The organism is Exiguobacterium flavidum (assembly GCF_003344535.1).
GTDB lineage: Bacteria > Bacillota > Bacilli > Exiguobacteriales > Exiguobacteriaceae > Exiguobacterium_A > Exiguobacterium_A flavidum.
Genome location: NZ_QPKS01000011.1, coordinates 55,451 through 103,498, shown reverse-complemented (window position 1 = coordinate 103,498; position 48,048 = coordinate 55,451). Strand labels below are relative to the sequence as shown.

Below are 48,048 nucleotides of genomic sequence, written 5' to 3'. Positions count from 1 at the left end.
GGGACGAAGGTCACGATTTCACACTGCCAAGAAAAGCCTCTAGCGAGGTGGAAGGCGCCAGTACCGTAAACCGACACAGGTAGGCGAGATGAGAATTCTAAGACGCGCGGGATAACTCTCGTTAAGGAACTCGGCAAAATGGTCCCGTAACTTCGGGAGAAGGGACGCTCCGCCTCAGGCGGAGCCGCAGTGAATAGGCCCAAACGACTGTTTAGCAAAAACACAGGTCTCTGCTAAATCGCAAGATGACGTATAGGGGCTGACGCCTGCCCGGTGCTGGAAGGTTAAGGGGATGGGTCAGCGCAAGCGAAGCTCTGAACCGAAGCCCCAGTAAACGGCGGCCGTAACTATAACGGTCCTAAGGTAGCGAAATTCCTTGTCGGGTAAGTTCCGACCCGCACGAAAGGCGTAACGATTTGGGCACTGTCTCAACGAGAGACCCGGTGAAATCATAGTACCTGTGAAGATGCAGGTTACCCGCGACAGGACGGAAAGACCCCATGGAGCTTTACTACAGCCTGATATTGGGGCTTTGTGCATGATGTACAGGATAGGCGGGAGACGTCGAGCCCGGAGCGCCAGCTTCGGAGGAGTCACCCTTGGGATACCGCCCTTCATGCATAGAGTCTCTAACTCGCAGCCGTGATCCGGCTGGAGGACCGTGTCAGGCGGGTAGTTTGACTGGGGCGGTCGCCTCCTAAACAGTAACGGAGGCGCCCAAAGGTTCCCTCAGAATGGTTGGAAATCATTCGAAGAGCGCAAAGGCAGAAGGGAGCTTGACTGCGAGACCTACAAGTCGAGCAGGGACGAAAGTCGGGCTTAGTGATCCGGTGGTTCCGCATGGAAGGGCCATCGCTCAACGGATAAAAGCTACCCTGGGGATAACAGGCTGATCTCCCCCAAGAGTCCACATCGACGGGGAGGTTTGGCACCTCGATGTCGGCTCATCGCATCCTGGGGCTGGAGTAGGTCCCAAGGGTTGGGCTGTTCGCCCATTAAAGCGGTACGCGAGCTGGGTTCAGAACGTCGTGAGACAGTTCGGTCCCTATCCGTCGTGGGCGCAGGAAATTTGAGGAGAGCTGTCCTTAGTACGAGAGGACCGGGATGGACGCACCGCTGGTGTACCAGTTGTTCCGCCAGGAGCATCGCTGGGTAGCTACGTGCGGACGGGATAAGTGCTGAAAGCATCTAAGCATGAAGCCCCCTCCGAGATGAGATTTCCCTTTGAGCAATCAAGAAAGACCCCTCAGAGACGATGAGGTAGATAGGTCACGGGTGGAAGCATGGCGACATGCGGAGCTGAGTGATACTAATCGGTCGAGGCTTTGATCTAATCGATGTTTGTTGATGGCTTCAGTTTTGAGGGCGCGAGCCTTCGAAAAAGAGCTTGACGTTATGGAGACATAATGTTAAGATGATACTTGTCTGGTGGCGATGGCCAGGTGGCCACACCCGTTCCCATGCCGAACACGGAAGTTAAGCACCTGAGCGCCGAAAGTAGTTGGGGGTTTCCCCCTGTGAGGATAGGACGTTGCCAGGCAAGAATGAAAAGACCGATTCGCGATTGCGCGAGTCGGTCTTTTTTGATATTTCGCTTTCTTTTTCAGCAACTCAATGCTCAAGCAGAGAGAAGAGGTCACGCAAATCGAGCAGCACGTAATCTGGCTGATAGCCAGTCGATTCGAACGGAAGACCGTTTCGGTTGATCCAAGCTGTCTTGAAGCCAAAGCGTCCTGCACCAATGATGTCCCAACAATTGCTTGAGAGGAACAATACGTCGGCATCTTGGCCGATTCGGTCGCGAATCAGCCTGTAAGCCAGAGGGGAAGGTTTGTAGTGCCTCACAGTGTCGATGCTCCAAACATGATCGAAATATTTGTCGAAGTTCGCGTTTGCAAGCAAAGGTGTGAGCATGTCTTCTCCTCCGTTCGAAAGAAGGCATATCGAAAAACTTCCTTTTAGCTCCTGCAATACGCTCTCGACTTCCGGAAAGGGCGGCAAGTTCAGATAATCCGCCATCAACTTCTCCTCATCTTCCCGTGCGAGCGGCAATTCATGAGCGAATGCCGTATGTTGCAGCGCCTGTCGTGTCAGGGAGGAGAAGGTCACGTATGTCCCGGTCAGTTCTGATACGAAAGCATAGTGCAGCTGCTTCTCACGCCAGATCGTGCTGAATTCACTACCGAACCCGGGAAAGACTTCTTCGCAATCTTTCGAGAGTTTCGTCACGTCAAACAACGTGCCATAAATATCGAAGACGAGGTACAGTGGCTTATTCATGGGAGGAAGACACCTCTTCACTGTGGTTGAACCGGATTTTTTGAAGTTCGTCTGCAATCTTCGTTCCAATCTCCTCGATCTTTCCATCCAGTTCATCGAGTGTGAATCGTCGTTCGATCGGGCTTGAGGATTCATGGCGATGTTCAGCTGCCGTATGCATCTGCACATGTTCCCTTGTCTCGGTGAAGAAGACGTTGAGGACGTCGAATCGCCTGCTCCATTCCTCTTCAGGAAGATAGGAATACCGCTGGATGAAAGGGTATCTTTCCGTCCCTGCTTGTATTTTGATGTTTCGCACCTCGAAACGGTGGAAGCCGAGGCTCTCAAGGGCCGAGAGAATCTTCGTGACGTTGTCGGAAGCGGGCACTTGAAGTGATTTGTCCGGTGCGTGTTCGATGACATAGCCATGCTGATTTCCAATGAGGACCTCGATCAGAATCGGAGAACCGAGGGTCGAAGGGAAAGAGTCCTCGAGGAGGAATTCAAACGGATACTCGATGATCTCATGGGGCTCGAACGTCGTGTCGATCGGGAGATGGATCTGCTTCAGCTCAGCGAATGAACGATTCGGCAGATGTTCATATTGTGTTTTTAAGACGAGAGCGACTTCGCTCAAATAAATCAGGCGATGCGTGATATTCCGGATTCGAATGGCACCGCGGACAACGTCACCCGGGCGCACATGAGTCGTCGACAGAAAGATTTCGGTTTCGATCGTCCTGAACCGGAAACGGGCCAGGACGTTACGCCATAAAGGCATGGAGAGCGCCTCCTTCATGAGATTCTTTGCACATATGATTCCCTAATCTTCCAGTATGCAATCGTGTTCACACTCACAAAAGAAGTGAAGAAAAAATAACACTTGTCATCCGAAGAGAAGCATGCTATATTAATATATGTCGAAACGTTATATCATCGCGGGGTGGAGCAGTCTGGTAGCTCGTTGGGCTCATAACCCAAAGGTCGTCGGTTCAAATCCGGCCCCCGCAACCAATTTTTAATACGTAATTCCAAAACGTTTATCGTCGCGGGGTGGAGCAGTCTGGTAGCTCGTTGGGCTCATAACCCAAAGGTCGTCGGTTCAAATCCGGCCCCCGCAACCAATTTTAATCTAAACTTCGACTTTACTACGAAACGTTCAGCGTTTCGTATTTTTTTTTGTCTTTTTAGTTCGGTACAATGGAGGAAGAATGAAAGAGGGAGGAAGACGGATGATTCGCTTGGAGACGAACAGCCCGGAAGAGACGACGGCTCTCGCGCTCGAACTTGGGCGCAGGGTCAGCTCGGGGATGGTGATCACGCTCGACGGTAATCTGGGTGCAGGGAAGACGACGTTCACGAAAGGTTTTGCGAAGGGGCTCGGTGTGACACGGAACGTCAACAGCCCGACGTTTACGATCATGAAGCAATACAGCGGGCGTCTGCCGCTCTATCATATGGATGTCTATCGTCTGGAGGATTCGGGGGATGACATTGGGCTTGAGGAATATCTGAACGGGGACGGCGTCTCGGTCGTCGAGTGGTCCCATCTGATCGCGGAATCCCTGCCGCAAGAGCGGCTCGCGATCACGGTCACACGGACTGGGGACGAGTCACGGCAGTTCGTCCTGGAACCGCACGGCGTCCGATATGAGAAGTTATGTGAGGGGTTGACCGTATGAAGATATTAGCAATCGACACGTCGACGAAGCGCCTGTCCGTCGCGCTCTCTGACGGGGAGAACATATTGGCGGAAAGCTCGCAGCTGACTTCGCTGAACCATGCGACGAAGCTGATGCCGCTGATCGAACGGATGATGCAGGAGATGAAATGGAAGGCGGGCGATCTGACGCGGATCGTCATCGCGGACGGACCGGGTTCCTATACAGGTTTACGGATCGGTGCGACGACAGCGAAGACACTCGCCTATACACTCGATATCGAACTGGCGGCCGTCTCGACACTCGAACTGATGGCGGCATCGACCGGGCAATCCGGTTTCGTCGCTGCACTTCAGGATGCACGGCGCGGGACGGCGTTCGCTGCCTTATATGAAGACGGGAAGCTGATCGGTCAGGAACGGCATGTGACCGTCTCGGAATTCGCTGCGAGCTTGCCGGATGGGACGCTCATCACGGGAGACGTCGACCTGTCGGAAGGCAATCGCTTCAAAAAGGCGCCTGCTGCGTTCGATTATCCACGTGCCGGTGTACTCGCCCTGCTCGGTGCAGAACGCGAGACTGTAGCGCCGCACGCGTTCGAGCCCCGTTACCTTCGCCTCGCGGAGGCGGAGGCGAAATGGCTGGAGGCACAAAATGAGTCTTGATATCCGGAGAATGACGCTTGCAGACGTTCAGGGTGTCCACGAAGTCGAACTGCAGTCGTTCGCGACGCCTTGGACGATCGATGCGTTCGAGACCGAGATGACAAGGAACCCGAATGCCTATTACCTTGTCGCGACAGAGCAAGATGAGATCGTCGGATTCGCCGGCCTCTGGCAAATCGCGGGAGAGGGACATATCACGAACGTCGCCGTCAAACGCACGTTGCGCGGGCAAAAAATCGGTGAGAAGCTACTCAGTTCCTTGATCGAGTCAGCAAGAGAGCTCGCGCTTTCAGCGATGACGCTCGAGGTACGGGTCTCGAACACGCCTGCCCGTTCGCTTTATGAGAAGCTCGGCTTCCGCTACGCGGGAACGAGAAAACGATACTATCAGGACAACAACGAAGATGCTGCCATCTACTGGCTGGCACTGGAAGGAGAAGACGCATGACACAACCACTCATTTTGGCGATCGAATCAAGCTGCGACGAGACGGCAGCGTCCGTCGTGCGCGGCGGTGTCGACATCTTATCGAACGTCGTCTCGTCCCAGATCGAAAGCCATAAACGCTTCGGCGGTGTCGTACCGGAAGTCGCTTCCCGTCACCATGTCGAGCGCGTGACGTATGTGATCGAAGAGGCGCTGAGCACGGCAGACGTGACGATCGAAGAAGTCGACGCGATCGCCGTCACGGAAGGACCGGGACTTGTCGGAGCTTTGCTCGTCGGCATCAGTGCGGCGAAGGCGCTCGCGTTCGCGCACGGGAAACCGCTGATCGGCGTCCATCATATTGCCGGTCATATCTACGCGAACCGCCTCGTCGGTGAACTTGAGTTCCCGCTCGTCTGTCTGATCGCATCAGGCGGTCATACCGAACTGATCTACATGCCGGAAGATGGTGTGTATGAGGTCATCGGCGAGACGAGGGACGACGCAGCTGGCGAAGCATATGACAAGGTGGCCAGGACGCTCAAGCTGCCATATCCCGGTGGTCCGCAGATCGACCGCCTCGCGCAAAGCGGGAAGGACACGTTCCGCTTCCCGCGCATCTGGCTCGAGAAGGATTCATATGATTTCAGCTTCAGCGGGCTGAAGTCGTCCGTCATCAATGCCGTCCATAATGCGGAACAGCGTGGAGAGAAAATCGTGCCGGAAGACCTCGCGGCAAGCTTCCAGGCGAGTGTCGTCGAGGTGCTCGTCGGCAAGGCGATCCGCGCGGCGAAGGACAAGGGTGCGAAGCAACTCCTGCTCGCGGGCGGCGTCGCGGCGAACAAAGGATTGCGAGGTGCGCTTGAAGCGGCATGCAAGCAGGAAGGGATTCCGCTGTTGACACCTCCGCTCGCCCTTTGCGGGGACAATGCCGCGATGATCGGTGCTGCTGCGATCCATCCGTACCTGGCCGGGCGTACATCTACGCTCGCCATGAACGCTGAACCAGGGTTGGATTTAGAATCAAAGTGATGACTATGGGGGAAATCAAATGAAGAAAGCGATCATCTTAGCGCTCGGTCTGCTCGCCATCGCAGCGACCGGGCTCCAAATCCGTGAAATCGTCAAAGCCTACCAAGTCGCCTATACGGAAGAACGTGTTCCGGAGACGAAAGCTGTCGAGGCGAACACGAAGCATGAGCCGCTCTATCAAATCGGGCGGGTGGAAGGTACGAACACGAAAGTCGAACAGCTCTATGCATATGATGAGACGGAGAGCGGCAAGGTCGAGAGCGTCGTCATCGTCGACCGGAAATATGGTCTGACGAACAAGGCGAGCGCGGACTTCTTCACGATCGCTCCCGGCAAGCCTGCGACGGCTGACGAGAAGGCGTCTCTCCAGCCGCTCGTCGACGAGCTCGACAAGGAGCAGATCAAGGCGGAAGTCATCTCGACTCATGACGCGACTTGGACGGAGAACGGCAAGGAGCGCGATCTGACCTTGTACAAGGTGTTCTACAAGGACGTAGACCAGAACGAATACCTCTTCTTCATCGAGGGAGAGGACGGGATCAAGCTCGACCTGTTCAAAAAAGGATACTCCCGTCTGTCGAACTATTGAATACAGCAAAGAAGCGGTGACCTTCGCGGTCGCCGCTTCTTTGTTAGTCCTGTTTTTCGGCCCATTCCTCGATTGACCGGATGACCGGTTCGAGGTCGCGCCCTTTTTGCGTCAAGCTGTACTGGATCTTAATCGGCCGCGCCGGGATGACAGTCCGCTCGACGATGCCTTCCTCTTCCAGTTCCTTCATCCGTTCCGTCAACATGCGGCCCGAGAGCTCCGGGATGGCCGATTGAATCTCGTTGAATCGGCAGGTGCTCGTCAGGAGATGGCGCAGAATGAGACCTGTCCATTTCTTTCCGAGAATTTCGAAGGCATGTTCGACCCTAGGACAAAGCGCTGGGGAGACGAGTGTCTTTTCCATAGCTTTCACCCTTTCTTATGAGACTAGTATACCCGCTTTCTATAGGAAATACGAATTATTTTACTTTAAGTAACAAAAAGAATTAAAACAAAGTTGTTTACTTTTAGTAAGTGTTAGTCTATATTGAATTAAAGGTTACTAAAAGTAATTGAAAAACAATAAGTAAAGGTGGTAGTACAAAATGATGGATCTAGGACTCTTCATTATTCGCTTGGTGATCGGCTTGACGTTCGCCGCTCACGGTACACAAAAATTGTTCGGCTGGTTCGGCGGCTACGGCATCGAAGGGACGGGCGGCTGGTTCGAATCGATCGGGATGAAACCGGGTAAGGCACTCGCGCTCCTCGCGGGTATCACCGAACTCGTCGGCGGTCTGCTCTTCGCGTCAGGATTGTTCCTCTGGATCGCTGCGATCCTGATCATCGGCTCGATGCTCATCGCAATCTTCAAGGTGCACGGGACGAACGGTTACTGGGCGACTGCCAACGGGTATGAATACAACATGGCGCTCATCGTCATCGCACTCGGTGTCGCGATGATCGGCGCAGGAGATTATTCACTCGCTGCACTCGTCGGGTGATCGACAGGAGGACTTTTGATGGATTTCGATCCGACGGAGTTATCGCCGAAAGAAAACTACAAGCTGTTGATCGGCAGCGTCATACCGCGGCCGATCGCCTTCATCACATCCATGGACAAGGATGGCGTCGTCAACGCGGCGCCGTTCTCGTTCTTCACCGTCGCCTCGAATGATCCGCCACAGCTCGTCGTCGCCGTCCAGCATCAAAACGGCGGGCGGAAGGACACGGCGCGAAATATTCTCGAGACGAAAGAATATGTCATTCAGATCGTCAGCCGCGACATCACCCACGACGTCAACGAGACGGCAGCACCGCTTCCGCCGGGCGAGAGCGAGCTCTCCCGGACGAACTTGACGCTCGCGGACAGTGACGTCGTCGTCGTACCCGGCATCCGGGAGGCGAAGATCCGCTTCGAGATGCGCCTGACCGACCATTTGGCGCTCGCTTCCTCCGACCTGCTCGTCGGTGAGGTCATACGCTATCATATCGATGACGATCTCGTCAGTGACTACCGGATCGACGCGACAGCACTTGAACCGGTCTCGCGGCTCGCAGGACACGACTACGGGACGATCGGGGAGATTTTTACGATCCCGCGCCCGATGAAATGACGACGAAAATAGGACCGCTTTCTCAATCGAGAAGGCGGTCCGTTTTAATGTCTTCCATCATCGGCCGGCGCTCGAGCCGGTATCCTTCGATGAGGTAGATCAGTATGCTTGCGGCGAAAATCCCGACGCTTCCGAGGAGGAAGGCGATCGTCGGCGTGAACGGGCTATAGTATTCGATGATGATCGGCTCGCTCGTCGCGACGAAGAACTGGACGGCGACGAGCGTACAGAACAGACCGGACAACAGGCTCGTCAGGAGTCCGCTCCACGTCTGGATGACGAGCCCGATCATGCAGGCGATCAAAATGAACAGGAAGTAGACGGGGTTGAAGGCGTTCGGCCGGATGAACACCGTCACGTAGTCGGCATAGAGCGGGACGAAGTAGAGGACGCCCGAGAGCAGGCCCTGGATCAGGTTGATGAAGAAGGCGCGCGTTCTCATTGTTCAAGTTGCTCCCATTGTTCCATCAGGACGAGCAGGTCATGTTCGAGCTGATCGCGTTCCGCGGACAGTGCCGTCGCTTTCGGGATATCATTGAAGATCTCCGGTTCGCACAGCAGCTGCTCGATCTCGGCCGAGCGGGCTTCGAACTGTCCGATTTGCTGTTCGAGCCGTTCGAGTTCCTGTTTTCGCCGCTTCTCTTCCTTTTGTGCTTCCTTGTCGATCTTCTGCGGCATGATCTTCGCGAGCTTCGCCTCCTCGGCCTCGAGGCGTGCGATCTCCTCCTGCTCTGCCTTCTTCTCGAGGTAGTAGGAATAGTCGCCGAGGTAATCGGTCACGCCGTTCGCGCTCATCTCGATGACGCGTGTCGCCACGCGGTCGATGAAGTAGCGGTCGTGCGAGACGAACAGGAGTGTGCCCTCGTAGTCGACGAGCGCGTTCTCGAGCACCATCTTCGAGTCGAGGTCGAGGTGGTTGGTCGGCTCGTCGAGGACGAGCACGTTCGTCTTGCGGAGCTTCAGCTTCGCGAGCGCGAGGCGGCCGCGTTCGCCGCCCGACAGCTCATGGACGAGCTTGAAGACGTCGTCCCCGCTGAAGAGGAATTGTCCGAGGACGGAACGGACCTCCTGCTCACGCATGAGCGGCCACTCGTTCCAAATCTCGTCGATGACGCGGTTGCGGTCGTTGAGCTCAGCCTGCTCCTGATCGTAGTAGCCGATCGAAACGCCCGTACCGAAACGGAACTCGCCGAACAGCGGTGCGAGGCGGCCGACGAGCACTTTGAGCAGCGTCGACTTCCCGATGCCGTTCGGACCGACGAGGGCGAGTGACTCCCCGCGCTGGAGCCGGAACGTGATGTGGGTCGAGACCGGTTCACTGTAGCCGATCGCAAGGTCGCTGACCTGGAGGACGTCGTTTCCGCTCTGCTTCTCGATCGGGAACGACAGCACCGTGCTTCGCTCCTCGCCGTCCGGCCGGTCGATCCGGTCGACCTTTTCGAGGCGCTTGCGCACGCTTTGCGCCCGTTTCGTCGTCGTGGCGCGGGCGATGTTGCGCTGGATGAAGTCCTGCATCTTCGCGATCTCTTCCTGCTGCTGTTCGAACTGCTTCATCTCCTGTTCGTAGAGGGCAGCCTTCTGCTCGAGGTATTTCGTGTAGTTCCCGGTGAACTTGCGGCACTGGTTGCGCGACAGCTCGTAGACGACGCTGACGACCTGGTCGAGGAAGTAGCGGTCATGCGAGACGATCAAAACGGCGCCGCGGTAGCCGGACAGGTAGCTCTCGAGCCAGGAGAGCGTGTCGATATCGAGGTGGTTCGTCGGCTCATCGAGAATGAGCAGGTCCGGCGCCTGAAGAAGCATCTTCGCGAGGGCGAGGCGCGTCCGCTGTCCGCCTGAGAGCGTCTGGATCCGGCGCGAATAGTCGTCCGGATAGAAACGCATCCCGTGCAGGACGGAGCGGATGTTCGCTTCGTACTGATAGCCGCCTTCGTCCTTGAAGTCGTGCTGGGCCTGATCATATGTCTTAAGCAGGCGCTCGTAGGCGACGGGATCGTTCAGGATGTGCTCCGCACCCATCTCGATCTCCATCTGGCGCAGCTTGCGCTCCTGCTCCTGAAGCCCTTCGAACACCGACAGCATCTCCTGCCAGATCGTCTCGTTCGATTCGAGTCCGCTGTCCTGCGCGAGGTAGCCGATTCGGACGTCCTTGCTCTTCATGATCTCGCCCGTGTCATAGCTGTACTCACCCGCGATGACCTTGAGGAGGGTCGATTTTCCTGCTCCGTTTCGTCCGACGAGAGCGATCCGGTCGCGTTCCTGTACTTCGAGTTTTATATTTTCTAAAATCGGCTCGACGCCGAATGATTTTGAGAGTTGGTTCACTTGTAATAGAATCATCTGTCATCCATCCTTCCACCCTTAAGTGTAGCATGAAAAAAAGCGGTCAGTCTTGCGGATATATTGTTTGTGAGTATATGTGAAGTGGTTTACAATCAAGTTGAGTACTATTGTATGTATCGATTTGGTAGCCGCTATCGGGCGGCTGAAGGGGGCAGTGCAGTATGAGCAGCCAAGAGGCGAAAATTCCACAGGCGACGGCGAAGCGGCTTCCGCTTTACTACCGTTTCATCCAGAGTCTGTACAATTCGGGAAAACTCCGCGTATCGTCAGCTGAGCTGAGCGAGGCGGTCAAGGTCGATTCGGCGACGATCCGTCGGGATTTCTCCTATTTCGGAGCACTCGGCAAGAAGGGGTATGGATATAACGTCCAGCACCTGCTTACCTTCTTCCGGAAGACACTCAGTCAGGATGAAGTGACGAACGTGGCGCTCATCGGGGTCGGACATCTCGGGACAGCGTTTGCAAATTATAATTTTTTGAAGAATAATAGTACACGTATCGTCGTCGCGTTCGACGCGGACGAGACGAAGGTCGGCCAAACGACACAGGACGTGCCGATCTACCATGTCTCGGACATGGAGGAACAAATCAAGGCGAACAACGTCGACGTCGCGATCCTGACGGTGCCGGCCCAGTTCGCGCAGTCAGTGGCGGATGAGTTGGTCTCCTACGGCGTGACAGGTATTTTGAATTTCACGCCAGCTCGGCTCAATGTGCCTGCGCACGTCCGTGTGCACCACATCGACCTGTCGATCGAATTGCAGTCGTTAGTCTATTTCATGAAGCATTATTCGCAAACACCTGAAGGAGTGAAATCGTAATGGAGTTTATCCTGCCTACAATCGGATTCATCGGACCTGGTAGCGCCATCCTGATCCTCGGCGTCGCCTTCATCATCTTTGGACCAAAGAAATTGCCTGAACTCGGCCGTGCGGCTGGTCAGACGCTCAAGGAATTCAAGAGCGCGACGACGAGTCTGATGGACGATCACGATAAGGACAAAAAGGAAGAACCGAAAGAGAAGTGAGTGAATCATGGCGATCGATCAAGAACAATCAGTGACATCGCATCTTGAGGAGCTCCGGAAACGGATCATCTGGTCCGTCGTCATCGTCGTCGTATTCTTCTTCGCCGCTTTCAAACTCGTCAAGCCGTTGATCCACTTCCTGAAATCGGATCTCGAGGACCTCGGCATCGGATTGAACGCGTTCAACGTGGCGGACCCGCTGATGCTCTATCTGAACCTCGCGTTCGTGATCGCACTCGTGCTCGCGTCGCCGTTCTGGATGTATCAGCTCTGGGCGTTCATCCGTCCGGGTTTGTTCCAGAAGGAGCAGCGGGCGACGCTGACGTACATCCCGGTCATCTTCTTCCTGTTCCTCGGCGGCGTGGCGTTCGCCTACTTCTGGCTCCTGCCGTTTCTGCTCGGTATCTCGACGGAGCTCGGAGAGGAGCTCGGCATCAATCAGGTGATCGGTGTCGAGAATTACTTCGGCTTCCTGCTTCGCCTGACGATTCCGTTCGGTCTGCTCTTCCAGCTGCCGGTCGTGACGATGTTTTTGACACGGCTCGGTCTGATCACGCCGCAGTTCATGCGGAAGAACCGCAAGTATGCCTACTTCGCGCTGTTCGTGATCGCGGCGCTGATTTCGCCGCCGGACTTGACGTCGCACTTCATGGTGTCGGTCCCGCTCTTCCTGCTCTATGAGATCAGCATCCTGATCTCGGGGCGGACGTATAAGAAGGTGCTGATCGCGGAGCGTGAAGCGGAAATCGCACGTCAGACGGATATGATGCGAGAACTCAATACATGACATCGCCTGAGGGGAGGCGGTGGGCGGATCCTTTTTCTTGAGGATCCGCTTTTTGTATATTGCAAAAATGAAAGGGTTTCCGTACAATGGAGATAGCACGGGGGCTTAGCTCAGCTGGGAGAGCGCTACGCTGGCAGCGTAGAGGTCGTCGGTTCGATCCCGATAGTCTCCATACCACCACCTTTCCAACTGGGAAGGTGGCTTTTTTTGTCTGCGATAAGGAACGCGCCGGTCCGCCTTCGAGCGGATGAGGAAGTGCCGCGGGAAGTTTCGGGGTGTGCGAGTCAGGGAAAATCATGGAAAGACCTGACGTCAGAAAGGATGGATGGAGATGAACCCGTTCACGACGGTGATCGCCCTGATCGCCTCGCTCGTGTTGCTTATCCTCGGCATCAAGGACCGCAAATGGCCGCTGATCATCCTGGCGGCCGTCCCGTTCGCGTTGATCGTCTACTATATCGCGACGATCGTGCTCGAGATATCAAGATAGCAAAAGAACCGTGCCCTGCCTCCTTGAATAAAGGAAGCAAAGCGCGGTTCTTGTTCGTTTCAGCGTTTGAGCAGCAGGTACAGGAAGTATGGTGCGCCGATCAGCGCGACGACGATTCCAGCGGGGACGCCGTCCGGAGATGCGATATTTCGCCCGATCGTATCGGCGAACACGAGCAGCCAGCCGCCGATCAGGACAGCGATCGGCAGGAACAGCTGATGACGTGGACCGACGAGGGCGCGGGCGATATGCGGCGCCATCAGACCGACGAAACTGATTCCGCCGGTCACGGAGACAGCGGCTGCTGCAAGGGCGACGGCCGCGAGCAGCAGAACGATCCGCTCTCGCGCGACGTTGACGCCGACGCCGATCGCGACCGGTTCGTTCAGCGCGAGCAGGTTGAGCCGGTTCGCCTTATAGAGCGCGAACGGGAACAGCACGACGAGCCATGGCAAGAGCGCGAGGATGAACGGCCAGTCCGTCCCCCAGACATTGCCGGCGAGCCATTTCGCGATGAAGTCGACCTTCCGCCGGTCGGCCGACGAGATGAGGACGATCATCAAGCCGGACAAGGCGAGCGAGAAGCCGACCCCGGTCAAGACGAGCCGGACGGGCTGCAGGCCGAAGCGTTTGTCGTGCGCGGCGAAGTAGATGGCGGTCGCGGTCAGGAGGGCGCCGGCGAAGGCGACGAGCGGCAGGAGATAGATGAACGCGCCTGCGTCGACCGGGAAGTAGAGATAGAACAGGGCGATCGCAGCACCGGCGCCGCTATTGATGCCGATGATACCGGGGTCGGCCAGTTCGTTGCGCGTCACACCCTGCAGGATCGCACCGGACAGGGCAAGCGCCATCCCGGCGAGTACCGTGATGATGATCCGTGGCAGACGGATCGAGAAGAGGATGAAATCCTCCTTGAACGTCCCATTGCCGAGCAGTGTCGGCAGGAGCCGGTCGAACGACAGCGAGGCGGGACCGATTCCCGTCCCGACGATGATCGTCCCGAGCAACAGCAGGAAAAACGACACGAGAAGCAGGCGCTGTCTGCGAAGAGCTGAAGGATTCATCCCGTGATTCCTCCTTTTCGGACGACGAAGAGGAAGAACGGGAGACCGATCATCGCGACGATCGCGGCGACCGGCGTCTCATACGGCGCGTTGAGCGTCCGCCCGACCGTGTCGGCGATCAGCATGAACGAGGCGCCGAGGAGCGTCGCCATCGGCAGGATGAACCGGTAGTCCGTCCCGACGATCGCGCGCGTGATATGCGGCACCATCAGACCGATGAAGGCCATGTTGCCGACGAGCGCGACGGCAGCACCTGCGAGCAGGATGACGACGACGTACAGGATGCCCTTGATACGGGCGATGTTCTGGCCGAGCCCGAGCGCGACTTCTTCCGACAGGCTGAGGATCGTCAGCTGGCGCGAGAAGAAGAAGGCGATCAGGATTCCGGCCAGGATGAACGGGATGATGACCTGGAGCTGTCCCCACGTCGTGCCGACGAGTCCGCCTGACGTCCATTGCGAGACGTTCTTCGACAGCTTGAAGAAGATGGCGACTCCTTCAGCGATCGCATAGAGGAAGGCCGAGATGGCAGAACCTGCGAGGACGATCCGGATCGGCGAGAAGCCGCCTCGGCGCGCGGCGCCGATACCGAAGACGAGCAATGCACCGAAGGCAGCCCCGACGAAGCAGGCGACCATGATGCCGAAATAGTTGACGCCAGGGAGGAAGGCAAGCGTCAAGGCGAGCGCGGCGTTCGCGCCGGCGGACAGGCCAAGCAGGCCGGGGTCAGCGAGCGGATTGCGCGTCATCGCCTGCATGATGGCGCCGGAAACGCCGAGACCGGCGCCGACGAAGATGGCCGCGACTTCGCGCGGCAGACGGATCTCGCGCAGGATCGTCGACGTCTTGTCCGTCTCGAGCAGCGAGAAGACGTCGCGGAACGAGGTATCGGCCGCACCGAACGTCATCGCGGCAAGGAAGGCCGAGATGAAGATCAGGAAGCCAATCAATAGTTTTATCGTGAAGTGAACAGGTTTCTTAGTCATGAGGACCTCATCTTTTCAGTAAGTAGTCACAATCAAAAAGGAGGGACTTGAGAGCCCCTCCACATTGTATCATTCTCCGAGGAAGCTCTTCTTGAAGAAGTCGAGCTGGTAGTCGAGCGTGAGCGGATCGTTGAAGTAGAACTCCTTCGAGTCGACTTCGAAGACGCGTCCGTTCTTGACCGCAGGGATGTTCTTGTATGTCGCTGTCTCCATGAACGAGTTGTCCGCCTCAGCGCCTTTGCTGAAGACGACGTAGTCGCCTGCGAAGTCAGGAAGGACTTCGGCTGAAAGCGCGTAGTAACCGTCCTTGAGTGCCATCTCCTTGACCTTCTCCGGCATCGCGAGCTTCATCTCCTGATAGAGGATCTCCGTGCCGCGGCCCCAGTTGTCGCCGAAGACGTAAAGGTCCTTGTCGAAGCTCTCGATGACCGACACAGTCGCGTCCTCACCGATCTTCGCCTTGATTTCCTCACCGGCAGAAGCGGCGCGTGCCTTGAAGTCGTCGACCCATGCTTGCGCCTCCTTCTCCTTGTTGAGGAGTTTACCGATCTCGAGGTGCTGCGTCAGGTAGTCGACCTTGCCGTACGTGTACGTGACGGTCGGTGCGATTTCCTTGAACTTGTCGATGTTCTTCGTCGTGTTGAAGCCGATGATCAAGTCCGGTTCGAGTTCGAGGACCTGCTCGACATTCTCTTCCGAGACCGTCGCGACGCCTTCGAGCGCAGACTTGAAGCGCGGGTTGTCTGAAGAGAACGAATCGACGCCGACGAGCGGCACGCCGAGCGACAGGACGTTTCCTGTGAACGAGGCGAGGACGACGACGCGTTTCGGGTTTGCCGGGACTTCGATGTCGCCCGTCTCTGATTTATACGTGATCGTCTTCTTGGCGTTCGAAGAGGATTCCTCCTTCTTCTCGTTCGTGTTCCCGCATCCGCTGACGACGAGCGCGAGGATGAGTAGGAATGGCAACAATAATTTCTTCATGTTCATTCTCCTTTAAGTAGGTTATAGGTCAAACACATCGGTTTTCCGGTCCGGGGGTCCTGTCCGATCTCCGCATCGATTTCGAAGACGCGCGCGAGCACGCCCTGTTCGATGACTTCTTCCGGCGTGCCGGCCTTGACGATCTCGCCGTCCTTCATTGCGATCAAGTAGTCGGCGAACCGTGCGGCCTGGTTCAGGTCATGGAGCACCATGATGATCGTCCGTCCCTGTTCCCGGTTGAGCGTCTGCAACAGCTCGAGCACCTCGAGCTGATGGGCGAGGTCGAGATAGGTCGTCGGTTCATCGAGGAAGATGATGTCCGTCTCCTGCGCGAGCGCCATCGCGATCCAGACACGCTGGCGCTGTCCGCCTGAGAGCGCGTCGACCGGCCGGTATTTATAGTCGAACGTGTCCGTCGCCCGGAGCGCCCAGTCGATGATGTCGTAATCCTCCTTCGTCAGGCGGCCGAATCCCTTCTGATAGGGGAAGCGTCCGTACGAGACGAGCTCGGAGACGGTAAGACCGCTCGCGCTTTCCGGTGTCTGCGGCAGGATCGCCATCTTGCGGGCGAGCGCTTTCGTCGCTTCGCGCGAGATGTCCTTGCCGTCGAGCAGGGCAGTCCCGGACTTGTGTGGGATGATGCGGGTCATCGCCTTGAGCAGCGTCGACTTGCCGCAACCGTTCGCGCCGATAATCGTCGTGATCTGCTGATCCGGGATCTGGACGCTCAAGTTTTTGACGATGATGCGGTCATCGTAGCCGATCGTGATGTCTTCCGTTGCGAGGCGTGTCACGAAGAGACCTCCTTTCCAAATCAATTGATAATGATTATCACTATCGTCGTTCTCACTATAATCTTTAAAATCGAGACATGTCAACATTATTTGTTGTGATGATTCCTGAAAACAGATATAGTGAGAATGAGAATGAATATCAATCGAGTCTGAGGGGTGGAACGATGGAACAGCATGAACTATTCGACGTGACGGTGATCGGGGGAGGGCCGGCCGGGCTCTACTCGACTTTTTATAGCGGCTTGCGCGAAATGAAGACGAAGCTGATCGAGTTCCAGCCCGTCCTTGGCGGGAAGATCCATGTCTATCCGGAGAAGATGATCTGGGACGTCGGCGGACAGACACCGATCACGGGAGCGAAGCTGATCGAGCAGCTCGTCGAACAAGGGAAGACGTTCGATCCGGAAATCGTCCTGAACGAGAAGATCGTCTCGATGGTGAAGGAGGACGGAATCTTCGTCCTGACAGCGGAATCCGGGCGCGTCCACTACTCGAAGACGGTCATCGTCGCTGTCGGGGGCGGTATCCTGAAGCCGCAGAAGCTGACGATCGAAGGGGCGGAGCGGTACGAGGTGTCGAACCTGAACTACACGGTCAAGTCGCTTCAGCATTTCCTCGGCAAGACCGTCATCATCTCGGGCGGCGGCAACTCCGCGATCGACTGGGCGAACGAGCTCGAGCGTGTCGCGAAACAGGTCTACCTGACGTACCGGAAGGACTGTTTGCCTGCGCACGAGGCGCAGGTGACGCAGCTCGCGAACAGCTCGGTCATCTGCTTCCTCAACACGTCGATCTCGAAGCTGATCGCTTCGAACGATCACGAGAAGATTCAGTGCGTCGAGCTGACGAACTGTGCGACGGGCGAGACGGCGAACCTGCAGATCGACGAGGTCGTCATCAGCCATGGCTACGAACAGGATGCGGAGCTCCTTGCAAGCAGTGAGCTCGACATCGAACTCGTCGACGGGTTCTACGTCAAGGGGACGGCGTCGAGCGAATCGAACGTGCCGGGTCTCTATGCGGCAGGTGACATCCTGAAGCATGACGGCAAGGTCAATCTGATCACAGGAGCATTCCAGGACGCGGCGAACGCGGTCAACCGGGCGAAGCAGCATATCCAGCCCGAGGCAGGTGCCGTCGCGATGGTCTCATCACACAACGAGGTGTTCAAGGAGCGTAACCGCGAGCTCATCCAGGAGATGTTCGGGACGAAGCAGGCGGTGCAATGAAAAAAGGGGAACCGATTCCGCTTGCGCGGAACAGGTTCCCCTTTCGTATATGGCTGGACGGGATCAGACTGCTTCCTGATCCGCGGCTTCATCCTCATCTTCCGACTCATCTTTGTCGTCTGATTCGTCATCCTCGTCCTGATCTTCTTTCTGCCCGTCTTCCTCGGCAGGTTTCGAAGGTGTCGTTTCCTCAGTCTCCTCGGCATCTTCATCCGCGACAGAGACATGTTTCTTCAGTTCGAAACGGTCGCCGTTCAAATACTTCAGTTCGAGTTTGACGGCGAAGTCGCTCTCGATTCCGAAATCGGCTGTCATCTTGTCCGTCAATTCCTTGCTGCTGAGACCAGAGAACGCTTCGAAGTCCTGGACGAATTCCTTCACCTTGGCAGGTGAGAGGTCCTTGTCGTTCGTCTTGATATGGAGATGCGCGTGGCGCTTGTTGTACTTATATTTGACTTCGAGGATCAGGTCCTTCGACTTGATGCTTAGCTTCAAGTCGTGGATGAGGTCTGCGTACTCGACACCATCCTTGGTCTCTTCCTCCCCATCCTTGACGCGGTCATTGTCCGTGTCGGCATCCTGCGGGAGTGTCCCGAGCTCGATTTCCGTGCTGTTCGGAAGCTCGTCCTTGTCCGTGTCCTCGAGACCGTCCTTGACGCCGTCCTTATCCGTGTCCGATTTGAGCGGGTTCAGCTTCAGGTGATACTCGATCAAGTTCGACAGGCCGTCACGGTCGTTGTCCTTTGAAGCGACATGTTTGCCTGAGAGTTTGTACTGCTTCTCCCACTTATCCGCGATCTTGTTGCGGTTCTTGTCGACGAGGACGATCTTCTTGTGCGACTTTCCTTTTGAATGCCCTTTCGCGTCGACCGATGAAAGTCCTGGCGAGAAGAGCAGCGTCAGGGCGATGCCGCCGACGAGTACGTGTTTCATCTTTTTCATGTAGTTCGCTCCTGTCTCTTTAGTTTCGGTAGCTGGCTGACCCGGAAGGCCCCTTTAGCTTTGCGTCACCACATTGCTGCGGCTTTGCCTGTTCGTTCTGTTTGCGAAGGAGAACGTACTTTAAATATAACGCATCTTTTTTTCGAAAATAGAGGGCTTTCGTCCTGTCTTTTTTGGAAGTTTGGGGAATGAAAAAACACGCGACTAGGACATTCGTCCGTTCGTCGCGTGTACTTATTTTGATTCGTCGTTCTTATCCTGTTTCCGAAGTGAGAGACGGAAGCGGATGATCCGGTAGAGCCGGTAGAAATCGAGCGCCGCGAACAGCGTCAGGACGATCGTCCAAATGTTGAAGACGGTGTCCTCAATCGAGTTGTAGGCGAGATAGGTGAACAGGAGGCCAAAGACGGTATAGAACGCCGCCATGAACCATGACCCGGGTTGCATCATGAAAAACACTACCTTTCTTGATTAGGATGCCGCGAAGAAGGCGAAAACGGCAACCCCGTTGTTGAAGACGTGAAGGATGATCGGCGCTGAGATCCGGCGCGTCTTAGCGAAGACGAACGAGAAGACGAAGCTGAGGCCGACGTAGATCAGCACCTTGTTGTCGAGGTGCATGAGCGAGAAGACGAGGCCGCTGACGAGCGCGCTGAAGAAGAATGACATCCGCGCCGACAGGTTACCGAACAGGATATGGCGGAAGAGGAACTCCTCGACGATCGGGCCGAGCAGGACGATCATGATCGGCAATGCCGGGATGAACTGAATCGATTCCATCAGTTTGTCCGTGTTCTCGGACCGCGTGATGTTCTCGATCCCGCCGGCGAGCCACGCCTCGATCATGCCGTTCAGGATCAGAAACGCATAATAAAGGGCGAGTCCGATCAAAATCCATTTGACTGTCTCCTTCAAATTGGCTTGGAGTCCCTCCTTGCGCCATTTCTGCCAGTCAGGACGCAAGCAGAAGTACGAGACGACGACAGTGACCGCGTATCCGATGCCGAGCCACCAGCCGAGCGCGAGCGCCCGCTCCGCCTTCGTGTCGAACAGATAGACGAACGAAGCAGGGACGAGCTGAAGGATCATATAAAGCAAGACCGGGATGCTGTGGCGGACGGGAAAACGTCCCGCCATCAGGAAAGGCCGGTTCAATGAATTTTCCATACGCTGCGAATCTCCTTTTTTGTCGTGTTCTGTGCCCATTGTATCAAACATCGATAAGGGACGCACTGAATGGAGATGGTTCGAACGCTCGCAAATCGGGAAATGGTAATAGGTTCATGCTTGAATTCGGGAAAGAAACTCGGTAAGATGAAAATATGTTAGCACTCATTAATTGTGAGTGCTAAAAACCAACTCATATTCAAGGAGGGTGTTTCACGTGTTAAAACCGCTTGGAGATCGTATCGTGATCGAAGTCGTCAAGAAAGAAGAAACAACACTCGGAGGCATCGTGCTTCCTGGATCAGCGAAGGAGAAGCCGCAGGAAGGCAAGGTCGTCGCTGTCGGTACTGGCCGTGTGACGGAGCAGGGCGTACGCGTACCACTTGAAGTGAAGGTAGGCGATCACGTCATCTACGCGCAGTTCGCGGGATCAGAAGTGAAAGTCGATGGGAACGAATACTTAATCGTCCGCGAAAGCGACATTTTAGCAGTAGCAGAATAACAGAGGGGGAAATCAGACATGGCGAAGGATATTCTATTCAGTGAAGAAGCACGCCGCGCGATGCTCCGCGGCGTCGACGCGCTTGCAGACGCAGTGAAGGTGACGATCGGACCGAAAGGACGCAACGTCGTCCTCGAACGCAAATTCGGTTCACCGCTCATCACGAACGATGGTGTGACGATCGCGAAGGAAATCGAGCTTGAGGACCACTTCGAGAACATGGGCGCGAAGCTCGTGGCGGAAGTCGCGTCGAAGACGAACGAAATCGCAGGGGACGGTACGACGACAGCGACAGTTCTCGCACAGGCGATGATCCGTGAAGGACTCAAGAACGTCACGGCTGGCGCGAACCCGATGGTCATCCGCAAAGGAATCGAGAAGGCAGTCCGGCGCGCGGTCGAGGAACTTCGCGAAATCTCGAAGCCGATCGAAGGCAAAGAGGCGATCGCGCAAGTCGCATCGATCTCGGCAGCTGACGAGGAAGTCGGCCAGCTGATCGCTGAGGCGATGGAACGCGTCGGCAAGGACGGCGTCATCACGATCGAGGAGTCACGCGGCTTCACGACGGAACTCGATGTCGTCGAAGGGATGCAGTTCGACCGCGGATACGCTTCTCCATACATGATCACGGATTCGGACAAGATGGAAGCGGTCCTTGAGAACCCGTACATCCTGATCACGGACAAGAAGATCTCGAACATCCAGGAAATCCTTCCGGTGCTCGAACAAGTCGTCCAGCAGGGCAAACCGCTCCTCATCATCGCAGAAGACGTCGAAGGCGAAGCACTCGCGACACTCGTCGTCAACAAGCTCCGCGGCACGTTCAACGCGGTCGCGGTCAAGGCGCCTGGATTCGGTGACCGCCGTAAAGCGATGCTCGAGGACATCTCGATCGTCACGGGCGCTGAATTGATCACGGAAGAGCTCGGTCTCGACCTGAAGTCGACGCAGATCACGCAACTCGGACGTGCGTCGAAGGTCGTCGTCTCGAAGGACAACACGACGATCGTCGAAGGGCACGGTCACTCGGATTCGATCACGGCACGCGTCGGAACGATCCGTTCACAAATCGAGGAGACGTCGAGCGACTTCGATCGTGAGAAGCTCCAGGAACGCCTCGCGAAGCTCGCAGGCGGCGTCGCGGTCGTCAAGGTCGGCGCAGCGACGGAGACGGAGCTGAAGGAACGCAAACTCCGGATCGAGGATGCACTCAACGCGACACGCGCAGCGGTCGAGGAAGGCATCGTCGCAGGCGGCGGTACGGCCCTCATCCACGTCACGAAAGCAGTCGAGTCGATCCTCGCGGTCGCGACGGGCGACGAAGCGACGGGCGTCAAGATCGTCCTGCGTGCACTCGAGGCACCACTTCGTCAAATCGCGGAGAACGCGGGCGAAGAAGGTTCGGTCATCGTCGAGCGCCTCAAGCATGAAGCGCCTGGTATGGGCTACAACGCAGCGACTGGCGAATACGTCGACATGATCGCGACAGGTATCGTCGACCCGGCGAAAGTGACGCGCTCAGCGCTCCAGAACGCGGCATCGGTATCAGCGATGTTCCTGACGACGGAAGCCGTCATCGCGGACAAGCCTGAACCGGCCGGTGCTCCTGCAATGCCTGACATGGGCGGCATGGGTGGAATGGGCGGAATGATGTAAGTCATCCTGTCATCACTGAAATCTGTGGATGGCAGTGAAGAAGGAGCTTCTTACCGTTTTGGAGATTGAGATCAGAAAGGTCGCTTGTAAGTTCTTAGAGCTTACAGGCGACCTTTTTTGTCGCGACAAATTGCTGCGCAAAGCTGTCCTCGATGATGATCGTCGAGCCAGTCTCTCAAAACGTGATTGAACTGTCCTGCTTTTTGGACAGGCCAGACGTGTTGCGCGCCAGGAATCAGACGCCCTATGGCATTCGGGAGATAGCACGGAGCAATCTCGACGGATTCACGAATACTGCGCGATTCCCGTTCCCCAGCGACGAACATGCATGGCGTCTTGATGCCGCCGTACGATTCATCGAGACGGTACTGCATCACTTCCTTCCAGATGGTTTCATATGTCTCGCGCGTAAGGAGCCGATAGTTCGTCACGAAATCGGAGACTTTGTCCGGAGGCAGATGGTAGTGTTCAAGCGCTAACCTGGCGAGGTGGCGTTCATTTCGCATCCCCTGCTGTACGATCCAGGATTGTAGCTTAAGAAGAAACTGGGGGGACATCGGTCTGACCGTGATGCCGCTGATGAACGCGCTGCGAATCTTTTCCGGATAACGTTTGACCAGTTCCAGTGCTACATGGCCGCCGAGTGAAAGGCCGACGACGTGCACCATTCGCTCCTTGATCACGTGTCGTGCGATTTGATCCGCCGTGTCCTCTAAGCTGACCCACGGCGTCGAAACACTTTTCCCGTGTCCGGGCAGGTCGAGCAGAATGACTTGATGATCGGAAAAAGCGTGCGTTTGCTGCCACCACATCCAGCGGCTGGCGCCGATGCCGTGAATGAAGAGGATCGCTGCATCTCCGGTGTGTGTCTCTTCGTAGTCGATCATGGGGAACCTCTCCTTTCGTAGAATCATCTCTTCTGAAACGGCAGGAACACCTCTCATTATCGAGAAGGGATCTTTCCTGTCAAGTGTGCAAACAAGATGGATTGAGCATCTCTCCGGTGCAGGTGAGGCAGCGGCGAGCGGTTCGAATGATACAATGAGTTCAAAAGCACACCATGAGAGGAGAAGATAGCGGATGATCAGCGGACTGTACGAAGCTCACCTGCCTGTCAGGAACCTTGACCGATCGATTGAATTTTACGGGAAGCTCGATTTGGAACTGGCCTATCGAAACGACAGAGTGGCGTTCTTCTGGACGGAGAAGGGGAAGAGCTGGATCGGCCTTTGGGAGACGGACAAAGCCGAGCTTCCTTATCACCCTTCGATCCGGCACATCGCGCTCCGAATCGAGCGGGAGGACATGGGGACGGCGAAGGAATGGCTCGAGGGAAAAGGCATCGAGATCCGCACGGCCTTCAAGTTCGCGCGGGAGCAGCAGCCGCTCGTCCTCGACAACAACCCGCATGCCCACGCCGCCGTCTACTTCGAGGATCCGGACGGCAATTCGCTTGAATTGATGACGCCGCTTCGGCTGGATTTCGAAGAAGCGTTCGAAAAGATGTCCCTGCAGGAATGGGACAGCCGCAATCGCTGATGACCGTTCTGTCACACCGTTCCGTCGAGGAGCGGTGTTTTTCTTTGCGGTCAGCACCAGAACCGAACGAAAATATCCTTAGTTCATGAAATTGTACGACAAAAGAGGGGGAATCCTTTGACATCCCGTCGAATATCCGATACATTGACATAGGAAGCGAACGATTAAGTTAATGGTATACACAATATTCGTCATTAGGGGTGCGAAACATGGACAATGTATTCGATTATGAAGATATTCAGCTGATTCCTGCAAAATCAATCGTCAACAGCCGCTCGGAGTGCGACACGACGGTGACGCTCGGCAAGCACACGTTCAAGCTGCCGGTCGTCCCGGCGAACATGCAGACGATCATCGATGAGACGATCGCCGTCTTCCTCGCAGAGAACGATTACTTCTACATCATGCACCGCTTCAAGCCGGAAGCACGGCTCGACTTCGTCCGCGACATGCAGGCGCGCGGTCTGATCGCCTCGATCAGCGTCGGCGTCAAACTCGAGGAGTATCAGTTCATCGAGGAACTTGCGGATGCTGGACTGACACCTGAATACATCACGATCGACATCGCCCATGGACACGCCGATTCGGTCATCCGGATGATCCATCACATCAAGAGCTATCTGCCGGAGAGCTTCGTCATCGCCGGGAACGTCGGGACGCCTGAAGCCGTCCGCGAGCTCGAGCACGCGGGCGCCGACGCGACGAAGGTCGGGATCGGGCCGGGCAAGGTGTGCATCACGAAGATCAAGACGGGCTTCGGCACGGGCGGCTGGCAGCTGGCCGCGCTGCGCTGGTGCGCGAAGGCGGCGACGAAGCCGATCATCGCGGACGGCGGTATCCGGACGCACGGCGACATCGCCAAGTCGGTCCGTTTCGGCGCGACGATGGTGATGATCGGTTCGCTGTTCGCGGCGCACGAGGAGTCGCCGGGCGAGACGATCGAGAAGGACGGTCTGCGCGTCAAGGAGTACTTCGGCTCCGCCTCCGAGTTCCAGAAGGGCGAGAAGCGCAACGTCGAGGGTAAGAAGATGTTCGTCGAGCACAAGGGTTCGCTCCGCGACACGCTGATCGAGATGGAGCAGGACCTGCAGTCGGCGATCTCCTACGCCGGCGGCAACCGGCTGTCCGCGATCAAGACGGTCGACTACGTCATCGTCAAGAACTCGATCTTCAACGGGGACAAAGTCTATTAAAAAAACGGGAATTCCGCTGCCTCATCGTAGAGGCGCCGGAACTCCCGTCTTTTTTTGTTCAGTCTTCCTTCTGTTTGATCAAGGCGTAGGCGATGTAGCCGATCAGGCTGAGGAAGAGGCCGGTCCCGACGACGATGTAGATCATCGTGAAGACCTTACCGAGTGTTGTCACCGGAGCGAACGTCGGGTGACCGATCGTCGCGAGTGTCGTCACCGAAAAATAAAGGGCATCGAGCCAGGGCAGGTTTTCCAGTTGATGGTAGAAAATCGTTCCGGACAGCAGGATTGCTGCGAGCAAGGACAGGAGTGCCTGGAAGTTCTTCATATGGAACGCTTCACGGATGCCGTGAAAGAGACGGCGGAACGTCAAAAGGAATGAAATCATGATGTGCTCCTTTCTGCAGGATGAGTCTCCTATACTCCATACCCGCCTTTGTCGTTCTTCTTCGTATCATACATCGCGCAATCCGCTTTGTGAATTAGCGCGTCGAGGACACCTTGAAACGAGGAGATCTTGAGAAGTTGACAGACAAAGGAGAGGATATATGCATTTTAATTGCGTATTTTAAGTATAAAACTTAATATGGGATAAAGAAATCAATTTGGAGGGGTGGAGATGGGACAAACGGAAAGACTTCAAATCATGCGGGACTGGCTGAAGACGACCCCTGAGCTGTCACTGGAACAGCTGATGGATCGCTTCACGGTCTCGCGCGATACGGCAAGGCGCGACCTGATCCGGATGGAGGAGGAGGGGGACGTCATCCGCGTCAAGAACGGGGCGATCCGCTCCCGTGTCAATTTGACGGCACGTTATGAGGATCGAATCGTCAGTGAGGATAAGCTGTGGGCGGCGCGAGAGGCGGCGAAGCTCGTACAGGCGAACGAACGGATTCTGTTCGACGCCTCGACGACGGTCGCGGCGATGATCCAATTCCTGCCGAACGTTCCGATCACGGCCGTGACGAACAGCCTCGATATCGCAGAGCAGCTCGGACAGCGGGAGGAGGTCGAGCTCTACGTGACGGGCGGCAAGTTCGATCCGCATCACCGGAGCCTCTACGGATTGAGGACGGCGGAAGACATCCTCGACTACCAGGTCGACAAGGTGTTCATCGGAGCGTGCGGACTGACGGGCGAGGGACTGTTCGCGGAGAATCTCGAGGAGGCCGTCGTCAAGAAGGCGATGGTCCGCAGTGCCGGTGAAGTGGTCGTCCTCGCGGCGGAAGAGAAGTTCAGCCGGCGTTTCCTTCATCGAGTATGTCCGCTCGGGAAGATCGACCGGCTCATCACGAAACACGTGCCGAAGTCGTTCGAGGCGCTGATTGCCGAGACGGAAACCAGCCTGTTGAGAGACGACGAAAAACCGCCTGCCTGAGCAAGCGGTCCGAATTACTTAGCGGTACATTCCTTTATTGTGTTGCTTCGCGTATTTCATCGCATTGTAGACGCGGCCTTCATAGCGATAGGTTCCGTAATCGTAGAAGTCCTCGACGAGCCCGGCCTTCGTGATGTCTTCCTGGAGTAGCTTGCCGTCGAGCCAGACCCAGGCGAGCATCCGGTCGTACTTGTCATACTTGTCCTTGCCGTCTAGCTCGAGCGTGATTTTCTTCGCCGCCTTCAGGCGTTTGCACGTGTAGGCGCTCGCTTCCTTGCCGTAGGGCTCCTTTTTAGTCGTGCTCTCCGGCGTGTCGATCAGCAGGAAGCGGGTCTTGACCTGCTTGCCGTTGATGCTGAACGTCGCCGTATCACCGTCCGTGCATTTGACGAGGCGCGTCGCGTACTTCGCCTTGAGGACGGGTTTCACCACAGGTTTTGAGACCGTCGCGGATACGGTGCTTCCTGTGATCTTTGAAGTCGTCAGCTTGTTCTTGCAGCTGTTGCTGCTGTATTTCTTGACGAGGGCGACGAGGGCCGCCTTCGACTTCGCCGATTTGCCGAGTGCCGTCGGCTTCTGCAGGTGGTACGTACAGTCGGCGTTCCGGAAATGGCCGCCGAGCTTGTCGAGCCGGCCGGGATGGGCATCCGCTTCGTGAGGTGTGAACGTCCCGAAGCTGAGGATGAGGATGAGCATGGATAGGACAGTGCGTTTCATTCTAAAAAACCTCCTGTATTTCGATACATTTCTAAGAATACAGGAGCTAAAATAGTTGCCGAAATCGGTTATTTCGAAAACAGGTCTATGATTCAACGGCCTGCTAAAAAAACATAGGGGGCTATTCCAATGAGAACGATCCAAACGACGCTCGTCGGATTCGGTTTTTCCGGCGTGACGTTCCATGCACCATTCTTGAAGGCCTCGCCGCGCTATGCGGTGCGCCAGGTCGTCTCGTCAAAGGATGACGCACTAAAATTATTCCCTGAAGCGAAGGTCGTTCCGACGCTCGATACGGCGCTTCAGGACGACGCGACGGAGCTCGTCGTCATCACGACGCCGAGCGCGCTCCATTTCGAGATGGCTTCAGCGAGCATCCGGGCAGGCAAACACGTCCTGCTCGAGAAACCTGCCGTCGTGACGGTCGAGGAGGGCGAGGAGCTGATGCGTCTCGCCGCGCAGTACAACGTCCACGTCGCCGTCTACCAAAACCGGCGATACGACGGGGACTTCCTGACGGTCAAACAGCTGATCGAGACACAGGGAATCGGCGAATGGAAGTTGCTCGAGTCGCGCTTCGACCGTTTCCGTCCGCTCGTCCGCGACCGCTGGCGCGAACAGGCGGGACCCGGTTCCGGTATCCTGTTCGACCTCGGTTCGCATCTGATCGACCAGGCGCTGCTTTTGCTCGGTGAGCCGGACGCCGTGACGGGTGACGTCCTGATGCAGCGCGAAGGAGCGGAAACGGATGACGGCTTCTGCGTGACGTTCCACTACGGTGAGAAACGCGTCATCCTGCGCTCGAGTCCTTATGTCCTCGGCAAGACGCCGCGCTTCGAACTCCACGGGACGAAAGGGAGTTACGTCAAATACGGGATGGACCCGCAGGAGGCGCGACTCGCGACTGGGGAGATCGACGGGACGGAGCCGCCCGAGTACTACGGGACGCTTTCACTCGACGGGGAGGAGGCGAAGCCGTTGCCGACGGTCGACGGCTCCTATCAACAGTTCTATGCCGACCTCGCTGCCGGACTGGACGACGGACGGATCCCGGTCGCGCTCACCGACGCGCTGAAGACGATGCGCCTGATCGAGGCGGCCCGTCTGAGCAGTCGCGAAGGACGGCGAGTCGAACGGAACGAATGGTGAATGGAACGAAAACAAGCCGTGTCCGAAATTCTCGGATACGGCTTGTTCGATTTGTTTGACTCACGACTCGTGCTTCACTTCATGGTCCGGATTCGTCTGCGTCCAGCCGCCGCCTTGATCGACGGAGCGGTCGACCGTCGTGTCCCCGTCGCCGTCGACCCAGATGACCGTGCCGTCAGCAAGTACCCGCTCGTGCGGGACGACGTCATGCGTGTTCGGGTTTTCGGAAAGGGTCACGGATTCGCTAGCCTCGCTGCTTGACGCTGCCTGGTCATCCGCGAACGCATCACCTTCATTGCCGGTGACGTCGGCGACGTCCGCGAGATCGAGGGCGGACAGGCCGAACGCTGCGACGGCGGCCGTCTTTCCGACTTCGCGAAGCCCCTTCTTCCACTGCTCCTCGTCGCCGGTCCATACGCCTTCTGCGACCTGGAGTGCGCTGCTTGCCGTCGCCTTGACGCCGCTGACGACGGCCTTGCCCGTCTGGCTTGCCCCTTCGCCAATGTCGCTCATGCCTTGTGCGACTTTTTCGTCGTCCTTCGCGACGAGACCGCTTCCGACGTTCCAGGCGCCTTCAGCGAAATTGCCGAGCTGCTTGCCGGCGAATTCGGTCGACGACTTGACGCCGTCCCCGACCTCCTTGATGAAATCGGAACCCGTCAGCTCTCCGACTCCTTTGATCAGGCCGCCTGTGACGCCGCCGACGACCTTTCCTGCAATCGAACTGAATCCTTTGATCATGCCCATCATTATCCCTCCTGCTTCATTGTTATAGAGTAATCCAGTTTGAGCGGGCTTGCTTCTTTTCTAAAAAAATTCAAGATGACCTATGCATCAGCCATTCATGCCGTTCCCGTAGAAACGTTCAGCGGCGATGATCTTGATGCATGCAGATACAGGATGTTGAATAATCGAATCAACATATTGTGTAAACGCTTACATAATAAGTGGGGGAACAACCCTGCATATGCTCAATAGTGAGCATAAACTAAAGATGTAACCAGGAATGAAATCCCTAAAGGAGGGTTCATCATGACACAATCACTCGATGGATATGAACGGGCGACCGGTGCGACGCGGAAGTCACCGATCCATGTCACGTCCGAGATCGGTGAATTGAAGACGGTACTCTTGAAACGGCCCGGCCGGGAACTCGAGAACTTGACGCCGGACCATCTCGGTCGGCTGCTGTTCGACGATATCCCCCACCTGCCTGTCATCCAGAAGGAACATGACTACTTCGCGGCTGTCCTGAAGAACAGAGGGATCGAGGTGCTCTACCTCGAGAAGCTGATGGAGGAGGTGCTCGCGATCCCGGGGCTTCGGGAACGATTCGTCGCCGACGTCCTCGAGGAGTCGAAGTCGAACATCAACGGGTCGTACGAGACGCTTCGCGATTATCTGCTCAGCTTCGACAACGAGCAGCTCGTCGAGACGGTCATGGCGGGTATCCGCAAGACGGAGATCCCGCACAGCAAGCGGACGCACTTACACGAGATGATCGAGGACACGTATCCGTTCTACCTCGATCCGATGCCGAACCTCTACTTCACGCGAGACCCGGCCGCTGCGATCGGTGACGGCCTGTCGATCAACCGGATGAAGGAACCGGCGCGGCGCCGCGAATCGCTCTTCATGCACTACATCATCGCGTACCATCCGCGCTTCGCGAAGCACGACATCCCCGTCTGGGCGGACCGCGACTACCGCTTCTCGATGGAAGGCGGAGACGAGCTCGTCCTGTCGAAGGAAGTGCTCGCGATCGGCATCTCGGAACGGACGACGGCGCAAGGCATCGAACGTCTCGCGCGCAACCTGTTCGAGCGGAGCGACTTCAAAAAGGTCATCGCGATCGAGATCCCGAAATCCCGCGCCTTCATGCATCTCGACACCGTCTTTACGATGGTCGACTACGACAAGTTCACGATCCATCCGGCGATCCAGGGGCCGGGCGGACAGATGAACATCTTCGAGCTGACCCGCGGCGAGGACGACATCACGATCACGAAGCGGACGGACCTGCTCGAGACACTGAAGGACGCGCTCCATCTCGACCACCTCGTCCTGATTCCGTGCGGCGGGGGCGACGCGATCGCTTCGGCCCGCGAGCAGTGGAGCGACGGCTCGAACACGCTTGCGATCGCACCGGGCGTCGTCGTCACGTACGACCGGAACTACGTCTCGAACGAGCTGCTGCGCTCACACGGCATCGAGGTGATCGAGATCGGCTCGAGCGAACTGTCACGCGGACGAGGCGGCCCGCGGTGCATGAGCTGCCCATTGATGAGAGAAGACATCTGATTCCATACGAGGAGGAACCTATCATGTCGAAAACAGCGCATATCGATCTCCGGAACCGTCACTTCCTTTCATTGAACGAGTTCACGGAAAGCGAGATCAACTACCTGATCGACCTGTCGGCGGAACTGAAACGGCAGAAGAAGGAAGGCATACCGCACCGCGTCCTTAGCGGCAAGAACATCGCCCTCCTGTTCGAGAAACCGTCGACCCGCACACGTTGCGCCTTCACGGTCGCGGCGATCGACCTCGGGATGCACCCGGAATACCTCGGCAAGAACGACATCCAGTTCGGCAAGAAGGAATCGGTCCGCGACACGGCGATCGTCCTCGGCCGGATGTTCGACGGCATCCAGTACCGCGGCTTCAGCCATGAGACGGTCGAAGGGCTTGCGAAGGATGCCGGGGTCCCGGTCTGGAACGGCTTGACCGACCTCTACCATCCGACACAGATCCTCGCCGACTTCCTGACCGTCAAGGAGCAGCGCGGCCACTTGAAAGGCATCAAGTTCGTCTACGTCGGCGACGGTCGCAACAATATGGGCAACACGCTCCTGATCGGCGGAGCGAAGGTCGGGATGGACATCCGGATCTGCGCGCCGGAATCACTCTGGCCGGAGCGCTCGATCATCGACTACGCGGAAGCGGTCGCGTCCGAGAACGGCGGGCGGATCATGGTGACCGAGGATATCGACGTCGCCGTCGACGGCGCGGACGTCATCTATACGGACGTCTGGGTCTCGATGGGTGAGGAAGCCCAGTTCGAGGAACGGATCAAGCTGCTCAAACCGTACCAGGTCGACATGGAGATGATCCGCAAGACGGGCAACGACGACGTCATCTTCCTCCACTGCCTGCCTGCCTTCCATGATCAGGAGACCGAGGTCGGACGTGCCATCTTCGAGAAATACGGTCTGCGCGAGATGGAGGTGACGGACGAGGTGTTCCAAAGCACGCACTCTTCCGTCTTCGACCAGGCGGAGAACCGGATGCATACGATCAAGGCCGTGATGGCGGCGACGATGACGGATTGTACGGAACTTTGGAGCTGATTTCTCACACCGGAAAGGATGAGAGGACATGGTGACCAAACCGCATGACACGACCGGAACGTCCGGAATCATACCGGAGACGAAACAGAAAAAACTTGGATTCTTCGCACTGACGGCAGTCGTCGTCGGCTCGATGATCGGCGGCGGGGCGTTCAACCTCGCTGCCGACATGGCAGCCGGGGCGAGCGCAGGCGCCGTCCTGATCGGATGGGTGATCACCGGCATCGGGATCATCGCGCTCGGTCTCAGCTTCCAGAACTTGACGATGCGCCGTCCGGATCTCGACGGCGGGATCTACAGTTACGCCCGCGCCGGATTCGGTCCGTTCGTCGGATTCAACTCCGCCTGGGGCTACTGGCTGTCGGCCTGGCTCGGCAACGTCGCCTACGCGACGCTCCTGTTCAGCTCGATCGGCTACTTCTTCCCGGTGTTCGAGGGCGGACAGAACCTCGCCTCGATCCTCGGCGCATCCATCCTCCTCTGGCTCGTCCACGCCTTGATCCTGCGCGGTATCCATGAGGCGTCTCTCGTCAACATCATCACGACGATCGCGAAGCTCGTCCCGATCTTCGCCTTCATCACGCTTCTGTTGTTCGCGTTCAACTATGACCAGTTCACGTTCGAGTTCTTCGGAGAAGGCGGCTTCAGCTTCAGTTCCGTCAAGGACCAGGTCGTCTCGACGATGCTCGTCACGCTCTGGGTCTTCATCGGCGTCGAAGGGGCGGTCGTCCTGTCAGGGCGCGCCGCGAAACGGTCCGACATCGGCAAGGCGACCGTCATCGGTCTGATCGGCACGCTGATCATCTACGTCCTGATCTCGGTCATGTCGCTCGGCGTCATGTCGAACGCGGATCTCGCCGCGGTCGATCGTCCGGCGATGGCATATATCCTCGAGAGCGTCGTCGGGCAGTGGGGAGCGATCCTGATCAACATCGGCCTCGTCATCTCGGTCCTCGGGGCATGGCTCGGCTGGACGTTGCTCGCTGCTGAGATTCCTTATGTCGCGGCGAAGGACGGGGTCTTCCCGAAATGGTTCGCGAAGGAGAACAAGAACGAGGCGCCGGTCAACGCTCTCTGGCTGACGAACGGCTTGATCCAGCTCTTCCTGTTCACCTTCCTCATCTCGGACGCCGCCTACACGTTCGCCTTCTCGCTCGCCTCGAGCGCGATCCTGATCCCTTACGCGGTCTCGGCATTCTTCCAAGTGAAGGTGTCGCGCGGCGAGATCGGATATGCGCCAGGCGAGAAGCGGACGCGCGACCTGATGCTCGGCCTCGTCGCCTCAGCTTACGGCATCTGGCTGATCTACGCGGCAGGTATGGATTATCTCCTGCTGACGACGCTCCTGTACGCACCGGGTACTCTCCTGTACATCAAGGCGCAGCGGGAGGCAGGAATCAAAGGGCTGACGAAATGGGAATGGGCGGGAGCAACGGTACTGACGGTCCTCGCGCTCGCTGCGCTCATCGCCATGTGGAACGGCAATCTGTCCATCTAGGAGGGGTTTGATATGAAAGGCAAACGAATCGTCATCGCGCTCGGCGGGAACGCGATCCAGCAAGGGAAGGAGGCGACGGCCGAGGCGCAGAGCCGGGCCGTCGCAAGGACGGCGGAAGCGCTCGCCGAACTGTCGCTTGAAGGCTACGAGGTCGTCGTCACGCACGGGAACGGCCCGCAAGTCGGGAACCTGCTGCTGCAGCAGGCTGCCTCGAGCCCCGCGATCCCTGCGATGCCGCTCGACGTCTGCGGCGCGATGACGCAAGGAATGATCGGCTACTGGTTCCAGAACGCGCTCGACCGTGCATTTTCAAGACAGGAGAATCCGCCGTCGGTCGCGACCGTCGTCACGCGCTGCGTCGTCGACCCGGCCGATCCCGCCTTCGCGAACCCGACGAAACCGATCGGTCCGTTCTACAGCGAAGAGGAGGCGAGAACCCGGACGATGGCAGGATACGTCTACCGTGAGGACGCGGGCCGCGGCTACCGGCGCGTCGTCCCGAGTCCGCGTCCGCAGTCGATCGTCGAACATCGTGTGCTGACGGATCTCGTCGAACGGGGTCATCTCGTCGTCGCCTCGGGCGGCGGAGGGATTCCGGTCGTCGAGACGGGGGAAGGGTACGTCGGCGTCGAGGCCGTCATCGACAAGGACTTCGCGGCCGAGAAGCTCGCTGAGCTGATCGATGCCGACACGCTCGTCATCCTGACGGCGGTCGAGCACGTCGCGATCCACTATCATCAGCCGGACGAGCTGGCGCTTCGGGAAGTGACCGTAGCTGAGCTTGAACGATATATCGAAAGCGGGGAGTTCGCCCCGGGCAGCATGTTGCCGAAGGTCGAGGCGGCGCTCGAGTTCGTCCGCTCGAAGGAGGGGCGCAGAGCCGTCATCACCTCGCTCGACCGGGCGAAGGAGGCGCTTGCCGGCGAGACGGGCACGACGATCGCCGTCTCGTTCAACCAGCTCGTCTGAAGGGAAGGGAGCGGCGATGCCCGCTCCTTTTCGATTGTCGTAAAACCGTGACATCCTGCATGCGCACGGCCCGATGCGGGAATGTATGCTAGTGAGGAGAATGATTGAAGGAGGAAACGGGATGAAGCGGAACGTGACGACGGACGAGCTGCGCGGTCTCGACATCTTCGAAAAATGTACGGAACGGGAGCTGGCACAGCTTTTGCCGCACGTTTTTCACCGGACCTACAGGAAAGGCCAGTTGCTGTTCATGGAAGGGGACCCGCGCGAGCGGATCTACTTCCTGCTCGAAGGCTATGTCCGGCTCGAACGGGTGAACGTCACGGGAACGCTCCAGTACTCCGATTACCTGAAACCGCGCCAGCTCTTCCCGTACAGCGGGATGTTCGAGGACGAGTTCTATCGTTATACCGCTGAGGCGTTGACGGACATCGAGGTCTATTACGTCCCGACGCTTCAGCTCGAGCAGATGGCGAAGCGCCATTCCGCGATGCTGTTCCACATCATCAAGCAGATGAACCGCCTGCTCGATCTGCATGAGCGTCGCGTCCAGGAGATCATCACGCCGAACGCGACGGCACGCGTCCTCAACACGATCCACTTCCTGATGGAGGACCTCGGAGAGCAGCGGGAGGACGGCATCCATGTCAGCTGCCCGTTCACGACGATCGAGTTGTCACGTCTGTCCGGGACGTCGCGCGAGACGGTGTCCGGCGTCCTGTCGAAGTTGCGAAAGGATGAGATCATCCGCTTCAGCGCGAAGCATCTGATCGTCGAGCAGCCGGAGTTTTTCGTCAAGGAATGACCGGAAGACAAAGAAGGCCGCCTCCTCGTTCGGAAGCGGCCTTCTGTATGACGGGGACAGTCAGTCTAGTTTTTTTCTTTGATATGCGTCACCTTCGGGTAGCCTTCGACCGGCTTGAAGCCGAGCTCCTCATAGAAGTGAGCGGCGTCATCTGTGTAGAGGGTGATCCTGTCATAGGTGAGGAACGCCTCGTCCGTGATTTTTTTCAGGAGGGCGGAACCGGTCCCGGTGCCGCGCGCTTCCGGGATGACGTAGAGATGCCGGACGCGTCCCGTGCCGTCCATGCCCGTCTGTTTCGAATAACCGCCGCAGCCGATGACCTGTCCTGCCGGGAGGACGGCGACGAACATCGCTTCTCCGTTGCCTTGGAACGTCTCCGTCCGGCGCAGGCGCAGCATTCGTTCGATGAAGTTGTAGCCTTCGCGCTCGCTCTTCGAGAGGAGCGGCAGCCAGCCGACGGCGTCGAAATCCGTCACCCGTTCGATCGTGAAATAACTCATGAGCAATTCCTCCTCCGGTGTATATATCTGTTCATTCCCTTTCGGCAGGACAAGGGAAACGTCCCGGACCTTCGGAATCTTTTCAAAAGACACTGGATTTTTAAGTGGCATTTTGAGTATAATAAAAAGTAATGTATTGAACGCATATGAAAGGAAGTGGCCGTCACAATGAGCCTCAGCCGTTTGAAAAAAGAACAGATCGTCGACATGTCGTTGATTGAATTCGTCTACGAAATGCTCCAAGAAGCAGGCGAACAGCCGATCACCTTCGATGATATCACATCAGAGATCTTGAAATACCATACGTTTACAGATGATGAGGACAAGTTCGAGAAGCTTGCCCAACTCTATACAGACATGAACATCGACGGAAACTTCGTCAACGTCGGAGCGAACCGCTGGTCACTCCGTGCTTGGTATCCGTTCGACAAGTCGGACGAGGATCTCGTCATCGAGGCGCGCCAACGCGGCGAGCTCGACGAGTTCGAGGAAGAGTTCAACTATGACGCGGAAGAGGACGAGTTCGAGACGATCGAAGACGACCTCGATACGCTGACGAAGCGTAACGACTACGACGCTACGGAAGAAGACGAAGAAGATGCCTTCGAGAAGGTAGCGACGATCGGCGAAATCGAAGAAGACCTCGACGACGAGGATCTCGACGAGTTCGACAACGAAGACGAAGAAGAAAACTGATCATGAAGGAACCGCCCAAGGCGGTTCTTTTCCTTTTTTGCTAAAAACCGCATCTGATTTTCTGCTGAAAATCTGCTTGACGAAGTTTCGAGAATGACGTAAGGTAGTCATGGGCTTCTTTAAGCAACGTTGTTGGATTTCAGCAAAAGTGTCTCCTGTCGATCGGGGGCACTTTTGCTTTTTTTGTTTTTTCGTCCTCTTTTATTTTCAGTATGCGAAAGGAGTAGTTGGATCATGACAAAGTATATTTTCGTAACAGGTGGGGTAGTATCTTCGCTCGGTAAGGGGATCACGGCCGCTTCGCTCGCGCGCCTTCTCAAGAACCGTGGCTTGAACGTCACGATCCAGAAGTTCGACCCGTACATCAACATCGACCCGGGTACGATGAGCCCGTACCAGCACGGTGAGGTGTTCGTCACGGATGACGGCGCTGAGACGGACCTCGACCTTGGTCACTACGAGCGCTTCATCGACATCAACCTGAGCCAGAACGCGAACGTCACGTCAGGCCGCATCTATTCGACAGTCCTGAAGAAGGAACGCCGCGGCGACTACAACGGTGGGACGGTCCAGGTCATCCCGCACATCACGAACGAGATCAAGGACCGCGTCTATCGCGCCGGCAAAGAGACAGGCGCGGATGTCGTCATCACGGAGATCGGCGGAACAGTAGGGGATATCGAATCGCTTCCGTTCATCGAGGCGATCCGTCAGGTGAAGAATGACATCGGCAAGGAAAACGTCATGTACGTCCACTGTACGCTCATCCCGTACCTCGCGGCAGCAGGTGAGATGAAGACGAAGCCGACGCAGCACAGCGTCAAGGAACTCCGCAGCTACGGGATCCAGCCGGACATCATCGTCCTGCGTACGGAGCATCCGGTGCCTCAAGAGATGAAGGACAAGATCGCCCTCTTCTGTGACACGCGTCCTGAAGCGGTCATCGAGGCGGCAGACGCCTCGACGCTTTACGAAGTGCCGCTCAACCTGCAGGAACAAGGCATGGATCAGCTCGTTTGCGACTACTTCAAGTTCGATGCGCCGGAAGCGGACATGACGGCCTGGAAGGAACTCGTCCACACGGTGACGCACCTCGAGAAGAAGACGAAGATCGCTCTCGTCGGGAAATACGTCGAGCTCCGCGACGCGTACATCTCGGTCGCTGAAGCACTCAAACACGCAGGATTCGCCTTCAACAGCGACATCGAGATCGACTGGATCAATGCGGAGGATGTCACGCCTGAGAACGTCGACGAGCTGCTCGGTTCAGCTGACGGCATCTTGGTTCCTGGCGGATTCGGTGAGCGCGGGATCGAAGGGAAGATCGAAGCGACGCGTTACGCGCGTGAGAAGGACGTCCCGTTCTTCGGTATCTGCCTCGGCATGCAGCTCGCGACGGTCGAGTTCGCACGCAACGTGCTCGGACTCGAAGGCGCGCACTCGGCAGAGATCGCACCGACGACGCCGTATCCGATCATCGACCTCTTGCCGGAACAAAAAGACGTCGAGGATCTCGGGGGCACACTCCGTCTCGGTCTCTATCCATGTAAGCTCGAGGAAGGTTCGAAGGCACGCGCGGCTTATTCGAGCGAGCTCGTCTACGAGCGTCATCGCCATCGCTACGAGTTCAGCAACGAGTACCGCGAGCAGTTCGAAGCGAACGGCATGATCTTCTCGGGTACGAGCCCGGATGGCCGTCTCGTCGAAATCATCGAGATCCCGGAGAACAAATGGTTCGTCGCGTGTCAGTTCCACCCGGAGCTGATCTCGCGTCCTGAGCGTCCGCAAGCGCTCTTCCACGACTTCATCCAGGCTTCGCTCGGAGAATAAGAAAAAGAGGCACTATGGCCTCTTTTAAGGGGGAACGTTCGGGGGTGGCTCAAGCATAGCGCTCTGAGCGAAAGTCAGCCTCCCCGTTTGTTTCATCTTAATATGAAGAAAATCGAGAAAAGACAGCACGCGGACGCCCGCATGCTGTCTTTTTTCATTCCCATTCCTCGGTCATCTCACGAAGCTGCGTCAAGATGTGCGTCAGCAGGAAGGCGCACAAGGCGAGGCTTGGCAAGCCATGGCGCGAGCCGTCCTCCGCCGGGAGCAGCCCCTTCTCGAACTTGAGCGCGAGCGGGGCGATCGAACGTTCGAGCGTCTCCGTCACCGGGCCGAGCGTGACGATCGAATACGGCGTGTGCCATGCGTCATAGCGGGCGAGCGCGGCATGCAGGTCGCTCCGCTCAGTGTCCGGTGTGAAGATGAGGACGCGGTCGACCGAATGGAGCGTCTTGTGATCCTTCACCTTCGTCACGCGCTTCATCTGGTCCGGTCCCTCGGTCAGCATCGGATAGAGTCCCTCGAGCTCACCGAAGGCATGGACGTACACCTTGCCTTCGCCGACGAGCGCCTGGGCGAGCAGGCGGACCACATCGAACAGTTCATCCTCTTGTTTTGCCAGTGTTTGTAATTTACCATTGAATTGAGTAGCGAGAATTTTTAACATCCGAATCATCCTTTCTTTGGAGCGTCTCAAGGCAAGTATATCGGAAGTTTCAAAAGTATGTAGAATGGAAATGACTAGAAGGGAGTGATCTCGATGAAGGGAAGACTGCTGATCGCCGAAGATGAGGCAGGAATTCGTGACCTGCTCGCCCAGATGTTTCGGAAGGAAGGATACATGACGGACATCGCGGCAGACGGGAATGAGACGGTCGAACGTCTCGCGGCAGAGGAGTATGATCTGCTGCTGATGGATATGAACATGCCGGGGCGAAACGGGCTCGAGGTGCTGCAACATCTCGTCAAGACGGGCAACAGGATTCCGACGATCCTGATGACTGCGCTCGGCGAGGCAGAGACGATCGAGGAGGCAAGAAGACTCGGCGTCGTCGCATTCTTCGGCAAGCCGTTCGACATCTTCGAACTGAAGGCAGAAGTAGCTGTGCGCATCCGCACGGATGTAAGCGGTTAACCATTCACTTGGTCGTCACAATCGCAAGAAACAAGCGAAATGCTGTACTAGGAGCGGAAATGGTGTGTTATAATGAGTGCGAAATTGCACAATGAAGTGCATATCGCGATCAGAACAGGAGGATGTCATTATGCCGTTAGTATCTATGACAGACATGTTAAACAAAGCGCTCGAAGGAAAGTATGCTGTTGGTCAATTCAACATCAACAACCTCGAGTGGACGCAAGCGATTCTTGGTGCCGCAGAAGAAGAGAAGTCACCAGTTATCCTTGGTGTATCTGAAGGGGCAGCTCGCCACATGGGCGGATTCTACACTGTCGTCAAAATGGTCGAAGGTCTCATGCACGACATGAAGATCTCTGTACCGGTTGCGATCCACCTCGACCACGGTTCGAGCGTAGAGAAGTGTAAAGAAGCGATCGACGCAGGCTTTACATCTGTTATGATTGACGATTCACATAGCCCGATCGACAAGAACATCGAAACGACGAAAGCAGTCGTCGAGTACGCGCACTCTAAAGGCGTCTCGGTCGAAGCTGAAGTCGGTACTGTCGGCGGTCAAGAAGACGACGTCATCGGTGATGTCATGTACGCGAAGCTCGACGACTGCGTACGCATCGTAAAAGAGACTGGCATCGACACGCTCGCGCCAGCACTCGGTTCTGTACACGGACCATACAAAGGCGAGCCGAACCTCGGCTTCACAGAGATGGAAGAGATCCGCAACGCGACGAACCTTCCACTCGTCCTTCACGGTGGTACTGGAATCCCGAAACACGACATCGACAAGGCGATCTCGCTCGGTACATCTAAAATCAACGTCAACACGGAAAACCAGATCGCATTCGCGAAGGTCGTCCGTGAAGTGCTTGCTGCGAAACCAGAAGCATACGACCCACGCACGTTCATCCAACCAGGTCGCGACGCGATCAAGCAAACGGTCATCGGTAAGATCCGTGAGTTCGGTTCGAACAACCAAGCATAATTCTCAAAAGCACGGCGGACTTCGGTCTGTCGTGCTTTTTTTGTCGAACGGCCGGGAAATCGGGAAATCATTAGGTTTTAGACCTGAAAAAATTTATAATGAAAGAGTAAGCGATTACAGGGAGAGAAAGGGGTAATGAACAGTTATGAAATTCTTCATCGACACAGCAAACGTAGAGGACATCAAGAAAGCACACGCCATGGGGATCCTTGACGGCGTGACGACGAACCCGTCGCTCGTCGCGAAGGAAGGCGTCGACTTCCATACACGTCTGCGAGAGATTTGCGACATCGTCGGGGATATCTCCGTCAGTGCGGAAGTCATCGCGCTCGATGCGGAAGGGATGATCAAGGAAGGGAAGGAACTTTCGAAGATCGCACCGAACATCACGGTAAAGGTACCGATGACGCCGGCAGGACTCGAGGCGGTCGCTGCACTCTCGGCGGAAGGGATCACGACGAACGTCACGCTCATCTTCAACCCGAACCAGGCACTCCTCGCGGCACGGGCAGGGGCGACATATGTATCGCCGTTCCTCGGACGTCTAGATGACATCGGGCAGGACGGGATGGGACTCGTCGAGACGATCGCCCAGATCTTCATGATCCATGATATCCCGACGCAGATCATCGCGGCATCCGTCCGTAATCCGGTCCACGTCACGAACGCGGCGCTGGCCGGTGCGGACATCGCCACGATTCCGTTCAACGTCATCGAATCTTTGACACATCATCCGCTCACGACGCAAGGGATCGAAAAGTTCCTCGCCGACTGGGAGAAGGCACAGCAATAATCGACAGACAGGAAAGGTTGATGGAAACGTGGACATTTTGCATATCGTAGGACAACAGCGCCTAGAAGGAACCGTATCGATCAGCGGATCGAAGCAGAGCGCGATTCCGTGTCTCGCAGCAGCGCTCCTCACCGACGAGACGGTCGTTCTCGAAGGCGTGCCTGACATTCTCGATGTCGCGACGATGATTGAGATCATCGAAGCACTCGGAGCGAAAGTGACGCGTCAAGGCGATATGGTGACGATCGACCCAAGTAACGTCGAGCCGATGCCGCTGACAGGGATGGAGACGCGTAAGCTGCGCGGGTCCGTCTACCTGATGAGCGTGCTTGCGGCGCGTTTCAAGCAGGGCGTCGTCGGTCTGCCCGGTGGCTATGCCATCGGTCCTCGACCGCTGGATTTGCACATCAAGGCACTCGAGCGCCTCGGCGTCTCGATGCGAAACGAACAGGGCGTCTACTATCTCCGGGCGGAAGAATTGAAGGGGAACCGGGTCTATCTCGATCTTCCTTCATTCGGTGCGACGATCTCAGCGCTCCTCGTTGCTGTCATGGCGGAAGGGACGACCGTGATCGAGAACGCGGCGTGCGACCCGGAAGTCGTCGACGTCAGCACGATGCTCGCGAACATGGGGGCGAACGTCAAAGGGGCCGGCACGGACGAGATCCGGATCAAAGGGACACCGCATCTCGTCGGATGCCGCCATACGCTCATACCGGACCGGATGGAGGCGGGGACGTTCCTCGCGATGGGCGCCTGCCTCGGCAAGGTGACGGTCGAGAACGTCATCCCGCTCCATCTTGAAAGCATCATCCAGAAGCTCGAGCGCTTCGGCGCGAAGTTCGAGATCGGGGATGAGAGCGTGACTGTCGAAACGGGCGAGAAACGGCCGATCGACATCCGCGTGTTCCATTACGGCGGATTCCCAAGCGACCTTCAACCGGTCATATCGGCTGCGCTCCTCTTGCCTAAAGGCGCGAGCGTCGTCGTCGACAAGCTCTATCCGCAGCGCTTCCGGCACGTCCAGGAGATGCGGCGGATGAATGCCCGTATCACGCACGAAGATGCGTCGATCATCATCCGGGGCGGTGAAAAGCTTCTCGGTACGGAAATCGAGGCGAAGGACCCGCGCGGCGCGGCTGCGCTCGTGCTCGCCGGGATGCTCGCGTCAGGCGAGACGTCACTTTTGAACGCGGAAGTGCTCGACAAGAGCTACGAGCGGTTCGACGAGAAGCTGAAAGGGATCGGTGCCCTCGTCTGGAGAGAGACGGTCTGATCAAGTTTCACTTAGAAAAAGAGAGGGGACTTTGCACATGGAAAGAAGTTTATCAATGGAACTCGTACGGGTGACGGAGGCGGCGGCGCTTGCGTCTGCCCGCTGGATGGGGAAAGGCTTGAAGAATGAGGCGGATGATGCCGCGACGAGCGCGATGCGCGACGTCTTCGACACGATTCCGATGAAAGGGACGGTCGTGATCGGGGAAGGCGAGATGGACGAGGCGCCGATGCTCTATATCGGAGAGAAGCTCGGTAACGGATACGGGCCGCGTCTCGACGTCGCGGTCGACCCGCTTGAAGGCACGAACATCGTCGCGAAAGGGACATGGGGCGCGCTGGCCGTCCTCGCCGTCGCGGATGCGGGCGATTTGTTGCACGCTCCGGACATGTACATGGACAAGATCGCTGTAGGACCGGAAGCGGCAGGGCACATCAGCCTCGACGCGACGATCGAAGAGAACATCGCGGCGGTCGCGAAGGCGAAGAACAAGGAGATCGAGGACGTCGTCGTCACGATCCTCGACCGGGAACGGCATGAGGAGACGATCAAACGCATCCGTGCGACAGGGGCACGTATCCGTTTGATCGGTGACGGAGACGTCGCGGCAGCGATCAACACGGCTTTCCCGCATACAGGGATCGACATCCTGCTCGGATCAGGCGGCGCACCGGAAGGCGTGCTCGCAGCGGTCGCTTTGAAATGTCTCGGCGGCGAGCTGCAGGGACGGCTCCTCCCGGCGGACGAGGCGGAAGTGGCACGTTGCAAGAAGATGGGCATCGCGGATCCGTCGAAGATCCTCATGATGGATGATCTCGTCACAGGGGACGATTGCATCTTCGCAGCGACAGGCGTGACGGACAGCGAGCTGATGAAAGGCGTGCAGTTCACGGCGCAAGGCGGTCAGACGCATTCGGTCGTCATGCGGGCGAAATCAGGGACCGTCCGCTTCGTCGAGGGTATCCACTCGTTCAAGAAGAAGCCGAAACTCGTCATCAAATAAGAGAAACGCGCTCAGCCTGCCTCGAGAGGAGCTGAGCGCGTGTTTTTTTGTTCTCCTGGAGAAAGAAAAAAGCGGTAAGGCCGATGCCCTACCGCTTGAATCAACTATTAAAGGTATGAACCTGCGCCGACGAGACGCGAGCCCCAGTATCCTGATTTGAAGCTAGAGTACTTGACGCCGCCCGTTTCCGAGTTGATCATGCTCGACTTGCTTGTCGCGATTCCGACGTGCTGGATGCCGCTGCCGTGTGAGAAGAAGACGAGATCTCCTTGTTGGACTTTCGAGACGCTGACTTTCTTAGCTGAAGAGTACTGTGCGCTCGATGTACGCGGGAGTGTCTTGCCTGCTGCTTTTTTGTAGACGTAGCTCGTGTAGCCAGAGCAGTCGAATCCGCGAGTCGTCGTTCCGCCCCATACGTATGGAGTCCCTTTGTGCTTCGCAGCTTCCTTGAGGATGTTCGCGCGTTTGCCCGATGTGCCTGAAGTAGTGTATGCTTTCGTCGCTGTCGAAGTTTTGTATGTCTTGACGTAAGAAGAAGAGACGTAACGAGTCTTTCCTTTGTACGAGATCTTCGTCCAAGAACCTGACTTGCCTTTATAAGTGTAAGTTTGGCCGGCGTTTACTTTACCGACGATGCTTGCGTTAGTTGAAGGAGCTGTACGTACACGAAGCCCGTTGTCTGTCACCTTGACTTTCGTTACCGAAGCAGCTTCAACCTTACCTGTACCCGTAGCAGCAAATCCTGAAACTACCAATGCCGACATCGCAACCGTTGTGATGAAACGTTTCATGTATGTTTTCCTCCTGAGAATTCGTTATATATTTTAGTCGTTTTATATGCGAAACTATTGTTGACTACTTTTCCAATACCTCATCAATTCTTGCCGCAGAATTTTTTCCTGCACGATTATCTTATCACGCCGCCACTTCAAAACGTTTTTCAGTTCTGATACAAAAACCCCTACCCGTGTAATACAACTGAAATAAAGAGCGCTATTGTTACAGTGAGAAAATTCCTTCATCATATACGCAGGAACACGTCTTTTTGTGCTACCTTTTAGAAAAGTGATTCCCGCGATACGAATTGGGGTAATTTTTCTGAAATCGACTTTCGAAAGAATAAGGTGAAATGACCATGCCAACCGAAAAGAATGAAAAATCATATACGCTCAGCTCGCTCAGCGAGATGACGCTGAAAGAACTATACGAAATCGCGAAAGCGAAGGACGTTCCGCAATACCGCGAGGCGCGCAAGCGGGAGCTCATGTTCCGCATCCTGAAGGCACAGGCGGAATCGACAGGCCTCTATTTCCTTGAAGGAATCCTCGAGGTCATCCCGGGCAACCCGCAGTCCCAGAACGAGGGTGGCTTCGGCTTCCTTCGTCCGATCAACTACTCGCAGTCGTCCGAGGACATCTACATCGCAGCCTCACAGATTCGCCGCTTCAACCTTCGCAATGGCGACAAGGTGACGGGAAAGGTCCGTCCGCCGAAGGAGAACGAACGGTTCCAAGGTCTGCTCAGCGTCGAGGCCGTCAACGGCGAGGCGCCGGACACGGCCCGCAACCGCCTCTTCTTCCCGGCCCTGACACCGATCTATCCTGACCGGATGATGAAGCTCGAGACGGAGCCGCGCCATCTGTCCGTCCGCGTGATGGACATGATCGCACCGGTCGGCTTCGGACAGCGGGGATTGATCGTCGCGCCGCCGAAGGCCGGTAAGACATCTCTATTGAAGGAGATCGCGAACTCGATCCAGACGAACCATCCGGATGCCGAGCTGATCATCCTCCTGATCGACGAACGTCCGGAAGAGGTGACGGACATCGAACGGTCCGTGCCTGGAGCGGACGTCGTCAGCTCGACGTTCGACGAGACGCCGGACAACCATGTCCGGATCTCGGAACTCGTGCTCGAGCGCGCGATGCGCCTCGTCGAGCACAAGAAGGACGTCATCATCCTGATGGACTCGATCACACGTCTGACACGTGCCTACAACCTGACCGTTCCGCAGAGCGGCCGGACGCTCTCAGGGGGGATCGACCCGGCCGCCTTCCATAAACCGAAACGCTTCTTCGGGGCGGCCCGCAACATCGAGTTCGGGGGTTCGCTGACGATCCTCGCGACGGCGCTCGTCGAGACGGGGTCGCGGATGGACGACGTCATCTATGAGGAGTTCAAAGGGACAGGGAACATGGAGCTTCACCTCGACCGGAAGCTCGCGGAACGCCGCATCTTCCCTGCCATCGACATCCGGAAATCGGGAACACGCAAGGAAGAGCTTCTCCTGCCGAAGGATCAGCTCGATGCCTTGTGGACGATTCGCCGGACGATGAACGAATCATCGGACTTTGTCGACAGCTTCCTCCGCCGCATCCGTGACACGAAAACGAACGAGGAATTCTTCGCGGAACTCGAGAATGATAAGAAGAAATCAACCCGTCGCGCACCTGCCCGTCCGCGTGTCCAAAAAACGGATACGGACGTATAAAAAAGCTGTTGCGAGTCCTCGAAATTTAGTTTAGTATAGGAAGGTAACTTACTCTGGCTCAGCAAATGGACCAGGGCGGAAGGAGAGAAAACAACCATGAAACAAGGAATTCACCCAAAATACAACAAAGTCGTATTTATGGACTCTACTACTGAGTACAAATTCTTGTCTGGTTCTACACGTTCGTCGAACGAGACGATCACTTGGGAAGATGGTAACGAGTACCCGCTCATCCGCGTGGATGTGTCTTCGGACTCGCACCCATTCTACACAGGTCGTCAAAAGTTCAACGCAGCAGACGGTCGTGTCGATCGCTTCAACAAGAAATACGGCCGCAAGTAATCCTTGCGAACGAAAAAAGACAGCTCGTCCTTCATCAGAAGGGCAGGCTGTCTTTTTGTGTGTCCGGGACTTGGCGGTTCGCCCAGTAGGTGCGCAGGACGAGGATGAGCAGGATACCGGCCGTGATGCTCGTCACGTCTTCGAACAGGCGCGGATTGCCGAGGAACGACTCGATCATTTCCTCGATCGAGAAATGGCGTCCGAGGAAATAGCCGGCTCCGAGGAAGAGGCTGACCCAGATCGTCGCGCCGCCGTAGGCGTAGAGCGCGAACGTACGGAGCGGCATCTGTGAGACGCCGGCGAAGAAGGCGCTCAACTGGCGGAGGCCAGGGATGTAGTAGCCGATCAGGAGGACGACCTTGCCGTACCGGTTGAAGCCGGCCTCGGCCTGGATGATCCGCTTTTCAGGAATCCGCAGTTTCGGTGCGGCACGGTGGAGCAGCGGCATGCCGACCTTCGCACCGAGCAGGTAGCTGACGGTGACGCCGAAGTAACTGCCGAGGTAGGCGGCGAGGACAGTCCCGACGATCGGCATGTGACCGCGGTCCATCGAATAGCCGGACAGGACGAGCAACGTCTCGTCCGGGACGGGGAGCCCGATGATACCGCCCGCGAGCAGGAGTCCGAGACCGAATGCCCCGAACTGATGAATGATCTCCATGATGGCGTGCTGCATGAGCCGTCCTCCTTCCGTCCTTGTTTCTCTTCTTATAACCCTACAGGAAATGTCTTACAGGTGAAAGGGGAGGAACGAAAAATTCCTGAAGTCTTCAAAAATCGCCTGCCGGAACGGCTCAGAAGGCGAACGTCAATTCGCTTGGCAAGTCAATACTTTATCTGAAGTTCTTTTCGGGCTATACTCGTGTACGTGACTATTGAAGAGGGCGGTGTGTGCATTGATGCATGTGATAAACCAGTATGGCTGGATTGAAGTGATTTGCGGCAGCATGTTCTCCGGGAAGTCGGAGGAGCTGATCCGCCGCGTGCGCCGGGCGCAGTACGGGAAGCTTCCCGTCCAGGTGTTCAAGCCGGCGATCGACGACCGGTACCATGAGGAGCATGTCGTCTCGCACGTCGGCAACTCGGTGACGGCGATCCCGATGACGTCGAGCCGGGCATTATACGAAGCCGTACAGGAAGAGACACAGGTCGTCGCGATCGACGAGGTCCAGTTCTTCGACGACGAAATCATCAATGTGATCGAAGCGCTCGCGAAGGACGGGAAGCGCGTCATCTGCGCAGGGCTCGACCAGGACTTCCGGGCGGAGCCGTTCGGCAAGATGCCGGAGCTGCTCGCGCGTGCGGAGTTCGTGACGAAGCTGCAGGCAATCTGTCTGTCGTGCGGTGATCCGGCGTCCCGGACGCAGCGCCTGATCGACGGCAAGCCTGCCACCTACACCGATCCGATCATCCTCGTCGGTGCATCGGAGTCGTACGAACCGCGCTGCCGCCACTGCCACGAGGTGCCGGGCAAGCCGAATCCGCTCGCACAGTCGGCCGGCGAACATCAGTAAGCGAAGAAGGAACAAATGCGAAGAGGTCATCCTCCCGGCTAGGGATGATGACCTCTTTTTCGTCGTGCTTCAGCCGGCGAGCTCCTCAGCCAGACTCTCGATGAAGCGGAGCGTCTCCTCGACGATCAGCTGCTGATCGTTGTCGAGCGTCGCGACGTGATAGGAGTTCGGCAGGCAGCGACATCGCTTGTTCGAAGAAGCGAGCAGCTCATACAGCCGTCTCGAGTTATCGGGCGGGACGACGTGGTCGACCGCGGAATAAAGGACGAGCGCGGGTGTATCGACCGACGACAGGTGAGGGAGCGTCTGTTCGATCAGGGCGAGGAGTTTCTTCGCGGCGCGGGTCGGCACGGTATCATAGACGATCTCATGGACGCCTGTCGCCTTGATGTCCGGAGCATCCTCCTTCAGATGAGTCGGGCAGTCGTCGCCGAGCGACTGATACCCCGGGACCGACAGCGCGGCATTGATCGTGACGATCCCGTCGAACGGGACGCCTTCTTGTGCGAGGGCGAGCGCAAGCGTCGCGCCCATCGATTGTCCGGCGACGATGACTGTCTCGCAACGCGCGGCGAGCAGGTCGTACCCTTCACGAACGCTCTGTTTCCAGTCCTCGAAGCAGGCAGCCTCGAATTCGCGGCAGTCGGTCCCGTGCCCGTGCAGACGCGGGGCGAACACCGTCAGGCCATGCGCGGCGAACGTCTCGCCGACGGTGCGCACACTTTGCGG

At 56.9% G+C, this 48,048-nt stretch carries 54 protein-coding genes, 3 tRNA genes, 2 rRNA genes and 1 riboswitch (1 of these 60 running past the window's edge); of the genes, 38 read left to right on the top strand and 21 right to left on the bottom strand.

Annotated features, from left to right (window positions below):
• Together DFG60_RS11400 and rrf are read left to right on the top strand one after the other, a co-directional pair.
• Nucleotides 1–1,333, top strand: a 23S ribosomal RNA gene (locus DFG60_RS11400); the annotation flags it as partial.
• A gap of 91 nt (nucleotides 1,334–1,424) precedes the next feature.
• Nucleotides 1,425–1,540: ribosomal RNA gene (rrf, locus tag DFG60_RS11395) — 5S ribosomal RNA — on the top strand.
• Between the two features lie 71 nt (nucleotides 1,541–1,611).
• Here rrf and DFG60_RS11390 read toward each other — a convergent pair.
• Nucleotides 1,612–2,280 (bottom strand): haloacid dehalogenase type II, encoded by a 669-nt coding sequence (locus DFG60_RS11390; protein ID WP_157964542.1) that lies wholly within the window; start codon nucleotides 2,278–2,280, stop codon nucleotides 1,612–1,614.
• Nucleotides 2,273–3,040 (bottom strand): sporulation protein, encoded by a 768-nt coding sequence (locus DFG60_RS11385; protein ID WP_157964541.1) that lies wholly within the window; start codon nucleotides 3,038–3,040, stop codon nucleotides 2,273–2,275. Before DFG60_RS11385 ends, DFG60_RS11390 begins: the two co-directional genes overlap by 8 nt.
• A gap of 156 nt (nucleotides 3,041–3,196) precedes the next feature.
• Between DFG60_RS11385 and DFG60_RS11380 the strand changes: the two genes are divergently transcribed.
• The 7 genes from DFG60_RS11380 to DFG60_RS11350 all read left to right on the top strand — a co-directional run bounded on the left by DFG60_RS11380 (nucleotide 3,197) and on the right by DFG60_RS11350 (nucleotide 6,632).
• Nucleotides 3,197–3,273 (top strand) — tRNA-Met (locus tag DFG60_RS11380).
• Between the two features lie 33 nt (nucleotides 3,274–3,306).
• Nucleotides 3,307–3,383, top strand: a tRNA-Met gene (locus tag DFG60_RS11375).
• Between the two features lie 108 nt (nucleotides 3,384–3,491).
• The gene (gene tsaE, locus DFG60_RS11370; protein WP_114571893.1) at nucleotides 3,492–3,941 is read left to right on the top strand and encodes a tRNA (adenosine(37)-N6)-threonylcarbamoyltransferase complex ATPase subunit type 1 TsaE; all 450 of its coding nucleotides are present in this window, start codon (nucleotides 3,492–3,494) and stop codon (nucleotides 3,939–3,941) included.
• Complete coding sequence (tsaB, locus tag DFG60_RS11365; RefSeq protein WP_114571892.1) at nucleotides 3,938–4,585, top strand: tRNA (adenosine(37)-N6)-threonylcarbamoyltransferase complex dimerization subunit type 1 TsaB; 648 nt, start codon at nucleotides 3,938–3,940, stop codon at nucleotides 4,583–4,585. Before tsaE ends, tsaB begins: the two co-directional genes overlap by 4 nt.
• Nucleotides 4,575–5,033, top strand: coding sequence for a ribosomal protein S18-alanine N-acetyltransferase (gene rimI, locus DFG60_RS11360; protein WP_114571891.1), 459 nt, complete (start codon nucleotides 4,575–4,577; stop codon nucleotides 5,031–5,033). The genes tsaB and rimI overlap by 11 nt, the downstream gene beginning before the upstream one ends.
• Nucleotides 5,030–6,043: a tRNA (adenosine(37)-N6)-threonylcarbamoyltransferase complex transferase subunit TsaD gene (gene tsaD, locus DFG60_RS11355; RefSeq protein WP_114571890.1), complete on the top strand. Its 1,014-nt coding sequence runs from the start codon at nucleotides 5,030–5,032 to the stop codon at nucleotides 6,041–6,043. Before rimI ends, tsaD begins: the two co-directional genes overlap by 4 nt.
• 19 nt (nucleotides 6,044–6,062) lie before the next feature.
• Nucleotides 6,063–6,632, top strand: coding sequence for a hypothetical protein (locus DFG60_RS11350; protein WP_114571889.1), 570 nt, complete (start codon nucleotides 6,063–6,065; stop codon nucleotides 6,630–6,632).
• Nucleotides 6,633–6,675: 43 nt separating this feature from the next.
• Here the strand turns inward: DFG60_RS11350 and DFG60_RS11345 are convergent, their stop codons facing one another.
• Complete coding sequence (locus tag DFG60_RS11345) at nucleotides 6,676–6,996, bottom strand: winged helix-turn-helix transcriptional regulator (protein ID WP_114571888.1); 321 nt, start codon at nucleotides 6,994–6,996, stop codon at nucleotides 6,676–6,678.
• A 181-nt stretch (nucleotides 6,997–7,177) separates the two neighbouring features.
• On the opposite strand from DFG60_RS11345, the gene DFG60_RS11340 reads away from it, so the two are divergent.
• Both DFG60_RS11340 and DFG60_RS11335 read left to right on the top strand, forming a co-directional pair.
• Nucleotides 7,178–7,576, top strand: coding sequence for a DoxX family protein (locus DFG60_RS11340; RefSeq protein ID WP_114571887.1), 399 nt, complete (start codon nucleotides 7,178–7,180; stop codon nucleotides 7,574–7,576).
• Nucleotides 7,577–7,591: 15 nt separating this feature from the next.
• Entirely contained in the window at nucleotides 7,592–8,188 is a 597-nt protein-coding gene (locus DFG60_RS11335; RefSeq protein ID WP_408608666.1) for a flavin reductase family protein, read from the top strand.
• Nucleotides 8,189–8,210: 22 nt separating this feature from the next.
• Here DFG60_RS11335 and DFG60_RS11330 read toward each other — a convergent pair whose 3' ends face one another.
• Complete coding sequence (locus tag DFG60_RS11330; RefSeq protein WP_114571885.1) at nucleotides 8,211–8,630, bottom strand: hypothetical protein; 420 nt, start codon at nucleotides 8,628–8,630, stop codon at nucleotides 8,211–8,213.
• A complete protein-coding gene (locus tag DFG60_RS11325; protein ID WP_114571884.1) occupies nucleotides 8,627–10,528 on the bottom strand; it encodes an ABC-F family ATP-binding cassette domain-containing protein in 1,902 nt (633 codons plus the stop codon). Before DFG60_RS11325 ends, DFG60_RS11330 begins: the two co-directional genes overlap by 4 nt.
• A gap of 164 nt (nucleotides 10,529–10,692) precedes the next feature.
• Between DFG60_RS11325 and DFG60_RS11320 the strand changes: the two genes are divergently transcribed.
• The 5 genes from DFG60_RS11320 (at nucleotide 10,693) to DFG60_RS13670 (ending at nucleotide 12,835) form a co-directional block, all read left to right on the top strand.
• Nucleotides 10,693–11,352: a redox-sensing transcriptional repressor Rex gene (locus DFG60_RS11320; RefSeq protein WP_114571883.1), complete on the top strand. Its 660-nt coding sequence runs from the start codon at nucleotides 10,693–10,695 to the stop codon at nucleotides 11,350–11,352.
• Nucleotides 11,352–11,558, top strand: coding sequence for a twin-arginine translocase TatA/TatE family subunit (locus DFG60_RS11315; RefSeq protein WP_114571882.1), 207 nt, complete (start codon nucleotides 11,352–11,354; stop codon nucleotides 11,556–11,558). The genes DFG60_RS11320 and DFG60_RS11315 overlap by 1 nt, the downstream gene beginning before the upstream one ends.
• Nucleotides 11,559–11,565: 7 nt before the next feature.
• On the top strand, nucleotides 11,566–12,345 hold the full coding sequence (gene tatC, locus DFG60_RS11310; RefSeq protein WP_114571881.1) for a twin-arginine translocase subunit TatC: 780 nt from the start codon (nucleotides 11,566–11,568) through the stop codon (nucleotides 12,343–12,345).
• A gap of 99 nt (nucleotides 12,346–12,444) precedes the next feature.
• Nucleotides 12,445–12,517: transfer RNA gene (locus DFG60_RS11305), tRNA-Ala, on the top strand.
• Nucleotides 12,518–12,676: 159 nt separating this feature from the next.
• Nucleotides 12,677–12,835, top strand: coding sequence for a hypothetical protein (locus DFG60_RS13670; protein WP_157964540.1), 159 nt, complete (start codon nucleotides 12,677–12,679; stop codon nucleotides 12,833–12,835).
• A 59-nt stretch (nucleotides 12,836–12,894) separates the two neighbouring features.
• On the opposite strand, the gene DFG60_RS11300 is transcribed toward DFG60_RS13670, so the two are convergent.
• The 4 genes from DFG60_RS11300 to DFG60_RS11285 form a co-directional block, all read right to left on the bottom strand.
• Nucleotides 12,895–13,899, bottom strand: coding sequence for a FecCD family ABC transporter permease (locus tag DFG60_RS11300; protein ID WP_114571880.1), 1,005 nt, complete (start codon nucleotides 13,897–13,899; stop codon nucleotides 12,895–12,897).
• Nucleotides 13,896–14,885, bottom strand: a complete 990-nt coding sequence (locus tag DFG60_RS11295) for a FecCD family ABC transporter permease (RefSeq protein ID WP_114571879.1) — start codon at nucleotides 14,883–14,885, stop codon at nucleotides 13,896–13,898. Before DFG60_RS11295 ends, DFG60_RS11300 begins: the two co-directional genes overlap by 4 nt.
• A 69-nt stretch (nucleotides 14,886–14,954) precedes the next feature.
• Nucleotides 14,955–15,869: an iron-hydroxamate ABC transporter substrate-binding protein gene (locus tag DFG60_RS11290; protein WP_114571878.1), complete on the bottom strand. Its 915-nt coding sequence runs from the start codon at nucleotides 15,867–15,869 to the stop codon at nucleotides 14,955–14,957.
• Nucleotides 15,870–15,871: 2 nt separating this feature from the next.
• Nucleotides 15,872–16,663, bottom strand: coding sequence for an ABC transporter ATP-binding protein (locus tag DFG60_RS11285; RefSeq protein WP_114571877.1), 792 nt, complete (start codon nucleotides 16,661–16,663; stop codon nucleotides 15,872–15,874).
• A 164-nt stretch (nucleotides 16,664–16,827) separates the two neighbouring features.
• On the opposite strand from DFG60_RS11285, the gene DFG60_RS11280 reads away from it, so the two are divergent.
• Nucleotides 16,828–17,892 (top strand): NAD(P)/FAD-dependent oxidoreductase, encoded by a 1,065-nt coding sequence (locus tag DFG60_RS11280; protein ID WP_114571876.1) that lies wholly within the window; start codon nucleotides 16,828–16,830, stop codon nucleotides 17,890–17,892.
• A gap of 63 nt (nucleotides 17,893–17,955) precedes the next feature.
• Here the strand turns inward: DFG60_RS11280 and DFG60_RS11275 are convergent, their stop codons facing one another.
• From DFG60_RS11275 to DFG60_RS11265, 3 genes are all read right to left on the bottom strand, one after another.
• Nucleotides 17,956–18,834: a hypothetical protein gene (locus DFG60_RS11275; protein ID WP_114571875.1), complete on the bottom strand. Its 879-nt coding sequence runs from the start codon at nucleotides 18,832–18,834 to the stop codon at nucleotides 17,956–17,958.
• 24 nt (nucleotides 18,835–18,858) lie between these two features.
• Nucleotides 18,859–18,933, bottom strand: a riboswitch (cyclic di-GMP riboswitch).
• Nucleotides 18,934–19,068: 135 nt separating this feature from the next.
• The gene (locus DFG60_RS11270; RefSeq protein ID WP_232818702.1) at nucleotides 19,069–19,284 is read right to left on the bottom strand and encodes a YdiK family protein; all 216 of its coding nucleotides are present in this window, start codon (nucleotides 19,282–19,284) and stop codon (nucleotides 19,069–19,071) included.
• A 21-nt stretch (nucleotides 19,285–19,305) separates the two neighbouring features.
• A complete protein-coding gene (locus DFG60_RS11265; protein WP_114571874.1) occupies nucleotides 19,306–20,001 on the bottom strand; it encodes a CPBP family intramembrane glutamic endopeptidase in 696 nt (231 codons plus the stop codon).
• 217 nt (nucleotides 20,002–20,218) lie between these two features.
• Between DFG60_RS11265 and groES the strand changes: the two genes are divergently transcribed.
• A complete protein-coding gene (gene groES, locus DFG60_RS11260) occupies nucleotides 20,219–20,503 on the top strand; it encodes a co-chaperone GroES (protein WP_114571873.1) in 285 nt (94 codons plus the stop codon).
• A gap of 18 nt (nucleotides 20,504–20,521) precedes the next feature.
• Entirely contained in the window at nucleotides 20,522–22,159 is a 1,638-nt protein-coding gene (gene groL / locus DFG60_RS11255) for a chaperonin GroEL (protein ID WP_114571872.1), read from the top strand.
• Nucleotides 22,160–22,260: 101 nt separating this feature from the next.
• Here groL and DFG60_RS11250 read toward each other — a convergent pair whose 3' ends face one another.
• Entirely contained in the window at nucleotides 22,261–23,046 is a 786-nt protein-coding gene (locus DFG60_RS11250; RefSeq protein ID WP_157964539.1) for an alpha/beta fold hydrolase, read from the bottom strand.
• Between the two features lie 193 nt (nucleotides 23,047–23,239).
• Between DFG60_RS11250 and DFG60_RS11245 the strand changes: the two genes are divergently transcribed.
• Together DFG60_RS11245 and guaC are read left to right on the top strand one after the other, a co-directional pair.
• Nucleotides 23,240–23,698 carry a VOC family protein gene (locus DFG60_RS11245; RefSeq protein ID WP_114571870.1) on the top strand — a complete coding sequence of 153 codons (459 nt, stop codon included), beginning with the start codon at nucleotides 23,240–23,242 and terminating at the stop codon, nucleotides 23,696–23,698.
• 209 nt (nucleotides 23,699–23,907) lie between these two features.
• Nucleotides 23,908–24,891 (top strand): GMP reductase, encoded by a 984-nt coding sequence (guaC, locus tag DFG60_RS11240; RefSeq protein WP_114571869.1) that lies wholly within the window; start codon nucleotides 23,908–23,910, stop codon nucleotides 24,889–24,891.
• Between the two features lie 58 nt (nucleotides 24,892–24,949).
• On the opposite strand, the gene DFG60_RS11235 is transcribed toward guaC, so the two are convergent.
• Nucleotides 24,950–25,276, bottom strand: a complete 327-nt coding sequence (locus DFG60_RS11235; protein ID WP_114571868.1) for a potassium channel family protein — start codon at nucleotides 25,274–25,276, stop codon at nucleotides 24,950–24,952.
• Between the two features lie 231 nt (nucleotides 25,277–25,507).
• Between DFG60_RS11235 and DFG60_RS11230 the strand changes: the two genes are divergently transcribed.
• A complete protein-coding gene (locus DFG60_RS11230) occupies nucleotides 25,508–26,269 on the top strand; it encodes a DeoR/GlpR family DNA-binding transcription regulator (protein ID WP_114571867.1) in 762 nt (253 codons plus the stop codon).
• Nucleotides 26,270–26,287: 18 nt separating this feature from the next.
• Here the strand turns inward: DFG60_RS11230 and DFG60_RS11225 are convergent, their stop codons facing one another.
• Complete coding sequence (locus tag DFG60_RS11225) at nucleotides 26,288–26,986, bottom strand: thermonuclease family protein (RefSeq protein ID WP_232818701.1); 699 nt, start codon at nucleotides 26,984–26,986, stop codon at nucleotides 26,288–26,290.
• A 129-nt stretch (nucleotides 26,987–27,115) separates the two neighbouring features.
• Here DFG60_RS11225 and DFG60_RS11220 point away from each other — a divergent pair, with 129 nt between their 5' ends.
• The gene (locus DFG60_RS11220) at nucleotides 27,116–28,135 is read left to right on the top strand and encodes a Gfo/Idh/MocA family oxidoreductase (RefSeq protein WP_114571866.1); all 1,020 of its coding nucleotides are present in this window, start codon (nucleotides 27,116–27,118) and stop codon (nucleotides 28,133–28,135) included.
• A gap of 60 nt (nucleotides 28,136–28,195) precedes the next feature.
• Here DFG60_RS11220 and DFG60_RS11215 read toward each other — a convergent pair whose 3' ends face one another.
• Entirely contained in the window at nucleotides 28,196–28,882 is a 687-nt protein-coding gene (locus DFG60_RS11215; RefSeq protein ID WP_114571865.1) for a hypothetical protein, read from the bottom strand.
• A 285-nt stretch (nucleotides 28,883–29,167) separates the two neighbouring features.
• On the opposite strand from DFG60_RS11215, the gene arcA reads away from it, so the two are divergent.
• From arcA to DFG60_RS11190, 5 genes are all read left to right on the top strand, one after another.
• Complete coding sequence (arcA, locus tag DFG60_RS11210; protein ID WP_114571864.1) at nucleotides 29,168–30,436, top strand: arginine deiminase; 1,269 nt, start codon at nucleotides 29,168–29,170, stop codon at nucleotides 30,434–30,436.
• 23 nt (nucleotides 30,437–30,459) lie between these two features.
• A complete protein-coding gene (gene argF / locus DFG60_RS11205) occupies nucleotides 30,460–31,485 on the top strand; it encodes an ornithine carbamoyltransferase (protein WP_114571863.1) in 1,026 nt (341 codons plus the stop codon).
• 28 nt (nucleotides 31,486–31,513) lie between these two features.
• Entirely contained in the window at nucleotides 31,514–32,983 is a 1,470-nt protein-coding gene (gene arcD / locus DFG60_RS11200) for an arginine-ornithine antiporter (protein WP_114571862.1), read from the top strand.
• 12 nt (nucleotides 32,984–32,995) lie between these two features.
• Nucleotides 32,996–33,952: a carbamate kinase gene (gene arcC, locus DFG60_RS11195; RefSeq protein WP_114571861.1), complete on the top strand. Its 957-nt coding sequence runs from the start codon at nucleotides 32,996–32,998 to the stop codon at nucleotides 33,950–33,952.
• A gap of 121 nt (nucleotides 33,953–34,073) precedes the next feature.
• Nucleotides 34,074–34,757: a Crp/Fnr family transcriptional regulator gene (locus DFG60_RS11190; RefSeq protein WP_114571860.1), complete on the top strand. Its 684-nt coding sequence runs from the start codon at nucleotides 34,074–34,076 to the stop codon at nucleotides 34,755–34,757.
• 65 nt (nucleotides 34,758–34,822) lie between these two features.
• Here DFG60_RS11190 and DFG60_RS11185 read toward each other — a convergent pair whose 3' ends face one another.
• Nucleotides 34,823–35,257, bottom strand: a complete 435-nt coding sequence (locus tag DFG60_RS11185; RefSeq protein ID WP_114571859.1) for a GNAT family N-acetyltransferase — start codon at nucleotides 35,255–35,257, stop codon at nucleotides 34,823–34,825.
• 168 nt (nucleotides 35,258–35,425) lie between these two features.
• Between DFG60_RS11185 and rpoE the strand changes: the two genes are divergently transcribed.
• Nucleotides 35,426–35,953, top strand: coding sequence for a DNA-directed RNA polymerase subunit delta (rpoE, locus tag DFG60_RS11180; protein WP_114571858.1), 528 nt, complete (start codon nucleotides 35,426–35,428; stop codon nucleotides 35,951–35,953).
• A gap of 234 nt (nucleotides 35,954–36,187) precedes the next feature.
• On the top strand, nucleotides 36,188–37,783 hold the full coding sequence (locus DFG60_RS11175) for a CTP synthase (RefSeq protein ID WP_114571857.1): 1,596 nt from the start codon (nucleotides 36,188–36,190) through the stop codon (nucleotides 37,781–37,783).
• 154 nt (nucleotides 37,784–37,937) lie between these two features.
• On the opposite strand, the gene DFG60_RS11170 is transcribed toward DFG60_RS11175, so the two are convergent.
• On the bottom strand, nucleotides 37,938–38,447 hold the full coding sequence (locus tag DFG60_RS11170) for a DUF2529 family protein (protein ID WP_114571856.1): 510 nt from the start codon (nucleotides 38,445–38,447) through the stop codon (nucleotides 37,938–37,940).
• A gap of 93 nt (nucleotides 38,448–38,540) precedes the next feature.
• Between DFG60_RS11170 and DFG60_RS11165 the strand changes: the two genes are divergently transcribed.
• The 5 genes from DFG60_RS11165 to glpX all read left to right on the top strand — a co-directional run bounded on the left by DFG60_RS11165 (nucleotide 38,541) and on the right by glpX (nucleotide 42,972).
• A complete protein-coding gene (locus DFG60_RS11165) occupies nucleotides 38,541–38,915 on the top strand; it encodes a response regulator (protein ID WP_114571855.1) in 375 nt (124 codons plus the stop codon).
• 130 nt (nucleotides 38,916–39,045) lie between these two features.
• Nucleotides 39,046–39,900 (top strand): class II fructose-1,6-bisphosphate aldolase, encoded by an 855-nt coding sequence (gene fba, locus DFG60_RS11160; protein ID WP_114571854.1) that lies wholly within the window; start codon nucleotides 39,046–39,048, stop codon nucleotides 39,898–39,900.
• Between the two features lie 145 nt (nucleotides 39,901–40,045).
• Complete coding sequence (fsa, locus tag DFG60_RS11155; RefSeq protein ID WP_114571853.1) at nucleotides 40,046–40,693, top strand: fructose-6-phosphate aldolase; 648 nt, start codon at nucleotides 40,046–40,048, stop codon at nucleotides 40,691–40,693.
• A gap of 28 nt (nucleotides 40,694–40,721) precedes the next feature.
• The gene (murA, locus tag DFG60_RS11150; RefSeq protein ID WP_114571852.1) at nucleotides 40,722–41,969 is read left to right on the top strand and encodes a UDP-N-acetylglucosamine 1-carboxyvinyltransferase; all 1,248 of its coding nucleotides are present in this window, start codon (nucleotides 40,722–40,724) and stop codon (nucleotides 41,967–41,969) included.
• Nucleotides 41,970–42,006: 37 nt separating this feature from the next.
• Nucleotides 42,007–42,972, top strand: a complete 966-nt coding sequence (glpX, locus tag DFG60_RS11145) for a class II fructose-bisphosphatase (protein WP_114571851.1) — start codon at nucleotides 42,007–42,009, stop codon at nucleotides 42,970–42,972.
• Nucleotides 42,973–43,079: 107 nt separating this feature from the next.
• On the opposite strand, the gene DFG60_RS11140 is transcribed toward glpX, so the two are convergent.
• A complete protein-coding gene (locus DFG60_RS11140; protein WP_114571850.1) occupies nucleotides 43,080–43,763 on the bottom strand; it encodes a C40 family peptidase in 684 nt (227 codons plus the stop codon).
• A gap of 344 nt (nucleotides 43,764–44,107) precedes the next feature.
• On the opposite strand from DFG60_RS11140, the gene rho reads away from it, so the two are divergent.
• Together rho and DFG60_RS11130 are read left to right on the top strand one after the other, a co-directional pair.
• The gene (rho, locus tag DFG60_RS11135) at nucleotides 44,108–45,463 is read left to right on the top strand and encodes a transcription termination factor Rho (protein WP_114571849.1); all 1,356 of its coding nucleotides are present in this window, start codon (nucleotides 44,108–44,110) and stop codon (nucleotides 45,461–45,463) included.
• A 96-nt stretch (nucleotides 45,464–45,559) separates the two neighbouring features.
• A complete protein-coding gene (locus DFG60_RS11130; protein WP_114571848.1) occupies nucleotides 45,560–45,805 on the top strand; it encodes a type B 50S ribosomal protein L31 in 246 nt (81 codons plus the stop codon).
• Nucleotides 45,806–45,839: 34 nt separating this feature from the next.
• Here DFG60_RS11130 and DFG60_RS11125 read toward each other — a convergent pair whose 3' ends face one another.
• Nucleotides 45,840–46,481: a DedA family protein gene (locus tag DFG60_RS11125; RefSeq protein WP_114571847.1), complete on the bottom strand. Its 642-nt coding sequence runs from the start codon at nucleotides 46,479–46,481 to the stop codon at nucleotides 45,840–45,842.
• 220 nt (nucleotides 46,482–46,701) lie between these two features.
• Here DFG60_RS11125 and DFG60_RS11120 point away from each other — a divergent pair, with 220 nt between their 5' ends.
• Nucleotides 46,702–47,319: a thymidine kinase gene (locus tag DFG60_RS11120; protein WP_114571846.1), complete on the top strand. Its 618-nt coding sequence runs from the start codon at nucleotides 46,702–46,704 to the stop codon at nucleotides 47,317–47,319.
• Between the two features lie 69 nt (nucleotides 47,320–47,388).
• Here the strand turns inward: DFG60_RS11120 and DFG60_RS11115 are convergent, their stop codons facing one another.
• On the bottom strand, nucleotides 47,389–48,048 hold the 3' portion of the coding sequence (locus DFG60_RS11115) for an alpha/beta hydrolase (RefSeq protein ID WP_114571845.1). Its footprint extends 99 nt past the window's final position; the window shows 660 of its 759 coding nt (coding positions 100–759); the start codon falls outside the window, past its right edge; the stop codon is at nucleotides 47,389–47,391.

Bases quoted from the DNA above. Each gene is read 5' to 3' on its own strand.
- groL (WP_114571872.1), top strand. From the start codon at position 20,522: ATGGCGAAGGATATTCTATTCAGTGAAGAAGCACGCCGCGCGATGCTC.
- DFG60_RS11330 (WP_114571885.1), bottom strand. From the start codon at position 8,630: ATGAGAACGCGCGCCTTCTTCATCAACCTGATCCAGGGCCTGCTCTCG.
- DFG60_RS11130 (WP_114571848.1), top strand. From the start codon at position 45,560: ATGAAACAAGGAATTCACCCAAAATACAACAAAGTCGTATTTATGGAC.
- DFG60_RS11140 (WP_114571850.1), bottom strand. From the start codon at position 43,763: ATGAAACGTTTCATCACAACGGTTGCGATGTCGGCATTGGTAGTTTCA.
- DFG60_RS11165 (WP_114571855.1), top strand. From the start codon at position 38,541: ATGAAGGGAAGACTGCTGATCGCCGAAGATGAGGCAGGAATTCGTGAC.
- DFG60_RS11230 (WP_114571867.1), top strand. From the start codon at position 25,508: ATGGGACAAACGGAAAGACTTCAAATCATGCGGGACTGGCTGAAGACG.
- DFG60_RS11345 (WP_114571888.1), bottom strand. From the start codon at position 6,996: ATGGAAAAGACACTCGTCTCCCCAGCGCTTTGTCCTAGGGTCGAACAT.
- DFG60_RS11185 (WP_114571859.1), bottom strand. From the start codon at position 35,257: ATGAGTTATTTCACGATCGAACGGGTGACGGATTTCGACGCCGTCGGC.
- DFG60_RS11215 (WP_114571865.1), bottom strand. From the start codon at position 28,882: ATGGGCATGATCAAAGGATTCAGTTCGATTGCAGGAAAGGTCGTCGGC.
- glpX (WP_114571851.1), top strand. From the start codon at position 42,007: ATGGAAAGAAGTTTATCAATGGAACTCGTACGGGTGACGGAGGCGGCG.
- DFG60_RS11325 (WP_114571884.1), bottom strand. From the start codon at position 10,528: ATGATTCTATTACAAGTGAACCAACTCTCAAAATCATTCGGCGTCGAG.
- argF (WP_114571863.1), top strand. From the start codon at position 30,460: ATGTCGAAAACAGCGCATATCGATCTCCGGAACCGTCACTTCCTTTCA.
- tsaB (WP_114571892.1), top strand. From the start codon at position 3,938: ATGAAGATATTAGCAATCGACACGTCGACGAAGCGCCTGTCCGTCGCG.
- DFG60_RS11170 (WP_114571856.1), bottom strand. From the start codon at position 38,447: ATGTTAAAAATTCTCGCTACTCAATTCAATGGTAAATTACAAACACTG.
- DFG60_RS11270 (WP_232818702.1), bottom strand. From the start codon at position 19,284: ATGATGCAACCCGGGTCATGGTTCATGGCGGCGTTCTATACCGTCTTT.
- DFG60_RS11125 (WP_114571847.1), bottom strand. From the start codon at position 46,481: ATGCAGCACGCCATCATGGAGATCATTCATCAGTTCGGGGCATTCGGT.
- DFG60_RS11300 (WP_114571880.1), bottom strand. From the start codon at position 13,899: ATGAATCCTTCAGCTCTTCGCAGACAGCGCCTGCTTCTCGTGTCGTTT.
- rpoE (WP_114571858.1), top strand. From the start codon at position 35,426: ATGAGCCTCAGCCGTTTGAAAAAAGAACAGATCGTCGACATGTCGTTG.
- DFG60_RS11390 (WP_157964542.1), bottom strand. From the start codon at position 2,280: ATGAATAAGCCACTGTACCTCGTCTTCGATATTTATGGCACGTTGTTT.
- DFG60_RS11320 (WP_114571883.1), top strand. From the start codon at position 10,693: ATGAGCAGCCAAGAGGCGAAAATTCCACAGGCGACGGCGAAGCGGCTT.
- arcA (WP_114571864.1), top strand. From the start codon at position 29,168: ATGACACAATCACTCGATGGATATGAACGGGCGACCGGTGCGACGCGG.
- DFG60_RS11290 (WP_114571878.1), bottom strand. From the start codon at position 15,869: ATGAAGAAATTATTGTTGCCATTCCTACTCATCCTCGCGCTCGTCGTC.
- DFG60_RS11275 (WP_114571875.1), bottom strand. From the start codon at position 18,834: ATGAAAAAGATGAAACACGTACTCGTCGGCGGCATCGCCCTGACGCTG.
- DFG60_RS11190 (WP_114571860.1), top strand. From the start codon at position 34,074: ATGAAGCGGAACGTGACGACGGACGAGCTGCGCGGTCTCGACATCTTC.
- fsa (WP_114571853.1), top strand. From the start codon at position 40,046: ATGAAATTCTTCATCGACACAGCAAACGTAGAGGACATCAAGAAAGCA.
- DFG60_RS11350 (WP_114571889.1), top strand. From the start codon at position 6,063: ATGAAGAAAGCGATCATCTTAGCGCTCGGTCTGCTCGCCATCGCAGCG.
- guaC (WP_114571869.1), top strand. From the start codon at position 23,908: ATGGACAATGTATTCGATTATGAAGATATTCAGCTGATTCCTGCAAAA.
- DFG60_RS11175 (WP_114571857.1), top strand. From the start codon at position 36,188: ATGACAAAGTATATTTTCGTAACAGGTGGGGTAGTATCTTCGCTCGGT.
- rho (WP_114571849.1), top strand. From the start codon at position 44,108: ATGCCAACCGAAAAGAATGAAAAATCATATACGCTCAGCTCGCTCAGC.
- DFG60_RS11245 (WP_114571870.1), top strand. From the start codon at position 23,240: ATGATCAGCGGACTGTACGAAGCTCACCTGCCTGTCAGGAACCTTGAC.
- tsaE (WP_114571893.1), top strand. From the start codon at position 3,492: ATGATTCGCTTGGAGACGAACAGCCCGGAAGAGACGACGGCTCTCGCG.
- DFG60_RS11295 (WP_114571879.1), bottom strand. From the start codon at position 14,885: ATGACTAAGAAACCTGTTCACTTCACGATAAAACTATTGATTGGCTTC.
- tsaD (WP_114571890.1), top strand. From the start codon at position 5,030: ATGACACAACCACTCATTTTGGCGATCGAATCAAGCTGCGACGAGACG.
- DFG60_RS11385 (WP_157964541.1), bottom strand. From the start codon at position 3,040: ATGCCTTTATGGCGTAACGTCCTGGCCCGTTTCCGGTTCAGGACGATC.
- DFG60_RS11220 (WP_114571866.1), top strand. From the start codon at position 27,116: ATGAGAACGATCCAAACGACGCTCGTCGGATTCGGTTTTTCCGGCGTG.
- DFG60_RS11235 (WP_114571868.1), bottom strand. From the start codon at position 25,276: ATGATTTCATTCCTTTTGACGTTCCGCCGTCTCTTTCACGGCATCCGT.
- DFG60_RS11225 (WP_232818701.1), bottom strand. From the start codon at position 26,986: ATGAAACGCACTGTCCTATCCATGCTCATCCTCATCCTCAGCTTCGGG.
- DFG60_RS11265 (WP_114571874.1), bottom strand. From the start codon at position 20,001: ATGGAAAATTCATTGAACCGGCCTTTCCTGATGGCGGGACGTTTTCCC.
- arcD (WP_114571862.1), top strand. From the start codon at position 31,514: ATGGTGACCAAACCGCATGACACGACCGGAACGTCCGGAATCATACCG.
- DFG60_RS11340 (WP_114571887.1), top strand. From the start codon at position 7,178: ATGATGGATCTAGGACTCTTCATTATTCGCTTGGTGATCGGCTTGACG.
- DFG60_RS11315 (WP_114571882.1), top strand. From the start codon at position 11,352: ATGGAGTTTATCCTGCCTACAATCGGATTCATCGGACCTGGTAGCGCC.
- DFG60_RS11250 (WP_157964539.1), bottom strand. From the start codon at position 23,046: ATGATCGACTACGAAGAGACACACACCGGAGATGCAGCGATCCTCTTC.
- arcC (WP_114571861.1), top strand. From the start codon at position 32,996: ATGAAAGGCAAACGAATCGTCATCGCGCTCGGCGGGAACGCGATCCAG.
- DFG60_RS11280 (WP_114571876.1), top strand. From the start codon at position 16,828: ATGGAACAGCATGAACTATTCGACGTGACGGTGATCGGGGGAGGGCCG.
- rimI (WP_114571891.1), top strand. From the start codon at position 4,575: ATGAGTCTTGATATCCGGAGAATGACGCTTGCAGACGTTCAGGGTGTC.
- tatC (WP_114571881.1), top strand. From the start codon at position 11,566: ATGGCGATCGATCAAGAACAATCAGTGACATCGCATCTTGAGGAGCTC.
- fba (WP_114571854.1), top strand. From the start codon at position 39,046: ATGCCGTTAGTATCTATGACAGACATGTTAAACAAAGCGCTCGAAGGA.
- DFG60_RS13670 (WP_157964540.1), top strand. From the start codon at position 12,677: ATGAACCCGTTCACGACGGTGATCGCCCTGATCGCCTCGCTCGTGTTG.